The following is a 57,516-nucleotide window of genomic DNA, read 5'->3' as shown; positions in this document are numbered from 1 at the left end:
CCAGCACCCCGAGCACAAGGGAGAAGGCCAGAACGGTCCGTATCAGATCATGCATGAACGCTAAGCTATCTCCCGACGGCCCGAAACGCCATCCAGAATCATGTCAGGCCGCGCGGGCAACCGTGTGGAGGCGTGCGACACGGCGCGATTCCGCATCCCAGTGCAGCACTTCTTCCAGCGTATCGGCCCGCTGCGCGCCGATGGAGTGCATGACATCCTCCACAATACGCGCAATATCCAGGAACCCGATTTCACGCTTCAGGAACGCCTCGACCGCAATTTCATTGGCGCCGGACAGAATGGCAGGCATGGCACCCCCCGCACGCAGGGATTCGCGCGCAAGGCGCAGCGCGGGGAAGCGGACCTCATCAGGTGCCTCGAAATCCAGCCGCGACAGCGCCGCAAGGTCAAGTCGGGGTGAATTGGTAGGCATGCGCTTCGGCCAGGCCAGCGTGTGGGCGATGGGAATGCGCATATCGGCCGAGCCAAGCTGGGCCACAACCGAACCATCGGTATACTGCACCATGCTGTGCACGATAGATTGCGGGTGAACGACCACATCCAGCCTGTCTTCGGTCACGTTGAACAGGCGCGCCGCCTCGATCAGTTCCAGTCCCTTATTGAACATGGTGGCGGAATCGATGGTGATCTTGGCCCCCATGCTCCATGTCGGGTGTTTCAGGGCAGCTTCTAGCGGGGCCTTTTCCATTTCCTCAAGACTTGCCCGACGGAACGGGCCGCCCGATGCCGTCAGGATAATCTTCTCGACCTGGTCCACCTGCTTGTCGGCCATGGACTGGAATACGGCGTTATGCTCGGAATCGACCGGCAGCAGCGTGGCCCCCGCCGCCTCCACGGCACGCAGCATCACATCACCCGCGCAGACCAGCGCCTCCTTGTTGGCCAGCGCCACATGGGTACCATTGCGCACCGCCGCCAGCGTCGGCTCCAGCCCGGTGGCACCGGTAATAGCTGCCATGGTCCAGTCCACCGGTAGGGCTGCCGCCTCGATCACGGCGGCACGGCCACCGGCCGTCTCCACGCCGCTGCCCGCAAGCAGGGTTTCCAGTTCCGGCAGCAACCCTTCATCGGCAATGACGGCCCGCTGCGCACCCAGTGCGCGGGCCTGCTCCGCCAGCCTGGCCACATTGCGGCCACCGACCAGCGCACCAGTGCGGAACTGATCAGGTGCCTGCAGCAGCAGGTCCACCGTAGAACAGCCAATGCTGCCCGTGCTGCCCAGAACGGAAACTGTCTTCATTATTATGTCATTCCCCAAAACATTCCATGGCCGGGACCATGGCCTCAGTGCAGGCCCACATACCAGAAAGCGGCGCCACCCGCTGCACCCAAAGAGAGCAGGGCCGCCATGGGGGCAGCCACCAGCAGGCCATCAAAACGATCCAACAGCCCTCCATGGCCAGGCAGGAGGGTACCTGAATCCTTGACGCCCCGCTTACGCTTGAGCGCGCTTTCCGCCAGATCCCCCATCTGTGCCGCAATGGCGACAAGCCCGCCGAACACCGCCCCCCGCCACACGGCACCGGGCTGTGCGCCAGGCAGGAGGGCTGCGATCAGCATGCCCGCAACCACGGCGCAGCACAGCCCACCCACGGAGCCGGACCATGTTTTGGCCGGCGAAATGCGCGGCGCAAGCTTGGGGCCGCCAAACAGGCGGCCTGCCATATAGGCCCCGGTATCACTCAGCGCCACGCAGGCAACAAGGAACAGCACGACCCCCGCACCCGGTTCGCTCATGTAACGCAGCCACAGGAGTGACAGCCCCGCACAGCCGATGGCAACCTGCCCCGCCCACAATGCCGGTCCCAGCACAAGGGCGGCCGCCATGACCAGCAGCGCGCCCCCCCAGTGCCCGGCCACAGCTGCTACGCCTGTGCACGCGGCCCATACCAGGCAGAGTTGCCCGCGCCGCGCATCCAGTCCGAATCCGAACATACGCGCCCATTCCGCCGCCATGCCCACCATCGCCAGCACAATCATCGCACCATAGACCAGGCCACCCACCCATACGCACAGCGCGGCCAGCGGCACCAGAACGGCGGCCGAAAGCACACGGGCACGCAGGTCCTTCCAGTTGCCCGATGGGACGGGCGCCGAAGGCCGGGAAATATTTTCAGACTGGTCTGGCACCGAATCGCCTTTCACGCCGCGAGTAGATATTCAGCACGGTATCAAAATGCGTTTCGTCAAAATCGGGCCAGGGCGTATCAAGGAAAACGAGTTCGGCATAGGCCGACTGCCACAGCAGGAAGTTGGAAAGACGGCACTCCCCGCTTGTCCGCACCACAAGATCGGGGTCAGGCATGCCCGCCGTCAGCAGCGCGCCGGCGAATGCGGTTTCATCAATATCGGTCGCCACCCGCTCCCCCCGTGCTACCGCCTGCGCCAGATGAGTGGCGGCCTGCACGATGTCGGCCCGCCCACCATAGGAGAGGGCAAGCACCAGGACCAGACTGGTATTGCCTGCGGTCACCGCCTCCGCCCGGCGGGCTTCTTCCTGTATGTCTGCCGGGAAGCGGGCAAGATCGCCAATGAAGCGCAGACACACCCCCTCACGCGACAGTTCAGCCACCTTGTGGCGCAGATAGTAGCGCAGCAGACCGGTCAGGTCCGCTACCTCGCCCGGCGCGCGCCGCCAGTTTTCAGATGAGAAGGCATAAAGCGTGATCCATCCCACCCCACGGCTTATGGCCGCGCGGACGGTACGCTGCACCGCCTCGGCCCCGGCACGGTGGCCAGCCAACAGGGGCAGGCCCCGCATGCTGGCCCACCGCCCGTTCCCGTCCATGATGATGGCGACGTGCTCGGGCAGGCTGTAACGACCTGCAGCACGATGATCCGACCCCGACAAGAGCTGCCTGCCCCCCTCAGTCACACATATGATGGAGCAGAATGGATACGATACGCACCGCTCAAATCAGACCTGCTTGATCTCGCGCTCTTTTTCCACCAGCAGTTCATCCACGCGCTTGACGTACTGGTCCGTCAGCTTCTGGATGGCATCGCTCCATGTCTTGACATCGTCTTCACTGATGTCACCGGCCTTTTCCAGCTTCTTGGACTGATCCATGCCATCACGGCGCACGCCGCGCACGGCAATCTTGCCATTTTCGGCATACTTGCCGGCCGCGCGGGCCAGTTCGTTGCGGCGTTCTTCGGTCAACTGCGGAATGGGCACGCGCACGGTCTGGCCATCGGCAGCCGGGTTCAGACCCAGCCCCGCGTCACGGATCGCACGCTCGACCGCACCGACCAGCGTACGGTCCCATACCTGCACCGTGAGCATGCGGGCTTCAGGCACGGCAATGGAGCCGACCTGGGTCAGCGGCACTTCGCCACCATAGGCTTCCACCCGCACCGGTTCGAGCAGGGCCGGGCTGGCACGGCCCGAACGCAGGCCCGCAAAATCACGGCGCAGGCTTTCAATCGCGCCGTCCATACGGCGGGTCAGATCCGCCAGCAAACTTTTCTGATCGACAGACACTGTGGCCCTCCTTCTAATTCTTCATGCATGTGGCGCGCCCCGGCGCATGACCATGGGACGCCCTGGCGCCAACCATTCAGTCCGCCGCCACGATGGTGGTAAAACGCCCCTGCCCCTGCATGACGCGGGAGAAGGCGTTCGGCTCATGAATATTGAATACCACGATCGGAAGCCGGTTTTCCCGCGCCAGACTAATGGCCGCCGCATCCATGACGTTGAGGTCATTGGCCAGCACGTCGCGGTAGGTCAGCGTATCATAGCGCTGTGCATCGGGCACCTTGCGCGGGTCGGCGGAATAGACGCCATCGACCTGCGTACCCTTGAACAGCGCATTGCATTCCATTTCGGCGGCGCGCAGCGCCGCACCCGTATCGGTGGTGAAGAACGGGTTGCCGGTACCGGCGGCAAAGATCACCACCCGCCCTTTTTCCATATGCCGCACAGCACGACGGCGGATATAAGGTTCGGCAATGGAAGACATATGGATGGCGGTCATCACGCGCGTGGGGATGTTGTGCCGCTCCAGCGCATTCTGCATGAGCAGCGCGTTGATGACGGTGGCCAGCATACCGGCGTAATCACCCTGCGCACGGTCCATGCCGCGCGCCGCTGCCGCTACCCCGCGAAAGATGTTTCCCCCGCCGATCACAAGGCAGACTTCAACGCCGGTCCGGGCGACAGCGGCCACATCGGCGGCAATACCATCAACGGTTGCCGGATCGATACCATACGATCCACTGCCCATCAGGGCCTCACCCGACACCTTGAGCAGAACACGCTTGTACGATGACGGGGCTTGGGGTTTGACGGACTGGGTCATGGATCCTCGGCGCAGGTCAGGCAAACAGAACTGGGGACGGGCAGGCCACCCGGCCATGCCCTGTCATATAGAGGGATGCCCCCCCCCACAAGCCGATCCCGCCGTGTTTTGAGGTTTCAGGACGCATCATCCAGGCCGATGGCGCGCAGGCGGGCGCGCTCCTCATCCCATCCTGCCCGCTCCTTCACGTTCAGGAAAAGATGACATGTCCGCCCCAGCAGGCGGCCCAGTTCATGGCGTGCCTTCTCGCCAATGGCGCGAATCCGGCTACCGCGCTCGCCAATCAGGATGGCCTTGTGCGAGGCACGCGCCACATAGATCGTCACCTCAATCCGCACGGACCCGTCGGGGCGTTCCTGAAAGGCCTCGGTTTCCACTGTTGCGGCATAGGGCACTTCCTCATGCGTCTGCAAAAAGATCTGCTCACGCACCAGTTCGGCCGCCAGCAGGCGGTCAGGCAGGTCGGTCAGGTCGTCCTCGGGGTAAAGGTACGGTCCCGTGGGCAGGGCAACCGCCAAGCGATCAAGCAGGTCATCCACCCCTTCCCCCGAACGCGCGCTGACCATAAACACATGTTCGACGGGCAGGATGGAGGACAGCTCGGCCGTAAGCGGCAGCAACGTGTCGCGCTTCACGAGATCGGTCTTGTTGAGCACCAGCCACAGCCTGCGCTTCTGCTCGGCCAGACGGGTGGCGATGGCGCGCAGCGCATCGGTCATGCCTGCCCGAGCATCGACGATGAGCAGCGTGATGTCCGCATCATCCGATCCCGTCCAGGCAGCAGCGACCATGGCGCGGTCGAGCTTGCGCTTGGGCTGGAAGATGCCCGGCGTATCCACCAGCAGGATCTGGGTGCGCTGGCGCATGAGGATGCCCAACACCCTGAAGCGCGTGGTCTGCGCCTTGGGGCTGACGATGGACAACTTGGTGCCCGCCATGCGGTTGAGCAGCGTGGACTTGCCCGCATTGGGCGCGCCCACGATGGCAACAAAGCCGCAGCGCGTGGTGGTGGTATCGTGATCGTGGTCGGTCATTGTCCATGCCCCCTGCGGTCAGTGGTAGATGCGGGCTGCCCGTCTGTGCCCAACTGGCGCAGCAGGTCGGCGGCGGCATCGCTTTCAGCCGCGCGCTTGCTACCCGCCACTCCCTGCCCGGTTTTTCCCTGCGCGTCCACCGCAATGACGAAACGCGGGGCATGGGATGGCCCTTCCGCCGAGACCACGCGGTAACGCGGCAGGGGCAGGCCACGGCCCAGTACCCATTCCTGCAGGGCGGTCTTGGGGTCCTTGGGCGGACGGGCCTGGGCCACAATGGCGCCGCGCCACATGCGCCGCACGAAAGCGCGCGCGGGTTTCAGCCCGCCATCAAGGTAAATGGCGCCCAGTATGGCCTCAACCGCATCGGCCAGCACGTTGGCCATCTCCCGCACACCCGCACGCGCCTCGTGCTCGGCCACATCCAGCGCGGATTGCAGGGCCATGGCATGAGCCACTTCCGCCAGCACGGTGCGCGAGACGAGATGGGCATGACGGGGGCCAAGCGCCCCTTCCTGCTCGGCGGGGAAACGCTCAAGCAGCCATTCGGCCATAATCAGGCCCAACACCCGGTCGCCTATGAACTCAAGCCGCTCGTTGGACCCGGCCCCGCGGGTCGCCACGGTCTGGCGCATACGGCGGTTACCACTGCGCTCATGGGCAGCGGAGCGGTGGGTCAGCGCGCGCAGCAGCAGTTCAGGCCGGGTGAAATGATAGTCCAGGCAGGTTTCCAGCCGTCTGATCTCGGCTACGGGAACGCGCTCTTCCGTCACGGTCAGCGTACCCCCATAAACAGACGACCCCACCGGATTTCGGCTGGCCAGTACCAGACCTGCCAGAACGGATGCGCCGCATCAACGGACATGAAAATCCATTTTGCCTGGCCGATCAGGTTTTCCATCGGCACGAAGCCAAGATCCTGCGGTTCATCGCCCATGAAGCGGCTGTCCGCGCTGTCATCACGGTTATCGCCCATGGCGAAGAAATAGCCCGGCGGCACGACATATTCCGGCGTATCGTTCTTGCCGCCCTCATCGGTCAGCTTGAGGATATCATGCGCCACCGGCCCGCGCCCTGCACTGCCAGGCAGGATCTCGCGGTAACGGTCGCCTTCCATGCGGGTGCGATGCTCGTCTATCGCGGTGTATTCACCCTCGGGTTCGCGTGGGATTTCCTGGTTGTTGATATACAGCCTGCCCTCGCGCATCTGAATCGTATCACCCGGCAGACCCACGATGCGCTTGATATAGTCGATCGACGTATCCTTGGTGAAGCGGAACACCGCCACATCACCCCGGTGGGGCGTACTCTCCCATATCCGGCCCGTGAACAGGTTGGGCGAACCGGGCAGGGAGAAATGCGAATAGCCGTAACTGTATTTGGCCACCCATACGTAATCACCCACCTGCAATGTCGGGATCATGGAACCGGAAGGGATGTTGAAAGGCTCGAACAATACCGTACGCACGCTCAGCGCAAGCACACCTGCAATCACGACCGTGCGCACAAGTTCCACAAAACCCCCGCCTTCGCGGCGCGGTGCATCGGTATGGGAAGGGGCGGAAACCGTCTTGTTATCGTCCATGGGCATAACTGTATCTTTTATCCGGATCTGGCATCGAGCGGACACGCATTGCCCGACGAATAACAGGGGGATCAAGCCCACGCGCACCCCGCCTGTCAAGCACCGGCCCGTCAGGCGCTGCCACACGGGACCAGAATGCGCTTCAGCCAGCGCCCATCACGTGCGTCATGATCATGACCTGAGCGAAGGCATAGGGATGCTCATCGGTCATGGTCAGGAAAATGTGGGCTTCATGCCCAACGGGAAGCAGTTTTTCCAGCCGCGCCAGCGCGCCGCCCGTCAGGTGCATGACCGGCTGGCCGCCAGGCAGGTTCTCCACCCCCATATCGCGGTGGAATACGCCATGGGCGAATCCCGTACCCAGCGCCTTGGCGCAGGCTTCTTTTGCCGCCCAGCGCTTGGCGTAAGTGCCCAGCCGCGCGTTGCCCTGCCGGCGTTCCGCCGCCGCCCGTTCACGCGCAGTAAAGACACGCTGTTCAAAGCGCGCGCCATGGCGGGCAAGAACCGTCTCGATACGCCGGACATCACACAGATCGGACCCGATACCGATCAGCATGGCCTAACCCCTTGCCCGCTCGACCTGCACCACGCCGGGCGCCGCGCGCAGCGCCACCATGATGGCGGTCAGGTGCCGCAGGTCGCGTACCTCGATATCGGCAAGGATCTCCATGAATTCAAGCTGGCGGTTGACGATGCGCAGGTTGACCATCACCCCTTCATGCTTGGCGGCGATATTGGTCAATGTGGCCAGCATGGCCGGTTCGTTGGCGGTAACAACACTTAGCCGCCCGGTATGGGTGCCGGTGGCATTGCGGGCAATCAGGTCATAATCCCAGTCAAGGTCCATGAACCGCTCCGGGGTCGCGGCAAAGGTTTCCAGCGTCTGGCATCCCAGCGTATGCACCGTGATGCCCTTTCCGGTGGAGACGATGCCCACGATCCGGTCACCGGGCAGTGGGTGGCAGCACCCGGCAAAATGCACCGCCATGCCCGCACCCACACCGGCCAGCGCCATGCCGGCCGCAGGCTTGCGCCGCCCTGCCGCCCCGCCGGGGACCGCCATGGGGGCGCGCATGGACAGCCCCGGCACCATGCGTGGCGCACGCGGCGCACGGCGCAGTTCAGGGTAGGCCAGTTGCACGACTTCACGCGCGGACTGGTTGCCATTGCCCACCGCCACGTACAGGTCAGGCACCGATTGCAGGCGCAGGTCCTTGAGCAGGCTTTCGAGCACCTTTTCCGACCCGTCCACCCCTTCCTGACGGAAGGCTTTGGCCAGCGCCACGCGCCCACTTTCCAGATATGCCTCGCGCTGCTGCAACGCCACATGACGGCGGATGCGCGCCCGCGCCTTGCCGGTTACGACAAAACGCTCCCATGACGGCGAGGGCGTCCCCCCGCGCGCGGTCATGATCTCGACCTGGTCGCCGTTCTGCAGTTCGTGGCGCAGCGGCATCAAGCGACCGTTGATGCGCGCGCCCACGCAGGCGTCACCCACCTGGCTGTGCACGGCATAGGCGAAATCCACCGGCGTTGCGCCACGCGGCAGGGAAATCAACTGCCCCTTGGGGGTAAAGCAGAAAACCTGGTCCTGGTACAGTTCCAGCTTGGTATTCTCGAGAAACTCGTCCGGTGCCGCCGAGTCTTCAAGGATGTCGAGCAGGTCCTGCACCCAGCGCAGGCCCGAAACCACGCCCTTGGCTTCCCTGCCCGTCGCAGCATCGGGCAACTGCTTGTACAGCCAGTGCGAGGCCACACCATTTTCGGCCACGTCATGCATTTCCGGCGTGCGGATCTGCACCTCGATCTTCTGGTTACGCGGATGGCGCAGGGTCACGCCGGTATGCAGGCTCTGGTAACCGTTGGCCTTGGGGGTGGAGATATAGTCCTTGAACCGCCCGGCAATGACCGGATAGGCCGCATGCACCGCACCGAGCGCCACATAACAGGCTTCCCGCGAGGGCACTAGGATACGGAAGGCCATGATGTCGGACAACTGCTCGAAAGCAACATTGCGCCGCTGCATCTTTTCCCAGATGGAATAGGGCGTCTTTTCCCGCCCCGTCACCTCCACGCCCTCAAGCCCGGCCTGCGTGCATAGGGCCTGAAGTTCGCAGCGGATCTCCTCGATCACGTCGGCACCCTGCCCGCGCAGGTAGTTCAGGCGGGCGCGGATGGTCGCCATCGCCTCAGGCTCAAGCGCTGCGAACGACAGGTTCTGGAGTTCGACCTTCACCTTGTCCATGCCGATACGACCGGCAAGGGGGGCGTAGATCTCCATCGTCTCGCGCGCGATGCGCTGGCGCCGGTCCAGGCGCTGCACGTAATGCAGCGTGCGCATGTTGTGCAGGCGGTCCGCCAGCTTGACCAGCAGCACGCGGATATCGCGCGACATGGCCAGCACCAGCTTGCGGAAGTTCTCCGCCTGCTTGGTGCGGTCCGACTGCAATTCCAGACGTGTCAGCTTGGTGACGCCATCCACCAGTTCGGCAACGGTATCGCCAAACTGTTCACGCAGTTCTTTCTGCGTGACTCCCGTATCCTCGATCGTATCGTGCAGCAGCGCGGTGATGATGGATGCGGTATCGAGATGGAAACCCGCCAGGATATTGGCGACCGCCAGCGGGTGGGTAATGTAAGGATCGCCGTTATCGCGCGCCTGCCCGGCATGGGCTGCCTGGGCCACGGCAAAGGCCCGGCGGATCAGGTCCGCATCGGCCGTAGGGTCATAGGCATGGATGCGACGGATCAACCCCTCGCACGAGACCACGCGCGCCCCTCCGCCCGCCGTTGCGGGAAGGCTGGCCGCGCCTGCGGCCATGCCGCCCGTGGTGTGCACGGGCATGGAGGAAGATGTCGTTTCCGATCCGACCGGGTCAGCCACCTTCCACCCCTTCGTCTGGTATTACCGGCCCCGTCCGCTGAGCGCAGCCTCGACAGAGGCTTCCAGTTCTTCAGCAGACATGCCGTTGCCGGAATGACGCGCCTCTTCCTCGGCCGAGACATCCTGCAGGCCGAAAATATTGTGTTCGGTCGGGATCAGGTCGGCCACTTCCTCATCTGCGGGTTCGGGCTCGGGCGCGCGCGCCAGCGAACGGATAAGGTCGCTGCGGATCTGCTCCAGACCTATGGTCTGGTCAGCAATCTCGCGCAGGGCGACAACGGGGTTCTTGTCGTTGTCGCGGTCGATCGTCATTTCCTCGCCGCGCGACAGGGCGCGTGCGCGCTGGGCTGCCAGCAGTACCAGTTCAAAACGATTGGGAACCCGCTCAACGCAGTCCTCGACAGTGACGCGTGCCATCAGGCCTGAACTCCGGTTGTTAATTGGTTGTGTTAATCAGAATTTACCTTGTTACCTGCTCCCCTGTCCCAGTGCAAGCCTTTCACGTCCGCACCGGATCGGACATGGGGGTGATCTCCTGCCCTGCGACACCGGGCAGGAAGGCGGCAAGCTCCTGACCGCTTACCGGGTCGCGCCAGTCGGGCATCACATCGCGCAGCGGCAGCAGCACGAAAGCCCGCACGGTTGCGCGCGGATGCGGCACGATGGGATCAGGGACCAGGCGCACCAACGCACCCATGGAGATGATGTCGAGATCAAGCGGGCGGGCGGCGTTTGCAACCGTGCGCCGGCGCCCGGCCTCGGCCTCGATCTCATGCAACCGTGCCAGCAGCCATGCCGGGTCCACCTGCCCTGACAGCCGCACGACTCCGTTCACATAAGGCGGTTGCCCCGATGGCGGCACCGGCGCGCTTTCGTACCAGCGCGAGGTCGCCACCACCCGCATGCCTGGCAGGCATGCAAGCTGCCGGACCGCCCACCGGCATGTCATGGCCGCAGTTTCACCACTTTCGCGTGGCAGATTTGCGCCCACGGCAATGATCGTATCATCTGGCATGGTATCATATTGCAGCATTGTCATACGAAAACTGTATTCCGTCGGCCTGTGGTCGGCTAGTAATCCCTGCCCATGGGGAACTTCCTGCCGGGCCAGGGTTTCTGCATATCAAGGATCATTGCTGCAAGACGACTTTACACCTCGTTACGAAATACATGCCAAGCCTTAATTTAACCCGGTCATGACATATTCACATTCTTGTTTCAGGGACAGATCATAAATGTTTTTTCAACCTCAGGAGCGGCTCTGTCTTTTTATAGATGGTACAAGCCTGTACTCCGCCTCCCGCAACCTTGGTTTTGAGGTCGATTATCGCAAGCTGCTGCAATTCTTTCGCGCGAAGTCAAATGTCCTGCGTGCCTATTACTACTCTGCCGTACTGGATACCGAGGAATATTCACCCCTCAAACCCCTTACAGACTGGCTCGTCTATAATGGCTATACGCTGGTCACCAAGAATGCACGCGAATTCATCGACCATAATGGTCGCCGCCGCGTGCGGGGTAATATGGATGTGGAACTGACGGTGGACATGATGGAAATGGCGCCGCATATCGACCACGCGGTGCTGTTCAGCGGTGATTCGGATTTCCGCCGCCTGCTGGAATCGGTCCAGCGTCAGGGCGTGCGCACAACCGTTGTCGGCTCAATCAAGACCACGCCGCCGTTGATCGGCGATGAACTGCGCCGTCAGGCTGACCAGTTCATTGAACTGGCTGATATCTCGGCCAATTTCATGCGCCGCCATATCGAAAACCGACCGCAGCGCAATGCCGCCCCCCCGGTGCGCCACCCGGCCGACCAGATGAGCGAACACGACGAGGACTAAGGCAGGAAACATCCTGCCCCGGCCACAAGCCCCACCCCGCCTTTACGGCGGGGTGGGGTTTTTTAATGGCCCTATTCAGCCATCCAGTTGCAGGGCATCGCGGGTGCGGGCACGCACCTGCGCGCACAGCGCCGCATCCTGTCCCAGCTTGACACCGTAGGAGGGGATCATCTCCCGCAGGCGGGCTTCCCACTGCGGCAGGCGGGTGCCAAAGCAGCGCTGCAGCACCGAAAGCATGATGGGGGCGGCCGTGGAGGCACCGGGGGAAGCACCGAGCAGTCCCGCGATCGAGCCACCGGCCCCCGTCACCACTTCCGTGCCGAACTGCAATACGCCGCCGCGCACGGGGTCTTTCTTGATCACCTGCACGCGCTGGCCTGCGGTAATCAGTTCCCAATCTTCCTTGCGCGCGGTGGGCACGAAGTCGCGCAGGGCCTTGAGCCGGTCCTCGCTGGACTGAAGCACCTGCTGGATCAGGTATTTTGTCAGCGCCATGTTGTCGCGGCCCACCGCCATCATGGCCCCGATATTGTCCATGCGGATGGAACGCGGCAGGTCCAGCCATGACCCTTCCTTGAGGAACTTGGTCGAGAACCCGGCATAGGGCCCGAACAGAAGCCCGCGCCTGTCATCAATCATACGCGTATCAAGGTGTGGCACCGACATCGGCGGTGCCCCCACCGATGCCTTGCCATAAACCTTGGCCTGATGCCGGGCCACGATCTCGGGGTTGGTGCAGCGCAGGAACTGCCCGCTTACGGGAAAGCCGCCAATGCCGCGCACTTCGGGTATGCCGCTTTTCTGCAGCAGGTGCAGCGCACCGCCGCCCGCGCCCACAAACACGAATTTCGCGCGCACCCGGCGTTCCGCCCCGCCATGCATGGCGCGGACCGACACATCCCATCCGTTGTTGCCTGCTGGCTTGAGGTCTTCCACCTCGTGCCCGAGGTTAAGTTCGAAACCCGGCTTGCCACGCAGCAGGTCAATCAGGCGGTGGGTCAGCGCGCCAAAATTCACGTCCGTCCCTGCCGGGTGCCATGTGGCCGCGAGTTGCTGGCCCGGTGCGCGGTCCTGCATGACCAGCGGCATCCACTGGCGCAGTTGCGCCTCGTCCGATGAAAGGGACATGCCCTCGAACAGGGGGTGCTGCTGGAGGGCGGTATAGCGCCGCTTCAGGAAATCGACGTTTTCCGCACCCCACACAAAGCTCATATGCGGCACGGGGGTCAGGAAATCACGCGGGTTGGGGATCTGTCCCGTCTCCACCAAATAGGACCAGAACTGGCGCGAAACCTGGAAGGCCTCGTTCACGTTCACGGCCTTGGAGATGTCAACGGTCCCGTCGGGGCGCAGCGGGGTATAATTCAGTTCGCACAGTGCGGAATGGCCGGTGCCCGCGTTGTTCCAGCCATTGGAGCTTTCCAGCGCCACGTCATCAAGTCGGCCGAACAGGGCAATGGACAGTCCCGGTTCAAGCTGTCGCAGCATGGCGCCCAGCGTGGCACTCATAATTCCGCCGCCAATCAGGACCACATCGTAAGTGGCGGCGGCAGGGGAGGAAGTCGAGGTCATGGCATTCTCCGGATCGGCATCGGAAACCCGCTGCGTGGCTGGTCATCGGCTGGACCGGGCAGCCACCCGGCGGCGCGGGGAACCCGGCCTGATTGCACGTTCATGATCTGGTACCGGCCTGACCGGCACCCCGCCCCCATGGCACGTACCATGGGGCCGGTACACTCTGTCAGCCCTTTCCTTGCCACCATGTGGGGCCGGGCCGGGCATCATCTCTGCGCGAGCCACCCCGCCACACACGCCTGGTACCGCACTACAGGACCGCGCCCACCGCCACAGAGGCCGTGGTGGCCCACATGAACAACATCCCGCGAGCGGGGCGCCTTTCCTTACACCGCTCCCGGCCGGGCGTCATCCACGTGGGCGGGTACTGCCACCGGGGTCACGCCATACCCCTGTCCAATCATAGTCGCCGCCACCATGCACGATAGCACGCGCACTGGCACCGGGTCGGCGCGACTGGTCAGGATGACCGGCACACGCATACCCATGACAATCCCGGCAGCGCGCGCCTGCCCGATAAAGGTCATCTGCTTGGCCAGGATATTGCCTGCCTCAAGATCAGGCACCACCAGTATGTCGGCCAGTCCCGCCACGGGGGAGGCAACGCCCTTGCACCGCGCGGCCTCGGGGCTGATCGCGTTATCCAGCGCCAACGGGCCATCCACCACGCCACCGGTAATCTGGCCGCGCTCGGCCATCTTGCAGATGACCGCGGCATCGAGCGTGGAAGGCAGGTCGGGATTAATCACCTCCACGGCGGAAAGCAGCGCCACCCGGGGCTGCCCGATACCCAGCATGCGCGCAAGGTCGATGCTGTTCTGCACGATATCGCAGCGCGTATTGAGGTCCGGGGCAATGTTCACCGCCCCATCGCTGACCAACAGCACACGCGGGGCCTGCGGGGCATCCAGCACATAGACATGACTCATGCGCCGCGCGGTGCGCAGGCCGCCCTCATGATGACCCAGTTCGTGCAGGAAGATGCGCGAATGCAGCGACCCCTTCATCAGGGCTGCAACCTTGCCCTCGTGCGCCATGGCGACACCCGTATGGGCCGCGTCCTGTGCGGTGGGCACATCCACCATCTGGCAGCCATCCAGCAAAATCGCGGCAGAGGCCGCAAGCGCGCGGATCTCCGCCACCGGCCCGATCAGGACAGGTACGGCCAGCCGCCTGCGCACAATCTCGGCCACCGCATGCAGCGCGGGCAGGCTACACGGATGGACCACGCCCAGTACAATAGGAGGCCGGTTGGCAAGGCTTTTGGCCAGATCATCAAAGAACCGCAGGCTGCGCATCATCTCCCCTTCCCGCTACGGAGCGCGTACTGCCCCTGATGCCACACCCCCCTGCAACCTACCGCCATCATCTTTATGCGAGCCACCCCGACAGGGACCGCCCCTGCGGGGTGACAGCGGGACGTATCCTCATGCATGCTGCGATCCACATCATGCCCATGGCGCCACCGACCATGGCCCACACCTGCCAGAAGGAATACGCATGTCCAACGCACCCCTGATCGGATTTGTAGGCTTCGGAGCCATGGCGTCCCGCATGGGGGCCAACCTGACCAAGGCGGGCTACCGCATCGCGGCCTATACGCCCTCGGGCAAGGGAGGGGATGGCAGCACGCTCTTCCTGCCCTCCGCCCGCGCTCTGGCGGCGGAGGCCGATATCGTGCTGGTGTCCGTGCCCGATGACGAGGCACTGGCCAAAGCGCTCCATGGCCCCGAAGGCGTGCTGGCCGGGATAAAGCCGGGCTGCGTGCTGATCAACACCAGCACCATCGCCCCCGAGACCGCCGAAGCACTGGACACGGAAGGCACGGCGCGCGGCCTGCATGTGATCGACGCCCCCGTGGCGGGCAGCACACCGGAGGCGGAAGCGGGCAACCTGATCGTGCTGGCCGGTGGCACGGCCGATGCCATAGCCCGTGTGCAGAAGGTATTCGACACCATTGGCCGCCTGACCATCCATGCTGGCCCGGCGGGCTGTGGCACGAAGCTCAAGCTGGTGATAAACGGCATCATGGGTTCAACGCTGGCGGTGGTGGCCGAAGGTGTTGCCTACGGTCTGGCAGCGGGTCTTGATCGTAGCATGCTGTTCGACGCACTGGATGAGGTGCCGGTCATCTCACCGCACCACAAGCGCAAGCTCAAGGCGGCGAAAGCCGGGGATTTCAGCCCCCAGTTCCCCGCCCGCCTGATGCAGAAGGACATGCGGCTGCTGCTGACCAGTGCCGCGCGCCAGACCGCGCCCCTGCCCGCCATGGCGGCCGCGACCCAGAGCCTGTCACTAACCCGTCGCCGCCACCCGGACGCGGATTATTCCGCCCTGTTCGCCGTCATGGAAAGCCTGGTGGCCAACACCCCCTAGATCCGTCCACGCAGAAGGGTCACCATAACCGCCATCCGGTCGCCCACGCCACGCGGCAGGCCGTGGCGTGCAGCGGAGCCTTCGCGCATGTCGCGCAGCCCCAGCACCGCAGGCAGGCTGGCAGCCAGTGCCGGGCGTGGCAGGCGGCCCCCCATGCGCGCCTGCGCCAGCCAGTCGTGGCCCTGCTGGCGCAGCATGGCACGCAGGGTGCTGATCTGAGCAGGCGTGGCCTGCCCCGTGCGCAGCCCGTCACGCGTAAGTCCGGCTTCAGCCAGTGCATCATCGGGCAGCGGGCAACGCCCGGCAGTCAGCACGGCGGGCAGGTAGCGCAGCAGCGCGCCCACCCCATATACGCCGCCCAGCAGGCGCACGCGCGCCAGCACTGTCGTATCCGTCACACCCGCCGCCTGCGCCATGGCCACCTGCATGCCGCCCGCGCCATCAAGCATGGCGGCCTGCCATGCCACACGGTCAGGCAGGCCCTCGAGTTCACATTCCCGTGCCTCAACCATTGCTTCCAGCGTATCACGCCGCACCAGACCGGTCGCCTGCAGGTCAAGCACACTGGCCGCCAGTTCGACCCGCTGGGCGTTGCCACTTTCCAGCACATCGCGCCACCATTGCAGCCGGATCAGCCCCGCCATCGGCCCCGCCACCGACCATGATGCAGGCATGGACAGCGCACGCGTGCATTCATGGTTGAAGGCGATCAGCACCATCGCGGCATGGCGCGCGGCAGGCGGCAGGAACAGCGCGCAGAAGAAGCGGTCGGGGTCCGCCCTGCGTGCCGCCTGCATGGACGCAAGCCCGGCTGGCACGGATTGAGATGCATCCATCCGGCCCATCATGGCGTTGGAACCGGGTGGCATGGGATGGCGGTGTTCATCTGTCTGTCACTTGACGCACCCGCTCCGCCCCCATAGCAATCTTGGTATGGCGGCTGCTGGCCGCCCCTTGCAATTCCCAGGAGAATGTTCATGGCTTTCGAATTGCCGTCCCTTCCCTTCGCCTACAATGCCCTTGCCAACCGTGGCATGTGCCAGGAAACGCTTGAGCTGCATCATGACAAGCACCATCAGGCCTATGTGACGGCGCTGAACGGGTTTGTCGAATCCAAGCCGGAACTTCAGGGCAAGTCGCTTGAGGAAATCATCCTCACCGTCAAGGGCAAGCCTGACCTGGCGCCCGTGTTCAACAATGCGGGACAGCATTGGAACCACATCCTGTTCTGGCAGAACCTGGCCCCCTCGGGTGGCGCGATTCCCGACTCGCTGAACAAGAAGCTGGTCGAGGATTTCGGCAGCATCGAGAAGTTCAAGGCCGACTTCAAGGCCGCTGCCGCATCGCAGTTCGGCTCCGGCTGGGCATGGCTGGTGCTGGGTTCAGATGGCAAGCTGAAGGTGACCAAGACCGCCAACGGCTCCAACCCGCTGGCTGAAGGCCAGGGCAAGGTGCTGCTGGGTCTCGATGTGTGGGAGCACTCCTACTACCTCGATTTCCGCAACCGTCGCCCCGACTACATCGTCAACTACCTGGACAAGCTGGCGAACTACGAGTTTGCCGAGGCACAGCTCCAGTCCGCCTGATCCGGCCAGATTGGCCAGACCACGAAAAACCCGGCCATGTGCCGGGTTTTTTGTATGCGGCAGCCATCAGGAACGCACATGTTCCCCCAGCATACGCAGCGGCGTGCCACGCATGAGTTCCGCCTCGATCTGTTCCAGCGTCATGCCCTTCGTTTCGGGCACGCGCCGCACCACCATGACCAGGAATGCGGCATTCAGCCCCGCATAGATCCACAGTATCGTATCCGCCCCAAGCACTTCCAGCCCCGTCAGAAACGTGGCGCTGACCAGCATGTTGGCGAGCCAGTTGGCGCAGGTGGAACACGCCATGCCAAACTCACGCCCGCGCAGGGGCAGGATCTCGGCACACAGCAGCCACGCCAGTGGCCCGGCGGAGAATGCGAACGCGCCAACGAACAGAAGCATGAACCCGCCCATGAGCAGCCGCGTGCCCGGCATGTCCGGTATGCCGCCCGCCACCATGAGCGCCTGCCCCGCCATGGCCACCGCCATAAGCGCAAATCCGGCAATCAGCATGGGCTTGCGCCCCACGCGGTCAACACAGGTCGTGGCAATGCAGGTGGACAGCAGGTTGATCACCCCCACGCCCACCGGCCCCCACACCTGCGCGTAATGCCCATACCCCGCAAGCCCGATCAGGCGCGGGGCGTAATACAGCACCGCGTTGATGCCCGAGAACTGCTGCGCCACCTGCAACCCCACCGCCAGCCACATGGCGCGGCGGCAGTTGGGATCGCGCATGAAGCTGCCAATCCCGTCACCCCGTGCCGAAAGCCGGGCCATGATGGCATTGCGTTCGGCCATGACCATGCGCGGCAGGCCACGCAGTTCGATCAGCACGCGGCGTGCGTCACGCTCACGCCCCTGTGCGAGCAGCCAGCGCGGGCTTGGAGGCAGGAACAGCACCCCCATCATGAAGACAAGACCCGGAAAGCCGACAATACCCAGCATCCACCGCCACACCCCGAAATAGGAGAACAGCCCATCGGACACGAAAGCCGCCAGCAACCCGCATGAAATCATGAGTTGGTAGCCCAGGATCATGGCGCCCCGGCGGCCCGAATCGGCTATTTCGGCAATATAGAGGGGGGTGGTGAAAGTGGTTGCCCCCGTGGCCAGACCAAGCAGCAGGCGGGCAAAGAGCAGCGTGCGGAAAGATGTAGCCTCGGCACACAGCAGCGGGCCGATCACGAACAGCCCCGCCGTCAGCACCAGCGTGCGCTTGCGCCCCCATGCATACGACATCCACGCCGCACACAGCACGCCCAGCGCCGCCCCCAGCAGCATGATGGCCACCATGGATTCGCGCTGGAAATCGGACAGAATGAACTCCTGCGCGATCAGGTCCAGCGCGCCGGACATGACCCCGGTATCAAGCCCGAAAAGGATACCGGACAGCGCGGCCAGCCCCCCGATCAGTCCGGCACGCCCCCGTATGGCTGGCCTGTGCCGGGTGATCTGCTCGGTCTGGCTCGCGCCGGGCTGCGTATGCATTCACCATCACTCCTGCTTTACACCCAGAACGGCATAACAGGAGGGAAGTTCACCATCACACGCCACCTGGCGGAACAAAAGAGTAGGGTCAGGCGTTCTTGTCGGCCGACTTTGCCGTGCTGTCATTGGCTGGGGTGGACGCACTGGTAATAACGGAGCCGATGGTGTCACGCAGCACGGTCACGCGCACACCCTGCGCAATCTCGACCTCCACCTCATTGGATTCTGCCTGCACTTTCTGCACCACGCCGATGATGCCCCCCGCCGTCAGCACCCGGTCGCCCCGGCGCAGGGAGGCAAGCTGGCCGCGCAACTGCTTCTGCTTGACCTGCTGGGGGCGGATAAGCAGAAAATAGAAGATGACGAACATCGCCACGTAAGGCAGCACAGCCATGATGCCATCCCCGCTGAGCAGGCCGCCGCCCGCCGCCTGCGCATGGGCGGGGGTTGTCAGTAAATCATTGAAAATAGAAGACATTGCCATCTTTCCAGCAAATGAAGGAATTGAACGGGTTGCGGGTTTGCCATGCGGACCATAGTTTTCGCCTGTTTCCCGTCAAGGCGTTCGCCTGCCATTGCTGGCCAACGCGCTCCGGAGCCACCGGTGGCAGGCGCCACCGAAATGCCACGCTGAAGCAGGACCGACGATGGACAGCACGACCCTTCCCGTTCTCGAACGCATTGCTGCCGCCCTTGAGCGGCTCTCCCCCCCTGCCCCATCCCTTGCGGGACTGGAGGCGGCGGATGCCTTCATCTGGCACCCCGGCCTTGGCCGCCTGACCCCGGTCGCGCATGTGGCCCATGTGGATATGGGGCTGCTACAGGGCATCGACCGCCAGCGCAAACTGCTGCTGGACAACACGCTGCATTTTGCCGCCGGCCTGCCCGCCAACAACGCCATGCTGTGGGGTGCGCGCGGCATGGGCAAGTCATCACTGGTCAAGGCCGCCCACGCGCAGGCCAACCTTGTGGGCGGCAAGCCCGCCTCCCCCGGTAAGGGACGTCTGGTTCTGGTCGAGATCCAGCGCGAGGACCTGTCCACCCTGCCCGACCTGCTGGCGCTGCTGCGCGAAAGCCCGCGCCGGTTCATCGTGTTCTGCGACGACCTGTCATTCGAGCGCGAGGATGCGGACTACAAGGCACTGAAATCCGTGCTGGATGGCGGGATCGCGGGGCGCCCGCAGAACGTGCTGTTCTACGCCACATCCAACCGCCGCCACCTGATGCCGCGCGAGATGATCGAGAACGAAAGCGCGACCGCCATCAACACGTCCGAAGCGACCGAGGAAAAGGTCTCGCTGTCCGACCGGTTCGGCCTGTGGATCGGCTTTCACAACTGTGCGCAGGATACCTTCATGGCCATGGTCCGTGCCTATGCGAAAGAGCGCGCCTTGCCCATCACGGATGCGGATCTGGTACGGCAGGCCAATGCGTGGTCGCTGGGGCGCGGGGGCCGGTCGGGACGGGTGGCGTTCCAGTTCATTGAGGACCTGAGCGCCGAACTTTCCGCCAAAGGATGATCCATAACAAGGATCATACCGGGCAGATCCTGCCATAAGGGTAAGGTGGCCGCCCCACGACCGGAACGGGGCGGCCGGATGCAGGCAGGAAGGGGCGGAACGACATATTACAAAGCATGATCGCGTTGAACCATTTGCCCTGTCCTTAAAAAACTTCCTTAATATCGCCATGGCGGCAAGATAGTATTGGGAATGCCTCGCAACTTACATGTAGACCGGTGTCCTGCCCGTGGCACCCCAGGCTGCCATGCCCTGTAAACAGTCAAGAGAGACAATGGATCAGTCGTTATCGCCTGACAGCATGCAGTCTTCCGCCCCGGTCACCGGGCGGGATCTGCGCCGAATCCGCGCCAACCCCGACTTCTGGTATCCTGTTGCCTGGTCACGGGAACTGAAGCCCGGCAAGACCATCGGTACCCGTTATGCCGGACAACCCATCGCGCTGGTCCGCCCGCTGGAAGGCGGCAGCGTCTTTGCGCTGGAAGACCGCTGTGCCCACCGTCAGGTTCCGCTCAGCAAGGGTACTGTCAAAGGCGACTCGGTACAGTGCTGCTACCACGGCTGGGCCTATGGCCGTTCGGGCCGCTGCATAGATGTGCCCTATCTTGGCAAGGGCAAGCTGCCCAATGGCGTGCGCACCTACCCCGTGCGCGAAGTCGATGGCCTGATCTTCATCTTTCCTGGCGATGTGACGAAGGCGGAGACCACTCCTTTCCCCCGCCTGGCTGAAGTGGCTAACCCGGCTTACAAGACCCGCCGCTTCGGCCAACTCGTGCACTGCCATTACAGCTTCATGCATGAGAACCTGATGGATATGAACCACCAGTTCATGCACATGAGGCAGATGGGCCAGATGAAGCCCCGCTTCCTTGGCCAGGAGCGCGGACCCGGACTGGTTGAGGCACGCTACAGCTTTGCCCGCACCAGCGGCAAGCAGCCCATTGGCGAAGCCCTGATTTTTGGCCAGAAGCGTGACAACAGCGAGAAATTCGCCCATCGCGACGTGATGACCATCCGCACGACCTACCCCTACCAGACCCTTCATATCCAGACAGGTGACAATCCGCCGGTCATGGACCTGTGGATCGCATACGTGCCGCAGGATGAAGCGGAACTGACCAACCGGGTATTCGGGCTGCTGTCCATCAAGCGGCCGGGCATTCCGGGCATACTGGACCTGGCATGGCCGTTCCTGACTGCGTTTACCGAACGGATCTTCCGCGAGGATCGCGAGATCGTGGAACTGGAGCAGAACGCCTGGTACGAACAGGGCGGTGATCGTAACCAGGAAATCTTTCCCGTGATCAACAGCCTGCGTTCGCTGCTGGTCGAATGCGGGCTACCTGCGGAACGCGACGCCCCTGCACCCGTGGCCAAAGGCACCTCCAGCGCATGAGTGTGCATGGCGGACAGGAACCGGAAATTTTACTGGAGGCTGGCGAATACCGCCTGCGTGAAGTCCGCACATCTGATGCGGGCACAATGCACAGGCTGATCAACGACTGGAGCGTGGTGCGGATGCTCAGCCGCGTTCCCTTCCCGTACTCGCTGGCCCTGACAGAAGACTGGATCACGTCCACCATTGAACAGTCACGGCGTGGCGAAGCCTATCACTTCGCCATCACCTGCCCGCAATCCGGGCAGGCCGATGCGCTGATCGGCTGTATCGGCCTGCGCCTTGATGCAGCCGACCGCTCGTGCTCGCTAGGCTACTGGGTGGGGCGCGCGCACTGGAACCGCAAGGTTGCCAGTACTGCGGCAGGTCGGCTTGCGCGCTGGGCGCTGGCCAACCTGCCGGTGGACCGGCTTACGGCTTCTGCGGCACACGACAACCACGCCTCCATCGCGGTGCTGAAGCGGATCGGCTTCCGGGAATGTGGCACCGGCACGCAGGAATTCGTCTCACGCGGGGGAGAATACCCCGTACGTCTGTTCGAAGCGCGTCATGCCGACCTCTCGGGCGATAGCATGTCCGATACCCAGGCTGAGGGTCCGCGTCGGATCGTACTGGTGGCCGCCGTGGCGCTGGTGGATTCGGATGCCCGCATCCTGCTGGCCCGCAGGCCGGAGGGCAAATCCATGGCTGGGCTATGGGAATTCCCCGGCGGCAAGGTGGAACCGGGCGAGACACCGGAAGAAGCGCTGGTGCGCGAACTCGATGAGGAACTGGGTCTGGACGTGGCCCGCTCCTGCCTCGCACCCTTTACTTTCATTTCCCATGATTACGGGCATTTCCACCTGCTCATGCCCGTTTATGTCTGCCATCGATGGAAGAATACGCCTACGGCGCGAGAGGGGCAGAAACTGGAATGGGTACCGGCGGCAAAACTGCGCGACTACCCCATGCCCGATGCCGACCGCCCCCTGATCCCGTTGCTCCAGGATCTGCTCTAGCAGGCTGTCGGATTGGGAGCTGGAATGGATATTATTCATAACTTATGAAAACATATTTCTGTTTTCTGTGTCATAAATTCTATAATATTCATAATTAAAGCAATTTTATTGCGTGAAAAATCCCAACCGACAGTCTGCTAACGCCTAATCCAGCGCGATATCGCCCAGCGCGTCCATTTCATCGACCGGAAAGGCCACCGGCTCCTGCCCCGGCACATCCACGCGCAGGCTGAACAGCCCACCGGCCTGCGGATAACGGGCCAGCACATCGGGTGGCGTGTTCTTGCGTGCGGTCGTGACATAGAGCGTGCGCAGGTCAGGCCCGCCAAAGGCGACCTTGGTCACATTGACCGCAGGCAGCGCAATCGGTGGCAGTTCGGTGCCATCCGGCGCAAAGCGCATAACCCGCCCGCCATTCCATGCGCCCACCCAAAGGGTGCCAGCACTGTCCACCACCACGCCATCCGGGTAGCCATCGGTTACGCGGGCAAAGACACGCCGGTTGGACAGGGCGCCATCGGGGGCTAGGTCAAACACGTAAATGATCCCGGCGGGGGAATGGTTATGGTACAGCTTTGTGCCATCGGGCGAGACAGCAGGACCGTTGGTGACGACATACCCCTCATCATGGCGCAGCACGTCCAGCGTACGACCCTTGCCACGGGTGACGGAATACAGTGCTCCGCTGGGAGTCGCCTCGCCATCGTCCATGGTGCCGAACCACAGGCGGCCCTTCGAATCGACACAACCGTCATTGATGCGGTTACCCGGCAGTTCGCGCTCCACTGCCACCATGCAGTCAAACCGGCCCGATGCCGGGTCAAACCCGTACAGTCCGTCCTTCAGCCCGCATATGAGCGTGCCATCACTGACCGGCACCACAAAGCCAGGGCGCTGTGGCGCGGACCATGAGGCATGCTGCCCGCTTTCGGGGTGGAAACGGTGGATCGCCTGCCCCACGATATCGACGAAATAAAGCGCCTGCTCGCGCACGGACCAGACCGGGCCTTCACCCAGTTCCGCCCTGGCATCCCATACACAGTGTGGTTGTAGCAATGCTGCCGTGTTCATGGCTTCTCCTTCCGGCGGGCGGTCTGGCATTGTAGGGTGAACATGAAACGGAACGCCCCCTGTCGCAACCAGTGGAATCTCATGATGAACCCCACCGCCTGCCTGCTTGTTATTGGCAATGAAATCCTGTCTGGCCGTACCCAGGACGTGAACGTGCAGTATATCGCGCGCCGCCTGTCAGAAACCGGCATCACCCTGAGCGAGGTACGGATCATTCCCGATATCCGCACCGTCATTGTCCGTAACGTGACCGAGACCCGCGCGGCCTATGACAATGTGTTCACTACCGGCGGCATCGGTCCGACGCATGACGATATCACGTCCGCCTGTGTTGCGGAATCGTTCGGTGTGCCCTGGGTGCATCACCCCGAGACCTTCCGCCTGCTGGAAGCGCATTTCGCCCCCGACGCATTCAACGCCGCCCGCCAGCGCATGGCGACCATGCCGCAGGGGGCAACGCCCATCCGCAATTCCGTCTCGGTAGCGCCAGGGTTTACCATGGGCAACGTGCATGTCATGGCAGGCGTGCCGCGCATCATGCGCGCGATGTTCGAGGAAGTGCTGCCCACCCTACCCCACGGCACGCCGGTCACATCACAGGCATGGCACGCGAACGGGCTGTATGAAGGGGCACTGGCAGCATCGCTCGAAGCCATCCAGCATTGCTACCCGACCGTTGACATCGGCTCCTACCCCTACCGGCTGGATGAAAGCCAGCGCGGTGTCTGCCTGCTGTGCAAGGGCACGGACACACAGGCAGTACAGGATGCGGCCACGGCCGTGCGCAACCTGATTGTGGAAATGGGTTTCAGGCCACAGGCCGGCGAACCCGCTAAAGCCTGATGCCCCCGCCGTGCGGGCCGCCTGTTGCGGCAGGCACGCACGGCGCGATAAAACGCAAGTGAAGGTCAGGAAACCGCTTCACGCCCCATGGCAAGGAACTTGTCACGCCGCTGCGCCTTGAGCAGAGCCGGGTCCTTGGCCTGCAGGCCGGGCAGTTCGGCGGCAATGGCATCGCCCACGGCGCGAATGGCAGCGGCCGGATCGCGCTGCGCGCCACCCAGCGGTTCGGGAATGATGCGATCGATCAGACGGAGCTGGAGCAGATCCTGCGCGGTCAGCTTAAGCGCATCCGCAGCCGTACTCGCCAGCTTGGGGTCACGCCACAGGATGGACGAACAGGCTTCCGGCGAGATGACGGAATATATGGCGTGTTCCAGCATCATCACGCGGTCACCTGCGCCAAGTGCCACGGCGCCACCGGACCCGCCCTCGCCAATGACGGTGGCAATGACCGGCACGGGCACGTTCAGGCAGGTCTCGATAGAGCGGGCAATGGCTTCTGCCTGGCCGCGCGCTTCCGCATCAATGCCGGGCCATGCGCCCGATGTATCGATGAAGGTCAGGACCGGCAGACCGAATCGTCCGGCCAGTTTCATCAGGCGCTGGGCCTTGCGGTAGCCTTCGGGCCGCGCCATGCCGAAATTATGCTTAAGCCGTGTCTCGATCTCGGCACCGCGTTCGGTCCCGATCACCACCACCGGCTGGCCATTGAAACGACCGACGCCACCAATGATGGCCTTGTCCTCGCCAAACAGGCGATCACCGGCCAGCGGTGAGAATTCGGTAATCAGCGCACCGATGTAATCCACCGTGTGGGGCCGCTGGGCGTGGCGTGCAACCTGCACCTTCTGCCACGGGGTCAGCTTGGCGTAAGCCGTACGCAACTGCCGGTCGGCTTTTTCGCTCAACCGGGCGATCTCTTCCGCAATGTTGATCCCATCCGGACCGGACATCCTGCGAAGTTCGTCGATCTTGTTCTCAAGCTCGGCGACCGACTTTTCGAAATCTAGAAACTGGCGCATGCGCTGCCGATAGCACAGCCTGCACGCCAGCCAAACATTTTCACGCGGGGAATTCACCCCGCCATGCATTTTTTGTCTATCCCGCCCCCCCCTGCCCTGAGTGGGCAAGAGGATCTTGGGACAGGGGATGATGGTCGGTAACCGCCTCACGCAACCGATCAAGCATGACGTGGGTATAGATCTGTGTCGTTGCTATATCAGCATGACCCAGCAGCACCTGTAGCGCGCGCAGATCGGCCCCATGTGCCAGCAGGTGGGTCGCAAACGAATGGCGCAGCACATGCGGTGAAAGCCGTGCCGGGTCCAGCCCCGCACGCAGGGCCACATCATGCATGATACGGTCGAATCCCTGCCGGGTCATGGGCTGCGCCGCACCCCGGCCGGGAAACAGGAACGGGCTTTTGCGTGCGGCATCCACGGCCATGAGCGACCGGGCTGCGGCCCGCGCGCGCGCCGACATCGGCACCATGCGCTCACGCCCGCCCTTGCCGCGCACCAGCATCATGCCCGGCGTCGCATCCAGCGCGCGCCGGGGCAGGGTCAGCAGTTCGGATATACGCAGGCCCGATGCGTACAGCATCTCGAGCGCCGCGCGCGCCACCAGCAACCTCCGCCTGCGGGCTGGCGTGGCATCGGGTTCGGGCGCACACGCAGCCAGCAGGGCGCTGACCTCCCCTTCCGACAGGAAACGCGGCAATGGCGCATCCAGCCGTGGCGCTTCCAGCAGCGCGGCAGGGTTGTCCGGCCGCAGCCCCTCGCGCGCCAGGAACAGGAAATACTGCTTCAGGCATGACAGCCTGCGCGCCTGCGTGCGTGGCGCCAGTCCCTGCCCTGCCAGGCCCGCCAGATAGGCGCGCAGATCGGCTTCCCCCGCTGTGCGGGCCGTAACCCCACAGCCGTGGAGGGCCGCCGTCATGTCCGCAAGGTCACGCCCGTAGGCGGACAGCGTGTTCAGGGCAGCGCCGCGTTCGGCGGCCTGCATTTCCAGAAAGGCGTCAATCCCGTCCGCCTGCACGGCTGCCGCCCCTCAGTGTGAAGCCAGAGGGGCCATGGGCAGCGGCGCGGGCGTACCCACCGACGTAGGCAGAGCCGCAGGCGGGGCCGGGGGAGCGAAGGCTATGTCCTTGTGGACCGTCTGCTGCACCGCCGCGGGTGGAAACGCACCAAGCGAGAGAAAGCCCCCCACGGCGCACAGGACAAGAACGCCAGCGAAGGCAATGACTATACGGACCATCCAACCGCTTCCCATATGCTTAAATACCGGTTTTACACACTCTTGTGCCCAGACACGTCCCATGCGCGACACAGGCCCCGGGTGCAGAGTCTACCGGTCCTGTCATGCTGTATGTTAGGTTGCCGGGCATGTCACGCCAGATTCCCCCCGACCGGTCCCACCCAGAGGGTCCCTTACTCAGCATTCCGCTTGATCTCGCCGCTGTCGGCCCGTCCGCGCCACGGCAGGCGGGCGGCGGGCAGACCATTGTTATGGTGGGCCTGATGGGGGCAGGCAAGACCACCATCGGCCGGATTCTGGCCGCAAGGCTGGGTCTGCCGTTTGTCGATTCGGATGAGGAAATCGAACGTGCGGCCGGCTGCTCGATTGCCGACCTGTTCCAGAAATATGGCGAGCCCGAATTCCGCCGCGGCGAACGGCTGGTCATCCGCCGCCTGCTGTCCGGGCCGCCGGTGGTGCTGGCTACCGGTGGCGGCGCCTTCATGGACCCGCGCACGCGTGCCAGCGTACGCGCGCATGCGGTTTCGATCTGGCTGCGCTGTCCCCTGCCGCTGCTGGTGCAGCGCGTGGCGGAGCGCACGCACCGCCCGCTACTCAACAACACTTCGCCGCACGCGGTGCTGGCGGATCTCATGCGCATCCGCCACCCGGTCTATGCGGAGGCGGACATCATCGTGGATTGTGGAGACGACAACGTGGAACACAGCGCCGACCATGTGCTGCAGGCCCTCAAGCATAACCAGCAACCGCTGCGCGTGCCCGTGCGGCTGGACCGCGCCAGCTATGAGGTGCTGATCGGCCCCGACGTGATCCGTCGCGCCGGCGCGCTGCTGGCACCCGTCCTGCCGCAAAAGCGTGTCATGATCCTGACGGATGAGACCGTATCCGCCCTGCACTTGCCCCGCCTGCTGGAAGGGCTGGAGGAATGTGCCATCCGCGCCGAGGTGATCACCATCCCCCCCGGCGAAGGTTCCAAGAGCATGGCCCAGTACGAACGCGTAACCAACGCCCTGCTGGAAGCGCATGTGGAACGCGGCACCACGGTCGTGGCACTCGGCGGGGGCGTGGTGGGAGATCTGGCCGGATTCTGTGCTGCCACCACCCTGCGCGGCCTGCCCTTCGTGCAGGTACCGACCACACTGCTTTCACAGGTGGATTCGTCGGTCGGCGGCAAGACAGGCATCAACACCCCCTTTGGCAAGAACCTGGTCGGCGCGTTCCACCAGCCCATCGCCGTGCTGGCCGATACGTCTGCCCTGGCCACCCTGCCGGTGCGCGAACTGCGCGCAGGTTATGCCGAGATCGTAAAATCCGGCCTGCTGGGCGATGCCACCCTGTTCGAGTGGTGCGAGCGGCACGGTGCGGCGGTACTGGAAGGGGAGCCTGCCATGCAGGCCGAGGCCATCCGCATGGCCTGCGCGTTCAAGGCCCGCGTGGTGATCGCGGATGAGCGCGAGGAACGCAAGGTCGATGGCCGCGCGCTGCTCAACCTGGGCCACACCTTCGGCCACGCGCTGGAGGCCGAGATGGGCTACAACGGCAGCTTGTTGCATGGCGAGGCCGTATCCATCGGGCTGCGGCTGGCCTTCATGCTGTCGGTAAAGCTGGGTTACTGCCCGACCGAGGACCTGGAGCGCGTGACCCGCCATCTCGAACGCCTGTCCATGCCGCTGCGGATCAGTGATACGGGGCGCAGTTTCTCCGCCAGCCAGCTTGTACGCAACATGCAGCGCGACAAGAAGATGCGCGACGGCCGCCTGTCCTTCGTGCTGGTGCGCGGGATTGGCCGGGCCTTTACCTGCCGCGACGTACCGGGCGAGGCTGTTATGGACGTCCTGCGCACGGATGGCTGCACGCCCTGAGCGCCTGCGCCGCGCTGTGATTTTTATACAACAGTCCCTGCCCTCCCCCACGGTTGGCCAAGGACATTTACCGTATTTCAATCCTTGCCCCGCACAACGGTCCCGCCACGGGTTGGCGGGGCCGGATACCCAGCATCCCCGCCTTCCTGCCGGCACGCCCATCACGGCCCTACAGGCCGATTGTGTCAACAAGCATCAGGCCAGTGTGGAATGCCCCCATCTCCACAGAAAAGAAGGCGTCTGATCAAGTATCAAGGACGGGAACATGCGTCTTCGCACGGCATTGCTGGCGACTGCACTGACCACGGCTCCGGTTGCGGCCACCATGGCAACCACCATTACCGGCCCTTATGTTGATATCGGGGGTGGCTATGACCTGACCCAGACCCAGCATCTTCATGACTTCGACAATGACCGCCTTGAAAAAGGCTACGTCAATCACGCGCCCACCGCATCACAGGCGGATGTACGCGATACATATAGCCCCAGCATGCATTACCGCGAACGCGTGCGCCATGGCGACGGGTGGACCGGATTCGCCTCCTTTGGCTGGGGCTTCGGCAACGGCCTGCGCGCAGAAGTGGAAGGAGCTTACAACTGGTCCGGCCTGAGTGGCATGACCTTCAGCCAGGGTGGGCCACGGGGTGGTTCCACCACCGGGCGGACCCAGGGCAGCGACCGCTCCTATGGCGGCTTCATCAACGTGCTGTATGACATTGATCTCAAGCGCCTGTTCAACATCGACGTACCGGTCACGCCGTTTGTCGGTGTGGGTGCGGGTTACCTATGGCAGAATGTGAGCAGCAACACCGTGCTTGCCTCCAACAGCAGCCTCAACCTGCGCCAGCATGGCACCAATGGCAGCTTTGCCTATCAGGGCATTGTAGGTGCGGCTTACGACATACCGGGCGTCGCCGGCCTGCAGATGACCACCGAATACCGCATGGTCGGCCAGGTGGAGTCGTTCAGCATGGGCAACATCACCCAGTCCTACAACGCCAATTACGGCGCCGATAACAGCCACCCGAGCTACGACCACCGCTTCAACCACCAGTTCATTGTCGGCGTCCGCTACGCCTTCAACACCGCCCCACCACCGCCGCCGCCGGCCCCTGCCATCGTGCCGCCCGCACCGACCATGGCCCGTACCTACCTGGTGTTCTTTGACTGGGATGGCGCGCTCCTGACCGGCCGCGCGCGTGAGATCGTGGCACAGGCGGCACAGGCCTCCAGCCATGTCCAGACCACCCGTATCGAGGTGAACGGCTATACTGACAATTCAGCCGCCCAGCCTGGCCCACGTGGCCAGCAGTACAATCTTGGCCTGTCCCTGCGCCGCGCGGACAGTGTTAAGGCCGAACTGATCCGTGATGGCGTGCCCGCCAGCGCCATTGGCGTGCAGGGCTATGGTGAAGCCCGCCCGCTGGTGCCCACAGGCCCCGACACGCGCGAGCCGCAGAACCGCCGCGTGGAGATCATCCTGCATTAGGCAGCGATCCGGCCCGGCAACGAAAAACTTATGGGAAATTCAGGGAGAATGCTCGGCATTCTCCCTTTTTGCATCGAATCGTCCAGCGCCATGACTGTCGTCAGACAGTTCCTCCATTTCCGGCAATGACCTATGCAAAATAGAAGGGGCTATCCGAGATAGTATGGAAAGTCCCTTGTAAAATCATGATTTTTCGTAAGATTACTTAAAGCTCCCTAAAAGATATGTGTTTTTTCTGCCACACATGATCCGCTTGCGCCATTTTGCCCATTCTCAAGCCTGCCCAGACAGGCTAATCCCCGCATCATAGCTTGCGGGTAATCTCAGGCTGCCCTGTCTTCGGGGCAAATCCATTGCCCGGACCACAAGATAGGGCTCTGCCCTGCAACAACAGAGTTTAAGGACTTAAACATGCGTCTTCGCGCAGCGTTACTGGCAACCAGCCTGCTGGCAGCGGCACCGTTCGCAGCCAAAGCCACGACCATCACCGGCCCCTATGTTGGCATCGGCGGTGGTTACGACCTGACCCAGACCCAGCATATGCGTGATGCTGAGAATAAGCCCGGCCCGCAGGGGGATGATGGCGCGCATGTTCGTCACGGCCATGGCTGGACCGGCTTTGCCAACGTCGGCTGGGGCTTCGGCAACGGCCTGCGTGCCGAAGTCGAAGGTGCCTACACGTGGTCTGCCATCAAAAGCGTTGATACTGTCAAAACCAAGGGGCATGATCGCTCTTACGGTGGCTTCGTCAACGTCCTGTATGACATTGACCTGAAGCGTCTGTTCAACATTGATGTGCCTGTCACGCCGTTCGTCGGTGTCGGTGCCGGTTACCTGTGGGAAAACGCCAACATCAGTGGTGCAGGCGGCAAGATCGCTGGCACCAATGGCAGCTTCGCCTACCAGGGTATCGTCGGTGCGGCTTACGATATTCCGGGTGTATCCGGTCTGCAGATGACCACCGAGTATCGTATGGTTGGTCAGGTTGAAGACTTTGCGATGGGTAATATCCACGCCGTTGGCGGCGATGCTGCCCGCTTCGACCACCGCTTCAACCACCAGTTCATCGTAGGCGTCCGCTACGCGTTCAACAACGCGCCGCCGCCGCCGCCGCCGGCTCCTGCCGTCGTGCCGCCCGCACCGACCGCAGCCCGCACCTACCTGGTGTTCTTCGACTGGGACGGCGCAGCCCTGACCGGCCGCTCGCGTGAGATCGTGGCAGAGGCCGCCCAGGCTTCCACCCACGTCCAGACCACGCGTATCGAAGTCAATGGTTACACCGACAACACGGCGGCCCATCCCGGTCCGCGTGGTCAGCAGTATAACCTTGGCCTGTCCATGCGCCGTGCAGACAGCGTGAAGGCTGAACTGATCCGTGACGGCGTGCCCGCCAATGCCATCGACATTCATGGCTACGGTGAAGCCCACCCGCTGGTGCCGACCGGCCCCGACACGCGTGAGCCCCAGAACCGTCGCGTCGAGATCATCCTGCACTGATCCCGACCTGCCGGTCACTGAAAGAAAAGGAGCACTTCGGTGCTCCTTTTTTTATGCGCGCCTCAAAGTATGAAAAATTTCTTACTTTTTAAAATACGTCCAATTTTCTGTGATATTTTTACAACATAACCCTCTGAACATTTTGTAAAACTCTTGTTTCCAATAAGGCATTCTCCATTTAGAGAATTGTTCTATAATAGGAAAAGAGATTGATCCGCTCTCTTCCCGCCAGGTGTTACCGTTATGTCGTCCTGCAGCATCAATGCCCAGGCAACCCCAGGCAACACACAGTGTTTAGGGATATGGATTGATTAATCTTCTCATCCCATGCGTGATGTGGTTTACAAAGAAGTAATAACATGAGGAAGGACGAACATATGCGTCTCCGCTCTGCCCTGCTGGCAACCAGCCTGCTGGTAGCGACACCGTTCGCAGCCAAAGCCACGACCATCACCGGCCCCTATGTCGATATCGGCGGCGGCTATAACCTGACGCAGACCCAGCACGGGCATTTTGCTGATACCGAAGACGGCCCGGGCCGCGAAAAGCTCGGCCACCGTCACGGCTGGACCGGCTTCGGCGCGGTTGGCTGGGGTTTTGGCAACGGCCTGCGTGCTGAAGTCGAAGGCGACTACAACTGGTCTGAAATCTCCAGCAAGAGCCGTGGCGACAAGGGGAGCGACCGCTCCTATGGCGGCTTCGTCAACGTGCTGTATGACATCGACCTGAAGCGCCTGTTCAACATTGATGTGCCCGTCACGCCGTTCGTCGGTGTGGGTGCTGGCTACCTGTGGCAGAACGCGCATGACGTGACGGTGGGCAACTCCCCCGCCCGCAGCATGAGCGGCACCAAGGGTGGCTTCGCCTATCAGGGTATCGTCGGTGCAGCCTATGACATCCCCGGTGTCCCCGGCCTGCAGATGACCACCGAATACCGCATGATCGGCCAGCCCTCCTCCTTCACTATGGGCAACTACACGGCCAGCGGGCCGGAAGCTTCGGGCCATGCCAGCTTCGACCACCGCTTCAACCACCAGTTCATCGTAGGCGTCCGCTACGCGTTCAACAACGCGCCGCCGCCGCCGCCGCCGGCTCCTGCCGTCGTGCCGCCCGCACCGACCGCAGCCCGCACCTACCTGGTGTTCTTCGACTGGGACGGCGCAGCCCTGACCGGTCGCTCGCGTGAGATCGTGGCAGAGGCCGCCCAGGCTTCCACCCACGTCCAGACCACGCGTATCGAAGTCAATGGTTACACCGACAACACGGCGGCCCATCCCGGCCCGCGTGGTCAGCAGTATAACCTTGGCCTGTCCATGCGCCGTGCAGACAGCGTGAAGGCTGAACTGATCCGTGACGGCGTGCCTGCCAATGCCATCGACATTCATGGCTACGGTGAAGCCCACCCACTGGTGCCGACCGGCCCCGACACGCGTGAGCCCCAGAACCGTCGCGTCGAGATCATCCTGCACTGATCCCGACCTGCCGTCAGTAAAGACAAAAAAAGGGGGTACTTCGGTGCCCCCTTTTTTCTTTTATTGGTGCAGTATCTGCCATAATATAACGCTTTGTGTCTGTCGCGCCCCCCCATGGCAGGCCTATCCTCCTGACCATATGCCCTGCTGGCTTGTTGCCACAGGCAGAAGGATTATCCCTTGCTCAGACTCTCTTCCGAGAAGATTACACAATTCCTAAAATTCGGCATTGTAGGATTACTAGGACTAGGGTGGGATACAACGGCTGTCTATAGCCTGCGCCCACTGATCGGGCTAACCACGGCGACCATTGCCGCCTACTTCATCGCAGCCTCGATCAACTGGCTGATCAACCGGCTATGGACATTTCGCAAGGTGGGCAACCAGCATCACTTCGTGATCCAGTGGCTCCGCTTTCTTGCCGGAAATTCGCTTGGGTTTTTTCTCAACCGTGGCTGCGTGTTCATGCTGTTTCACACTTCCCCCATTTTCAAGGCCAATCCAGTCCTGGCGCTGACGGCGGGGGCTGCGGCGGGCATGATGGCCAATTTCCATATCAGCCGCAAACTGGTCTTTCATGGGGAAGCACCCGATACCGCCAAACATGATGGCGCCGAGATCGTGCCCTTTCAGCCCGAACGCGCCGTGGCCCAGAATGCTGTTTCTAGTCGCACGGCGGTTGTGAACTCGCGCAGCAAGGTGGGGTAACGCGCATCCGCGCCACAGGTCGCGCCCACCTCGTCAAGGCGGCGGATTCCCTCTTCTACCAACGCGGTATAGTCGCTACCGCCATACAGGCTGATCCATGACCAGTAAGGATTGCCTTCCCTGCGTGTACGGAGGCTGGCATGCAGCCGCGCACCCACTTCCGCATAGCCGATCAGGCAGGGCGCCATGGTCACCAGCAGGTCCAGCAGGTCACCGGTCTGTGCCCGATCAAGTATAAAGCGGCTGTAGGCAAGTAATTCGAGTGACTCCTCGGCCTTTTCCAGCGCGCTTTCTTCTATCTCCCACTCCCGGCAATAGCCGACATGCAGGGACAACTCGGTCTCAAGCAGGCCCGACAGTAGTCCGACTGCTGCGCGCATGCCGGTTATTCCATCAGCCTTGTACACAGCCAGCGCGCAGGCCCGGGCATACTGGATCAGGTAGAGATAATCCTGGATCAGGAAATTCCTGAAGGCATCGGTCGATAGTGTGCCATCGGCCACGCCATCAACAAAGGGGTGGCGCACGAATGCCATCCATTGTGGCATGCAGTCACGGCGCAGGCGGCCTGCAAGTCCCGTTGTCAGCAGAGGCCAGTCCTGTTCGGCTATCCATTCCCGTGTCATGTTGCTCTCTCCTGCTGGTGCGTCCCGCCTGCTATGTGGTGGACATATGGGCGACACACGCATGTTCTTACTTCCGGTCCGGTGCTACGTGCGCTAGGTGAGTGAATCCGGTTTTATATCTATACCTTCAATACAGGATCGTCTGTTTCCCGCCATGCCCACAACAAACGACATTCGTGCCACCTTCCTCGACTATTTTGCGGGGAAAGGGCATCAGATCGTGCCGTCCTCGTCCCTGGTGCCGCACAACGATCCGACACTGCTGTTTACCAATGCTGGTATGGTGCAGTTCAAGAACGTGTTCACCGGGCAGGAAACGCGCCCCTATTCCCGCGCCACTACGGCACAGAAGGTCGTGCGCGCGGGCGGCAAGCACAACGACCTGGACAATGTGGGCTATACCGCCCGCCATCATACCTTTTTCGAGATGATGGGCAATTTCTCGTTCGGGGATTATTTCAAGGCGGAAGCCATTGAACTGGCGTGGAAACTGGTCACCGGTACATTCGGTCTGCCCAAGGAAAAGCTGCTGACCACCGTCTATGCCGATGACGAGGAAGCAGCCAGCCTGTGGCGCAGGATCGCGGGGCTGTCCGATGACCGGATCATCCGCATTCCCACTTCCGACAATTTCTGGCGCATGGGCGATACCGGCCCGTGTGGCCCATGCTCTGAAATTTTCTACGACCATGGCCCCGAAGTGGCGGGCGGCCCGCCCGGCTCCCCTGATGAAGACGGCGACCGGTTTACCGAAATCTGGAACCTCGTGTTCATGCAGTATTTCGAGAATCCGCCTGGCACCCGCTCACCCCTGCCGCGCCCATCCATTGATACCGGGCTGGGACTTGAGCGCTTTGCCGCCATCTTGCAGGGCAAGCGCGACAATTATGATACGGACACCTTCCGCGCGCTGATCCTGGCCTCCGCCGAAGTCACGGGCCAGGACCCGGATGGCCCGTTCAACGCCAGCCACCGTGTGGTGGCAGACCATCTGCGCTCCACCTCGTTCCTGATTGCCGATGGCGTGCTGCCATCCAAGGATGGGCGTGGTTACGTGCTGCGCCGCATCATGCGCCGCGCCATGCGCCACCTGCACATGATGGGCACGACGGAGCCGACATTCTACAAGCTGGTCCCCGCGCTGATCCGGCAGATGGGCGAAGCCTATCCCGAACTGGTCCACGCCCGCGCCCTGATCGAGGGGACGATGAAGGGCGAGGAAGAACGCTTCAAGGCCATGCTGGACCGCGGGCTGTCGCTGCTGGCAGACGAGACGGAACACCTTGGCGATGGCGCGCCCCTGCCGGGCGCTGTCGCGTTCAAGCTGTATGACACATTTGGATTCCCGCTTGACCTGACACAGGACGCCCTGCGCGGCACCAGCCACGGCGTTGATGTCGAAGGCTTCAACGAGGCCATGGACGTACAGCGCAAGCGCGCCCGCGCGGCATGGAGCGGTTCAGGCGACAATGCGACCGAAACCGTATGGTTCGAGGCACGCGATACGTTTGGCGCCACCGATTTCCTTGGCTACACCACAGAGACCTCGGATGCCGAAGTCCAGACCGTGATCGTGGACAATGCACAGGTGGACAGCGCCGGCCCCGGTACCAAGGTTGCCCTGCTGCTCAACCAGACCCCATTCTATGGCGAAAGTGGTGGGCAGGTGGGCGATACCGGCACCATCACCGCACCCGGCCTGCATATTGCCATTACCGATACGCAGAAGAAGCTGGGCGACCTGCTGGTGCATTACGGTACGGTCATCGAAGGCACGGTCAAACCGGGCATGGCGGTTACCGCACAGGTCGATCATGAGCGCCGCAGCGCCATCCGTGCCCACCACTCCGCCACCCACCTGCTGCACGAGGCCATGCGCCGCAGGCTTGGCGATCATGTAACGCAGAAAGGCAGCCTGAACGCACCTGATCGCCTGCGCTTTGACGTAAGCCAGCCCCGCCCCATCACGCCCGAGGAACTGGCGGATATCGAGGCCGAGGTAAATGCCCGCATCCGTGAAAACACGGATGTCACCACCCGCCACATGACGCCGGAAGAAGCCATCGGGCAGGGTGCGATGGCTTTATTTGGCGAGAAATATGGCGATGAGGTCCGCGTGGTGTCGATGGGTGGCCCCGAAGAAGGCCGCGCCGGCTGGTCGATCGAACTGTGTGGCGGCACCCATGTGCGCCGTACGGGTGATATCGGCCTGTTCCGCATCACGTCTGAAAGTGGCGTCTCATCGGGCGTGCGGCGTATCGAGGCCGTGACCGGACTGTCCGCGCAGAATGCCACCATCGCCACTGAAGAGCGCCTGAACCAGATGGCCGCCATGATGCGCGTACCGCCTGCGGAAGCGCCGGAGCGACTGGCCGTGCTGCTGGAAGAGCGCAAGGTGATGGAACGCCAGATTTCGGACCTGCAGCGCAAGCTGGCATCGGGCAGCCAGGCAGCGGCCAGCATTGTGGACGTGGGCGGCATAAAGCTGGACGCCCGCAATGTGGGTGAACTGCCGGCCAAGGAACTCAAGCCACTGGCGGATTCATTACGCAAGGAAATCGGCTCCGGAGTCATCGCGCTGATCTCCACGGCCGATGGCAAGGGCAGCATTGTCATCGCTGCCACGCCCGACCTGGCCGAGAAGGTCGATGCCGTGGCCCTGGTGCGCGCGGCCAGCGCGGCCATGGATGGCAAGGGTGGCGGCGGTCGGCGCGACATGGCTCAGGCCGGTGGCCCGGACATCAGCAAGGCAGATGCGGCGCTGGAGGCCGTGCGTACCACGCTACAGCAGGGCGTTGCCGGTTAACGCCGGTCCCGTACCAGTTGGTTCCACCATGCAACGGCGCGCCCAGGTGCGCCGTTGTGCTGTACGCCGCAATATAAAGGAATGAAAATACTTCAATATAGTAAATGAAGTTTTCTTAATTATATTGCGATTACATAGTATTTCCATACCGCCACATGAAGAAACTGTTGGGAACAACCGGTGTTTTCATGTTACAAGGAAAACGGGAGATGGTCCGGCGCCACCGAATTGCATGGCAATGCCGGCACGGGTCATGGTTTTTCCCCTTGTGCGGACATTCAGGTAACAGGATTTTACAATGGTCAATACCAATACCGCCCGGGATACCCTTATCGAACTGCTGCACGGCGTTGAACGTTTCAACACCGAAGTCTTCCCGCAGAACCGTGAACTGTTTGCCAGCCTTGCCAACAGCCAGTCACCCGATACGCTGTTCATCGCCTGCGCTGACAGTCGGGTAAACCCCAGCATGATCACCCAGACCCAACCGGGCGACCTGTTCGTGCTGCGCAACATCGGCAATATCGTCCCTGCCTATGGGGAAATGCTGGGCGGCGTGTCATCAGCCATTGAATATGCGGTCAGCGCGCTCAAGGTCTCGCACATCATCGTATGCGGTCATTCCAACTGCGGCGCGATGAAGGCCCTGCTCGACCCCGAATCCAGCAACCTGAACAAGATGCCCACCGTGGCAAGCTGGCTGCGCAATGCCGAAGCCGCACGCGCCGTACTGGAAGCATCGGATGCGGGGCCTGCCAGCGTGCGCAGCCTGTCGGAGCAGAACGTGCAACTCCAGATCGCGCATCTGCGCACCCATCCCGCCGTGGCGGCAGGGCTTGCCCGTGGCACTCTGACGTTGCAGGGATGGTTCTATGATATCGCCAGTGGGGAAGTTGTGGTGCTGGACGAGACGTCGCGCACGTTCATCCATGTGGATGAGGCAATCGCCAAACTGCGCGCCCAGCAGGCTGCCGCCGCACCCTCAACCTGAACCAGTCCGGGCAGCAGGACAGGCGGCGTGGCGCTGCCTGTTCGTCCTCTCCAGCCTGCTGCTCCTACCCCCTGCCGCCTGTGCGCGCGGGGACATCCGGCTTTCAACCTGGAACCTGGAGTGGCTGACCACCCGCCCGCAGGGTGATCCCGCCCTACCCGCCGATGTCACACCCCGCACGGCAGCGGAACTGGATCAACTGACAGCTTATGCCCGACGTCTGGCACCCGATATTGCCGCATTGGAGGAGGTGGACAGCCCGGAACTCGCCGCCCGGCTGTTTCCCCCGCCAAGCTACCGCATTCTTGTTACCCATGATGCCGTAGTGCAGAAAGTGGCGCTGGCCGTAAGGTCGGGACTGACCGTGGTGCGGCATGCGGATGTCACAGCGCTGGATGTCTATCCCCCTACGGCCCCCCGCCACCTGCGCACGGGGCTGGATGTCAGTATTGGCACCGGAGCAGACAGCCTGCGGGTGCTGGTCGTACACCTGAAGGCGGGATGTCGCGATTCGGCGCTGGGCAGCCGTAAAGCGGCCTGCCGGACGCTGCTGCGCCAGATTGCCGTCCTGCAGGACTGGATACTGGAGCGGCAGGATGAAGGGGAAGCCTTTGTCGTGATGGGAGATTTCAACCGCCAGCTTGCCCCCGATGACCCGGCGCTACAGGCCCTTGCCCAGAACGGACCCATCACACTGGCCACCGCAGGTCGTGCAAGCCCCTGCGCACAGGGCAGCTATTTTATTGACCATATCCTGGCAGGTGGTCCGGCGCGCGACTGGCTGCAACCGGCAAGCCTGCGCGTGATGCTTTACCATACGGACACGCAGGGAAATATGATCCACCTGTCCGATCACTGCCCGGTATCAGTGCGCCTGTCCCTGCCTTGAACCCGGTACTTATTCAGGCCAGATGCCGGAATCATGCATCGCACTGATGCCTACCATCAGCACGATCATCACGAACACTACGGCTCCCATAAGCTGGAACAGTTCACGATAGGGCATGAAGTCAGGGTTTTCACTGGCTGCTGCCGTGGCGGCGGCCTGTGTCGTGGCCACGGCATCATGGTCGGTCGTGACCACCTGCTCCTGTGCTCCGGGCACCGGGCCGGGATCGGGAATGTTGTTGGCCGCAACATGAGCGGCCTCATCTTCCTGCACGGCTTCATGGAGTATCTGCTCCGGATGGTCCACACCAGCGGGAACGGCGGATTGCGCGACGACTGTGCTGTCCTGATCGGGGATATCGGTCATTGACGCTGTACTCCTGCTTCAGCCAAGTCTGTGTCATATACCGGCACGCTGGCAAAGAACCAGACCACAGATCAGGTCATGACGTGCCATACTACCACATGCCGCAAGAACAGGAGAAATGCATGCCAGTCCTGAAACTGACCCGCCGGCAGGGCCTGGGCGCCCTGCTTGCCACCGTGCTGCCCATGATCGTACCGGGGCGCGCCCAGGCAGGCAGGAAGCTACGTATCGGCATGATCGGCGCAGGCCATGTGGGCGGCACGCTGGGCCATCTGTGGAACCGGGCCGGCCACACTATCATGTTTGCCGACGTAAGGATGGAAGCCGCGAACCGGCTGGCATCCCAACTCTATCCCCTTTCCCGTACGGGCACGGTGCAGGAAGCCGCGAAATTTGGCGATGTGGTGGTACTGGCCGTGCCATACGGCGCGCTGCCACAGGTCGGGCACACCATCGGGGCAGGCATCAGCGGCAAGCCCCTGATCGATGCCACCAACCCCTATGGCTGGCGTGATGGCAAGCTTGGCCGGCTGGCGCTGAAGAAAGGCGCGGGCATTGTCACCCAGACCATTTTCCCGTCTGCCGCCGTAGTGCGGTGCTTCAATTCGGAAGACATGACGACCCTTGCCGCCCAGGCCTGGCGCACGCCTTCCCGCCTTGCCTTACCCATGGCGGGTGATGCGGCGCAGGCGCTATACACTGCAGGGTGGCTGATCCATGACGCCGGGTTTGATCCGGTCATGGTAGGCAGCCTTGCATCGGCAAAGCTGTTCCAGCCCGGCGGGCCCGGATTCGAGGCGCAGATGAACGCCAGCGACCTGCGCAGCCTGCTGGGCGTTGCGGCCGACAATCCGGTCAACCGCACCCTTGCCGCTCAGTTCGCGGGCGGAATGTAAGCCGCCTGCCGCAGCGCCAGACCGAACTGGATCCAGCCCAGGCCCGCAGCAATCAGTTCAACCGCCACGAACGTGCCGATCAGCCAGAGCCCGGACCACGGCAGGGTGGCATACAGGCAGACACCCACCAGCAGGCTGATCAGCCCACCCAGCCCGATCAGCCACCAGCCCTGCAGGCCGCGCTGCTGGAAGGCCATGATGATACGCCCGATCCCCGACACCACAAGGCAGGCGGCAATGAACAGCGTAATGAGCATGGAGCCGGTGACCGGTTCCTCCATCATCATGGTGCCCGCCAATATATAAAGCGCGCCGCCCAGGATGGACATGAGCCGTCCGCCCCACTCACGCACCACAAAAGCATGTACGAGTTGCACCGTGCCCGCCACAAACAGGAGCACACCCAGCATGATGGTGCTGGCCAGCGACACGGACAGCGCATCCACCCACGCCACGATACCAAGGGCGAAAGAAACCACTCCCAGCCCCACAAACAGCCCCCAGCGCTGTGTAAATGGTGTATCCATGCGTAGCCTCCTTCCGCCTTCCGGCCTTCTTCGTGGTTTCTGCTTCATAACAGGGTGCTGCGCTTGCATGATACAGTCTTTTGCGCCCCCTCCTCCCATGCACGGCAATTGACAGGCAGGGACAGTACTTCTATACGCGCCCGACTGCCGGGAACGTGGACGATACGGCTGGTGCCCATGGGTGATTGCTCCCCGGTGCCGGTAATACGTGGCGCGCCCGTCCTGTTCATGCGGAACAGGACCTACCGGTGCAACGACATGGCGGGCGGCCAGACCGCATGCCATGCACATGAATGAAGAGAGAGCGCACAGATGAGCAAGCGCCTTGAGAGCAAGTATAAAATCAACCGCCGCCTTGGCGTAAACCTGTGGGGCCGTGCCAAGTCCCCGGTCAACAAGCGCGAATATGGTCCCGGCCAGCATGGTCAGCGCCGCAAGCAGAAGCCCTCTGACTTCTCCGTGCAGCTGATGGCCAAGCAGAAGCTGAAGGGCTACTACGGCAACATCGGCGAAAAGCAGTTCCGCAAGTATTATGACGAGGCCGTTCGTCGCAAGGGCGATACCTCCGAAAACCTGATCGACCTGCTGGAGCGCCGGCTGGATGCGGTCGTGTACCGCCTGAAGTTCGCGATCACCCCGTTCGCGGCACGTCAGTTCATCAGCCACGGCCACATCACGGTCAACGGTCGCAAGGTCAACATCCCGTCCTACCTGGTGCGTGATGGCGACGTGATCGAAGTGCGTGAAAAGTCCAAGCAACTGGCCATCGTGCTGGATGCGGCACAGAGCGGTGAACGCGACGTGCCGGAATACATGGAAGTGGACCACCGCCAGATGAAGGGTTCGTTCCTGCGCAGCCCCAAGCTGTCCGACGTTCCCTATCCGGTCCAGATGGAACCGAACCTGGTCATCGAATTCTACTCTCGCTGATCAAGTCCCGGAACCGGGCAGGCGTGACGCCGGGCGTGGGGTTTTGTCCCCGCGTCCGGCGTCCGCGTTTCTGGCCCCTGCCCGCTTCCACCTTCCGTCCATCGGGCCAGCCGCAGGAATGGACAAGACCGTGACCGCCACCGTCGCCGATACCCCACTTGCCGCCGAAATTACCCGGCGGCGCACATTCGCCATCATCTCCCACCCTGATGCGGGCAAGACCACGCTGACCGAGCGTATCCTGCGCGCCGGTGGCGCGATCCAGATGGCGGGCAACGTGCGGGCCAAGGGCGAGCGGCGGCGTACGCGTTCAGACTGGATGGGGATCGAGCGCGACCGCGGCATTTCCGTCGTAACATCGGTCATGACATTCGAATATGGCGGCTGCATCTTCAACCTGCTCGACACGCCAGGCCATGAAGACTTCTCGGAAGATACCTACCGCACGCTGACGGCGGTGGACGCCGCCGTGATGGTGATCGACGCGGCCAAGGGGATCGAGGCCCGGACGCGCAAGCTGTTCGAGATCTGCCGCCTGCGCGATATTCCCATCGTCACGTTCATCAACAAAATGGACCGCGAATCGCAGGACCCGTTTGCCCTGCTCGATGAAATTTCGTCCTCGCTGGCACTCGATACCTCACCCGCCACATGGCCGGTGGGGCGTGCTGCCAAGTTTGTCGGCACCTACGATATCCGCCACCGTGAACTGCACGTCACCGAAGAACTGGACCAGACCGATCCGCGCATGGTGCAGCTTGGCGAGGACCTGGAACTGGTTGAAGCCGCACTGCCGGAATTCGACCTTGAAAGCTTCAATGCGGGCCACCTGACGCCGGTCTTCTTCGGTAGTGCCATGAAGGAAATTGGCGTGACCGACCTGCTGGACGCACTGGCCGCCTTCGGCCCACCACCGCGTGACCAGGCAACCGAGACCCGCAATGTACGTGCCGATGAACCCGCGCTGACTGCGCTGGTGTTCAAGATCCAGGCCAACATGGACCCCAACCACCGCGACCGCATGGCGTTTGCGCGTATCTGTTCGGGCAAGCTGCAACGCGGCATGCGGCTCAAGCATGTGCGCATTGGCAAGCAGTTCGCGCTGCATACGCCGCAGTTCTTCTTCGCGCGCGACCGGCAACTGGCCGAAGAAGCATTTGCAGGCGACGTGGTGGGCATTCCCAACCACGGCACGCTGCGCATTGGCGATACGCTGACGGAAGGCGAGGACCTGCGCTTTACGGGCGTGCCCTACTTCGCGCCCGAAATCCTGCGCCGTGTGCGACTGGATGATGCGATGAAGGCCAAAAAGCTGCGGCAGGCCCTGACCGAACTGGCGGAAGAAGGCGTAGTCCAGCTGTTCCGCCCGCAAGACGGCGCGCCACCCATCGTGGGCGTGGTCGGCACGCTACAGCTTGACGTGCTGCAGTCGCGGCTGAAGGGGGAATACGGGGTTGCGATCGGCTTCGAATCGACGCCCTACAACCTTGCTCGCTGGGTCACCGGCCCGCGTGAAAAGCTGGAGACCTTCTGCATGGCCAACCGCACGGCCATGGCGGATGATATTGACGGGGATCCGGTCTTCCTTGCCTCCTCAGCGTTCATGATGAAGCGCACGGCGGAAGGCAACCCGGACCTTACGTTCCATGACATCAAGCAGATCGGGCAGGAAATCGCCTGACCGGACGGGCCAGCGTAACTGGCCCGCATTACAGGCGCAGATGAGGTCTTGCCTAATCCCGCCTGTCTGTCACATCTAGGCCCATCATGTCCGACACACAGCCTCGCCTGCACCTGCACGACAGCAGGACACGCAACACCGTTCCCTTCGTCCCGCTGGCACCCGATAATGTGCGGGTCTATTACTGCGGCCCCACGGTCTATGACCTGGCGCATATTGGCAACCTGCGCGCCATGCTCACGGCCGATGTGCTGGTGCGCCTGCTGCGCCACCTGTACCCGCGCGTGACCTATGTACGCAACATCACGGACGTGGATGACAAGATCAACGCCCGCGCTCATGCCAATGGCGAATCCATTGCCGACCTGACCGCGCGCACCATCCGTGATTTTCATGAGGACCTGGCCGCCGTTTCCATCCTGCCGCCCGATGTGGAGCCACGCGCGACCCATCATATTGGCGAGATGCAGGACATGATCGCCCGCCTGATCGAAACCGGCCATGCCTATGAAGCCGAGGGGCATGTACTGTTCGCAGTTGCTTCCTATTCCTCCTACGGCGCGCTGTCGGGCCGCACGCCCGATGACCTGATTGCGGGCGCGCGGGTGGAAGTAGCCCCCTACAAGCGTGATCCGGGTGATTTCGTGCTGTGGAAGCCGTCCGATGACCAAACGCCAGGATGGGACAGCCCGTGGGGCCGGGGCCGTCCGGGCTGGCATATCGAGTGCTCGGCCATGTCTCAGCGTTACCTGGGTGAAAGCTTCGACATTCATGGCGGCGGGTCGGACCTTCTGTTCCCCCACCATGAAAACGAACGCGCGCAGAGTATGTGCTGCCACCCGCATGGCCACTTTGCCAATCACTGGGTGCATAACGCCATGCTGCTGGTGAACGGGGAGAAGATGTCGAAGTCACTCGGCAACTTCCTGACCGTGCGCGACGTGCTGCGCGATACCCCCGCCGAGGCCCTGCGCCTGCTACTGCTGCGCGCGCAGTATCGTTCTGTGCTGAATTTTACACACGAAGGGCTGAATGAAGCCCGCCAGATGCTCGACCGCTTCTACCGCGCGCTGGAAAATCTTGATCCCATGCAGGACGCCGTGCCCGCACCCGATAACGTGGTACAGGTGCTATGTGACGACCTGAACACGCCGCGCGCGCTGGCGGAAATGCATGCACTGGCCGATGCCGCCATGGCGGGTGACAGCCTGGCTGCGGCACAGCTCAAGGCAGCGGGCAACCTGCTGGGCCTGTTACAGGACACACCGGAGGCATGGTTCCGTGGCGGCGCGAAGGTGGACCCAGCCAGGATCGAAAGCCTGATTGCAGAACGGCTGGCCGCGCGCAAGGCGCGTGACTTTGCCCGCGCGGATGAAATCCGTAACGACCTCGCGGCACAGGGCATATTACTGGAAGACGGCCCGCAGGGCACGACATGGAGGCAGGCATGACCGGCCGTGACGGCGGGGCGGATATCGGCCCCATTGGCAACAGCCCGGTCGTGATCCTTGTCCGGCCCCAAATGGCCGAGAACATCGGCACAACCGCGCGCGCCATGGCCAATGGCGGCCTGTTCCACATGCGGATTGTTGCCCCGCGTGACGGCTGGCCCCAGGAACGCGCATGGCGCAGTGCATCCGGTGCGGACCGTATCCTTGAATCCGCGCAGGTGTTTGACACGGTGGATGACGCGGTGGCCGACCTGCACCATGTCTTCGCTACCTGTCCCCGCCCGCGCCATATCGTAAAGCCGGTGCTGACCGCACGCGGTGGCGCTGCCGAACTGCGTGAAATGACGGATCGCGGGCTGAAGGTCGGGCTGATGTTCGGCCCTGAACGCGCGGGGCTGGATAATGAGGACATGGCCCGCGCCGATGCGCTGATCCGCTACCCGCTCAACCCTGCCTTCATGTCGCTCAACCTGGCGCAGGCGGTGATGATCATGGCGTATGAATGGTGGATGGCGGCAGACGATACGCCACCACGCACGCTCATGACCAACGAGACGCATGTCGCCACCCGTGGCGAGTTGGACAACTTCATGCGTCACCTGATCACTGATCTGGATGAGTGCGGCTTCCTGCGCAATGAACAAAAGCGCGCGGGCATGGTACGCAACCTGCGGCACTTCTTCCTGCGCGGTGAGGTGACGGAACAGGAACTGCGCACGCTGCATGGCGTGGTGACGGAACTGTCGCGTGGGCGCAAGGCACGGCAGGACCGCGATAAATAAGAATATAAAGTGTCTGGGTACTGCCTTTTTTAAAGACGGCGTTCTTTGAAGCTTTTGCAAAAAGCTTCACCAAAAACTTCTTACTGTTAAAAAAGGCCCGGTATGACACCGGGCCTTTCTCATATCAGCGTGCGGCGATCTGTAGCCGGTCCGCCACCCGTGCCCGGCCCATAAGCGGCAGCAGGTCACGCATTTCCGGCCCGCTATCCTCCCCCGTCAGCGCAAGGCGCAGCGGGTGGAACAGGGCGCGGCCCGTGCGGCCCGTAGCGTCCTTCACAGCCGTGGTCCATGTCTTCCATGTGGTTTCATCCCACGGTTCCGCAGGAAGCGTCTCCAGTGCCTGCAACAGGAAGGGACGATCCTCTTCCTCGATCACCGGGGGGATGATCTCACCGGACACGACATCCCACCAGTGGCGCAGTTCACCTACCATATCCACATTGCCCCGCACCGCCAGCCAGAAGGCTTCTGTCGCACCTTCGGGCAGGCGGGTGCGGATTTCGTCGAACGGCATGGCATGCATGATGCGGCGGTTCAGGCCCAACAACTGCCGCATGTCAAACCGCGCGGCAGAACGTGACACACGCCCAAGGTCATATGTTTTGGCCAGTTCATCAAACGACAGTGGCGCCGGATCATCCGCACTGCCCAGCCGCGCAAGATAGGACACGATGGCCGAAGGCTCGACCCCGTCCTGCCTGAGCGCGCGAATCGACAGCCCATCGAACCGCTTTGACAGCTTGCCACCGCCCTCATCCAGCAAAAGCGGCAGGTGCGCGAAGGTGAACTGGTTGCGTCTGGCTCCCAGCGCCTCGGCAATGTCGATCTGCACGCCGGTATTGGTCACGTGGTCCTCGCCGCGGATGATGTGGGTGATGCCCAGTTCCATGTCATCCACAACAGAAGCCAGCGTGTACAGCACCGTCCCGTCCGCGCGCACCAGAACGGGGTCGGAAATGGCAGGCAGCTTGACGCGCGACGGCCCCATGACCAGATCGTTCCACTCCACCGTGCGGTGGTCGGACAGCCGGAAGCGCCAGTACGGCACCTTGCCATTGGCTTCGGCCTGCGCGCGCTGCTGAGGCGTCATGCGCAGCATGGCGCGATCATAGACTGGCGGCTTGCGCATGCGGATACGGGCCTCGCGCTTGGAGGCCAGTTCCTGCTCACTTTCAAAGCACGGGTAGAGCCGCCCACTGGCCTTCAGCTGTTCAATGGCCAGCGCGTAACGGTCCAGCCGGTCCGACTGGCGCACATATTCATCCCACCCAATGCCAAGCCAGCGCAGGTCATCCTGCAGGGCCTGTACATATTCCTCTTTCGAGCGACCGCGATCAGTATCATCAATGCGCAGCAGAAAGCTGGCCTTGTGGCGGCGGGCGAACAGGGCATTGGCAATGGCCTGACGCGCATTGCCGACATGGATCAGCCCGGTCGGGCTGGGCGCAAAACGGAGTTTCATGTCCCCTATATGCGGCGATTACGCCCCGAATGCCAGAGAACACATGCGCAATCTGGCGCGGAATGCGCCTGCCGTGCAGTACCGGGCACTTTGAGAAAGTTTTTTCAGGTGGGCTATAAAGAATGCCGCCTTTTTAAAAAAAGGCGGCACCCAAAAACTTTTATACTTTTACAGATTTAAGGGCGCTCTCACGCCTCGTCATCCTCATCACCGCCACGGCGGGGATCAAACGCGCGCCAGTCGCGTTCCATCGGGGTTGCGGCATGGGCTGCGAAATCATCGAGTTCATTGGCCGAACGCCAGCCCTGATCGCCCGCTTCCAGCACTTCCGCATCCTCACCGAAGGAGAACCAGGCCTTAAGGATGTCAGCCGCCGAAAGGCCGGGCATGCGGCAGCGTTCAATACTGTCGCGCACATAGGCACGGGCAAAAGCGTTGGCCTGGATCAGGTCGGGAAAACCGCCTACTTCCTCGACAATATTGTCTTCCGCCCCGCCGGACAGGTCCAGTATCCGCACGCGCCACCCCCCTTCGGGGGCAAAAATGGTTTCTGACAAGATCAAGCCTTTCGTTAAACGGTCGCACGGCGACAACACCACCATGCGGCCCAGAGCATTCCCACCGAAAACCCGTTCGGTAAAATGCTCTGGTTTATTGTTTTTATACGAGCACCTTCACCTGTTTGAATGCCCGCATTCAAACAGGATCTGCTCTAGCGTTCGCGGTTATGACGCAGCAGGAACTCACGCCCCGCCTTGACGCGGGGCACATCGTCATAGGCCACAATATCCGCCGTGGCATAGGTTTCGGACCAGTGATCGGGAATGAACGATCCTGTGCCGATCACATCGACCGGCGCATGGGCATCGGCCATGCTCAGGCATTTTTCAACACTGAAGCCTGATGAAGCGATGATGCGCACATGCGCAAATCCGGCCTCGTCCAGCGCTTCACGCATGCGCCAGATGGCGGCAGCCGAAACCCCCGTGCCCACCAGGTAGCGCAGTTCCTTGTCGGAACGGTAGCGGCGGATGCTGCCCGGCGTGTGGCGTTCGAGCACATCATAGGACAGTTGTGGGTCCAATCCCTCCAGAAAGCGGCCACCATGCGTATCAAGCCGCACGGCCAGCCGCCCGACTGCCGCCAGTTCGGGAAAATGGCGGCAGACTTCCAGCGCGTCCGTCACTTCACGCCCGAAATAGTCCACCAGCACCACAAGGTCCATTTCGGGATAGATCTCGTGGAACATCTCGGCCGCCCTCAGGGTGGAACCGGCATAGCCCACCAGCGCATGCGGCATGGTGCCTAGCCCCTTCGTGGTGCCGAAATAATGCGCCGTCGCATCATTGGCGCCCCCCACAAAACCCAGCGCACCCTCCTTCTGGGCGGCATGGCTGCCAACGGAGGCGGCATAAGCCATCTGTTCCTGCATGCCAAAACCCGCGCAGTGCCGGGCCTCCATGGCCATGAAGCGCACATGTGGCAGTGCCATGGCCATCTGGTAGGCATTATGCGCCGCCACACAGGCAGGGCCAAGGCGCTGGAGCAGCAGCGTCTCCAGCGGGGCAAGCTGCGCGAACGAGCCCGTCACATAAAGCAGTGGCTCGCCAGCCCCAACCCATGTCCCTTCGGGGAACATGAGATCACATTCAATAGAGATCCCGCGCTCGGCGGCAATGGCCTGCAGCCAGTCCGCCATCAGTCGCGGGGCCGACACAACAGGGCGGCGCAGGAAGATGGCATAGGTCACCTTCCTGTCCCCAAAGTGTTCGACAATGGCGCGTGTGCGGTTGAAATACGCATCGGTGCGGGCCGCGATCACATCGTGCTCCACGGCACCTGCCTTTTTGTCACGCACTGTCTTCTCACCTTGGGTCATGGCCCCTCCGATCATGTCCCCCTGACGGGACTAGCGCGCCCCGCCTGCCATGCGGTGCATCCGGGTCTTGAGTTCTTCCGACAGGCGAAACGCCATCTCAAGCGACTGTTCCGCATTCAGGCGCGGGTCGCAGAAGGTTTCATAGCGCGCGCCAAGATCGGCTTCCGTCAAGCGGTGGGCACCACCGATGCACTCGGTCACGTTCTGGCCAGTCATCTCGAAATGCACGCCGCCGGGATGGGCGCCGGCTGCCTCAAACACGTCAAAAAAGCCGTGAATCTCGGACAGGATGGCATCGAAGGAGCGGGTTTTTACCCCTGTCGCGGTTGAACTGGTATTGCCATGCATAGGGTCGCACAACCATGTGACCGTCCGCCCCGTGGCCATCACTTTCTCGAGCAGTGGCGGCAGATGGTCACGTACCTTGCCCGCCCCCATGCGCGAGATGAGCGAAATGCGTCCGGCTTCATCAGCAGGGTTGAGGATGTCGAGCAACTGCTCCAGGTCCTCAATGGTGGTGGTGGGACCCACCTTGATGCCAATCGGGTTACGCACGCCACGCAGGAACTCGACATGCGCACCGTCGGGCTGACGGGTGCGGTCGCCGATCCATACGAAATGGGCCGAGCAGTCATACCATTCACCCGATGTCGAATCGATACGGGTCAGCGCCTGCTCGTAGGGCAGCAGCAGGGCTTCATGCGAGGTATAGAACTCGGTCTCGTCGATCTGTGGCGTGGTGCTTGCCGTCAGGCCGCATGCGGCCATGAAGTCCAGTGTCTCGCCGATGCGTTCGGCAAGCTGGCCGTAACGCTGCGCCAGCGGGGAGCGTTCGACAAAACCCAGGTTCCAGCGATGCACCTCATGCAGGTTGGCATAGCCGCCGCTGGCGAACGCACGCAGCAGGTTCATGGTACCGACCGACTGGAAGTAGCCGGTTTCCATGCGCTTCGGGTCGGGAATGCGCGCAGCTTGCGTAAAATCCGAACCATTGATGATGTCACCGCGATAGGATGGCAGGGTCACGCCATCCTTCGTCTCGTTATCGGATGAACGCGGCTTGGCATACTGGCCGGCCATGCGCCCGATCTTGATCACCGGCACCTTGGCGCCGAACGTTAGCACCACCGCCATCTGCAGCAGCACGCGGAAGGTATCGCGCACGATATCGGCGGTGAATTCGCTGAAGCTTTCGGCGCACGCGCCGCCTTGCAGTACAAAAGCCTGCCCCGTGGCGGCCTTGGCCAGATGGGCGCGCAGGCGGCGGGCTTCCCCCGCGAAAACCAGCGGCGGGTAGCGGCGCAGGCGCGCCTCCACACTCTCCAGGGCATCTTCATCGGGATAGCGCGGCATCTGCCGCACCGGAAACGACCGCCAGCTCTCCGGCGTCCAGGCCTGCCGGGAAGAACTGCTGTGGGTGTGCGTCGCACTCATGGGTCGGATCCTAATCCCTCTTGATACAAGACAGTTCCCGCCGCCCGTGGCGGAAGGGCGATCTTTATGTCGAAAAAACCCCGATATGGCAAAGCCTGTTCTGCCCCATGCCCCCCGGACAGCCCTGCCCGCACGCGGCGGATGTTGCATCAGGGCCACAAAGCTGCCCTGTCCATGCACTTTACGGTCGTATTGCCAGCAGACTTCACCCATATGTAAAACCGACATGGTTGGCCTGCCAGACCACGCCTTTCCCTTGCGGCGCATGGTTGGCATGCTGCCTCCAGGTAAAAGGATAACGGATCATGGCTACCACACGTGGGAAACTCTTAACCGCCTTCTCTGCCGGGTTATGCCTGTTCAGCGTGACAGCCATGGCCGCGCCGCGCGATACGGATGACAGCAGCCAGAGCGAGGACAAGATGACCGTCCATGGCCAGCGCAACCATCTGCCGCCCGGTTATGAGGAAGCGCCCTCCATGGAACTGAACCATGGCCCGGACCCCGACCATCTGGAGCATGTGCACCGTGATTCCGTAACGGGCACCGACCTTTCCAAATTCGGCTCTGCTTACCAGAGCAGCGGCATCAATGGCGATGGCCAGCTTGGCGATTCCACCGGCAACGGCTGGGTCGCACCGCGCTAGGCTGCCCTTGCCCGATGCATAAAAAAACCGTTGCCGGACCTGTTCTGGCAACGGTTTTTTATTTTAAAAGACTGTGAAGAAGTTTTTTTCAAAAAGCTTCAGGAAACACCGCCTTTATTGAAACAAGGCGGCACCCAAAAACTTTTATCCTGCGCTAATCTACTTTGTGGGGCGTAACCCGCGTGCGGGTACGCATGGTTACGAATTCTTCCGCCGCTGTGGGATGAATGCCGATGGTGCGATCCCAGTCCGCCTTGGTCAGCCGGGCCGTGACCGCAATGGCAAGCCCCTGCATGATCTCGGGCGCATCATCGCCCAGCATGTGCGCGCCCACCACCACCTGGCTGGCCTGATCAACCACCAGCTTCATGAACGTGCGCTGCGCACGACCACTGAGCGTATTGCGCATGGGGCGGAAGCGGCTGACATACACATCCACATCGCCTTCCTTCGCGGCCTCGACCTCCGTCAGGCCAACACTTGCGATGGTAGGGGTGAAGAACACGGCCTTGGGTGTGGTGGCGTAAGACCACTGGCGTGGCGCGCCCGTACCAAACAGGCGGTCGGCCAGGTTATGCCCCTCGGCAATGGCAACAGGGGTCAGGTTGAGCCGGTTGGTCACATCGCCAATGGCATAGATGCCGGGTACGGATGTCTCGCTATTTTCATCAACGATCACACGCCCGTTTTCCTGCATGGCAACACCCACCTGCGTCAGACCCAGATGGGTGGTCTTGGGGTGGCGACCGGTGGCGAAGAACACGCAGTCCGTCTCAATCCGCGTGCCGTTATCAAGGCTGACAGCAAAGCTGCCATCGGCACGCTTCTCGATTTCGGTCGGCGAGACCCCTTCATGCTGGCGGATGCCACGCAGGTCGATGGCGTCATGCACGGCGTGGCGCAGGTCGACATCGAATCCGCGCAGCGGCTGCGGCTGGCGGTAGACCAGATCCACCTCCGAACCAAAGCCGCGGAAGATTCCGGCAAACTCCACCCCGATATAACCACCACCCACCATGCACACCCGCTGCGGGCGATGCTTGAGATGAAAGGCCTGGTCGGAGGAAATGGCGTATTCCGCACCCGGTATCTTCGGCATGGTAGGGGTGGAGCCCACGGCAATGACAATGCGCGCGGCCGTCACGAGCCGGGGTTGCACCTGCGGGGCCAGCGGCGAGGGGTCGATGCGGATGGTGTGCGCGTCTTCAATGGTGGCATGGCCGGTAAATAGCGCCACATCCGCCTTTTCCAGCATGGAGACATAGATGCCGTTAAGGCGCTCGATCTCGCGGTCCTTGGCGGCGATCAGGGCGGCCCAGTCATGCTGGCCGCGTTTTGTGTTCCAGCCAAAACCGTGGCTGTCCTCCACCCAGTCGCCATAATCGCTGGCCTGCACCATCAGCTTCTTGGGCACACAGCCAAGGTTGACACAGGTGCCCCCCCAGTGCCGACTTTCCGCCACCGCCACGCGCGCACCATGGCTGGCCGCGATGCGCGCGCAACGCACCCCGCCGGAACCCGCGCCAATTACAAACAGATCAAAATCATGACTCATGCCGGTTGTGCATCCTGTCTCGGCCGGAGGGACAGCACGCCGCATTCCGGCTTTCCCCGCCGTGACATGGGGCGGGGCCAATAAAAAAACCCCGGCCATGGTGTGTGGCCGGGGGGCTTGGGGATCAGCGTTCAGCGAACGCTTTTTCCACTACATAGGCACCGGGGTGAGAGTTGTTCCCCTCGTCAAAGCCACGGTCCTGCAGCAGCTTTTCCGTATCGGCCAGCATTTCGGGCGAACCGCAGATCATCACGCGGTCATGCTCGGGGTCGAGTGCGGGGATATTCAGGTCGGTAAAGATCTTGCCCGTCTCGATCAGCTTGGTGATGCGGTCGGTCACCGCAAATTCCTCACGCGTTACGGCGGGGTAGTACAGCAGCTTGCCTTTCACGTCCTCGCCCAGGAACTCGTGTTCGGGCAGTTCGTGGCGGATGTGGTTGGCATAAGCCAACTCGCCCGAGATCCGCACCGTGTGGCTCAGGATCACATGCTCGTAGCGCTCATAGCATTCCGGGTCCTTGATCAGGCTCATGAAGGGCGCAAGCCCCGTGCCGGTGGACAGGAAATACAGGTTGCGCCCCGGACGCAGGTTGTCCAGCAGCAGGGTGCCAACGGGCTTGCGGCCGATCAGCACCTTATCGCCCACTTTTACATGGCGCAGGCGCGAAGTCAGCGGGCCATCGGGCACAGCGATCGACAGGAATTCGAGGTGGTCCTCGTAATTCGCGCTAGCAATGCTGTAGGCGCGCAGCAGTGGCTTGCCCTCGACCTCGATACCGATCATCGTGAACTGGCCGTTCTCGAAGCGCAGCGCGGGGTCGCGCGTAGTGGTGAAGCTGAACAGCCGGTCGGTCCAATGATGGACGGACAGCACGGTCTCCGCGTTCAGGTGGCCATATTCCTTGCCCGGCTCGGCAAGGTGGAACACGCCTGCCTGTCCCTCGACCGGGGCAAGGCCGGTGAGCATGGTCTCAGCGGTTGGCACAATCAACGTATCGGACATCTGGTTCTCACTCTCCCGGCTGGATATGACGCAGATCCAGGACTTCCTGAAACATGCGCCCCACAACGATATCGCTCAGGCGGGCATGTCTAGGCCATCCACAGCGTGGAATTCCAGCACAAACAAACATATCTCGCGCCACGGGAAGCTGAATTCACCGCACAATGCCCATTCCGGGGCGCTCATGTCACGTCACATGCGTACGATGCGTGCCTGTATCCGATGATTCCACGCACGGATGCAAGCCCTGATCTCCATTGTCCCCGCCGCGTGGATGACGCACATAGACAGCATGACTTCTGAATTCCCCGATCGGGCCGCCCCTGCCCTGCTGGCGCTGGATGCGGCGATTGCCGCAACCGGCCTGCATGTTGAAACCCGCGAACGCCCCAAGCTGGAGCGCGTGATCGCCCGCATGCTGCCCCCCGGCGCCGAGCGGATAGACGATACTGGCTTCCGCGCCGCCCTGTGTACCGTCCGCCGCAAGCCGTGGGGGTCGCGCCTGATGGACCTGACCCGCCGTGCAGGGCAGGTATGGGTTACGCGCGCGGATACGGAAGCCGCCGCCATTACGGTCGATGACCCCGAACCCGATGATGCCCGCCTGCTGGCCGCACTTACCCCCGTACTGCGCGAGAAACTGCGCGCGCAGGGTGACAGCGCGCGCGCGGCCATGGATAATGTGCGCGCAGACCTGTTTGACGGCACGGGCCGCACCCTTGCGCCCACCGAAATCCGCACCCTTGCCCTGGCCGTGGCCGATGCGTTTGCACTGCCCGACCCCGCAGCCTTCGCCACCGAACTGGAGCACGAGGATACCAGCCGCAAGGACCGCGATGCGCGCATAGAGGAGACGGCGCGCACCCGCCGGCGCGAGGAAGTGCTGCGCCTGCGCGAGTGGGAAAAGAGCCTTGTCCCCTTCACCGACGTGCCCGGCCTGCTACGCTGCTCCCAGCGTGAGGCGCTGCGCTGGATTGCTGAAAATCGCCTGCCCGTTGCCCGCCGCGTGCCGCAGGCGGGCGGGCAGGAACGCTGGGAGTTCGATCCCGGCGAACTCATGGCCCTGCGCCAGAACCTGCCGCAATGGCGCAGGGAGGGGCCACAGGGGCCGGGTCGCGCACCACTGGCGCCGGACCTTGGCAACCAGCGCATTGGTAATGCCGTGATTGCGCAGGTTGCGGCCCTTGATCGCTATGCTGCCCATTTCCGCACCGCGCGCGCACTCAACCGCCGCATTACACTGGTGACGGGGCCGACCAACAGCGGCAAGTCGCACACGGCACTCGATGCGCTTGCACGCGCCGAAAGCGGTCTGGCGCTGGCCCCACTACGGTTGCTGGCCCATGAGTTCCGCGAATCGCTGACTGCGCGTGGCGTACCGACCTCGCTCGCCACGGGCGAAGAACGCATTGACGTGCCCGGCAGCCGTCACCTGGCCGCGACCGTGGAAATGTGCCCGCTGAACAACCCGGTCGATGTCGCCATCATCGACGAAGCCCAGATGCTGACCGACCCCGACCGGGGAGCCGCGTGGACGGCGGCTATCATGGGGGCACCGGCGCGGCATCTGTTCATCCTTGGCGCGCCCGACTGCATTCCCATGGTGAAGCGCATTGCCGAACTGTGTGGCGACCCGGTGGATGAAATCCGGCTGGAGCGCAAAAGTCCGCTGGTTGCGGCTGAACGCTCGGTCAGCCTGCATGAGTTGCAAAAGCACGATGCGCTGATCGCCTTCTCGCGCCGCGAGGTGCTGGACCTGCGCGCCCTGCTGCTGGCGCAGGGCAAGCGGGTGGCGGTGGTGTATGGCGCGCTCAGCCCCGAAGTGCGCCGGGCAGAGGCACAGCGCTTCAACAATGGCGATGCCGACATCCTGATCGCGACCGACGCCATCGGCATGGGGCTGAACCTGACTATCCGCCGCGTGGTCTTTGCAGCATTGCGCAAATATGACGGCAACCAGACGCGCGACCTCAACCCGCAGGAAGTCAAGCAGATTGGCGGCCGCGCCGGGCGCTATGGCAAGCATGAACAGGGTGTGGTGGCCGTGCTGGAAGGCGTAGGCAGCCCGTCCTTCATCCATGCCATGCTGGCCGCCCCCCCGCAGCCGATCGAGGACATGCGCCCGCAGGTGCAGCCCGATGCCGACATCGTGCAGGCCGTCGCGGCCGAAATCGGGTCCGACAGCCTGTTCGGCGTGCTGGTGCGCATCCGCCGCGCGGTGCTGCGACGTGATGACCCCAATTACCGTCTGGCCAACATGGAACAGGCCTTCGCCATTGCCACCGCACTGGAAGGTGTGGCCGACCTGACACTGGCGCAGCGCTGGGTTTACGCCATGTGTCCGGTCGATGACCGCGACAACGGCATCCAGCGTCTTGTGCACTGGGCGGCGGACCATGCGGCAGGCAATGCCGTGCCGCCGCCGGGCACGGGCAGTCTGCCGCCTGCCGAACGCGCCGAGCGCACGGAACTGGAACGCGCCGAAAAGCGCCACAAGCGGCTGGTGGCGTGGCGGTGGCTGGCGCTACGCTTCCCTGAAGCCTACGTTAACCGCGAGGACGCCGAGGCCACCACCGCACGCCTGAATGACTGGATCGAGGACGTGCTGCGCCAGCAGAGCACCCGCGCCCGCGCGCCCGGTGCCTTTCCCTTCAGCCCGGACAGCCGCGCCAACCCGCCCGGGCGCCGTGGCCGTGATGGCGGCGGCCCACCAAAGGGCAGACGCCCCCACCGCAAGGGGCGCTGAACCGGAAGAAGGTCATCAAATAAGGAATAGAAGTATTTGGGTGCCGCCTTTTTTCAAAAAGACGGTGTTCCCTGAAGCTTTTTTAAAAAAGCTTCACCAAAACTTCCTTTGGTTTTCCAGAACATGATCACCGAACTGGTTTTCGGTAATCATGTTCTGGTTTATCGTTTTACGGGCATCCTCACCTGTTTGAGTGCACGCATTCAAACACGATCTGCCCCAGCCGTGCCGTAAGCAGGCTTTTACGCGCGACGAATGATCTCGATACCACCCATATACGGCCGCAGCACATCGGGCACCGTGATGCTGCCGTCCCCGGTCTGGTAGTTCTCCATCACCGCAATCAGCGTACGGCCAACGGCAAGGCCAGATCCGTTGAGGGTATGGACAAAGGCAGGCTTTCCGTCTGCTGCCCGGTAACGGGCATTCATGCGTCGGGCCTGAAAATCGCGTGTGGTGGAACACGACGAGATCTCACGCCACGCCTTTTGTCCCGGCAGCCATGCCTCAAGGTCAAACGTCTTTGCTGCGCCAAAGCCGGTATCGCCCGCGCAGAGCAGCATGCGGCGATAGGGAAGGCCCAGCTTTTCCAGCACCATTTCCGCGCAGCGGGTCATGCGCTCGTGCTCGGCATCACTCTCCTCCGGCGTGGTGATGGAAACCATTTCCACCTTCTGGAACTGGTGCTGGCGCAGCATGCCGCGCGTGTCCCGGCCCGCGGCCCCGGCCTCGCTTCGAAAACATGACGACAGGGCGACAAGGCGGCGCGGCAGCACGTCGCCCGGCAGGATCTGCCCCCCAACGCTGGCGGTCAGCGGTACTTCCGCCGTGGGGACCAGCCAGCGGCCATCTTCGGTGCGGAAGGACTGTTCGGCAAACTTGGGCAGCTTGTCAGTGCCGTACATCGCCTCGTTATTGACCAGCACTGGCACGGCGGTCTCGGTATAGCCGTTTTCACCCGTATGCAGATCCAGCATGAACTGGCCCAGCGCCCGCTCCATGCGTGCAAGGGCGCCGCGCAGCACCACAA

The 57,516-nt window shown here is 62.7% G+C and carries 54 protein-coding genes (2 of these 54 cut by a window edge); 22 read left to right on the top strand and 32 right to left on the bottom strand.

Features of this window, described 5'->3' with window-relative positions:
• The 13 genes from rseP to folK all read right to left on the bottom strand — a co-directional run.
• On the bottom strand, positions 1-55 hold the beginning of the coding sequence (gene rseP / locus GLX_RS13345) for an RIP metalloprotease RseP (protein ID WP_014106488.1). 1,055 nt of this gene lie to the left of the window's left edge; the window shows 55 of its 1,110 coding nt (coding positions 1-55); it begins with the start codon at positions 53-55; its stop codon lies off the left edge, out of view.
• 48 nt (positions 56-103) lie between these two features.
• Complete coding sequence (gene dxr / locus GLX_RS13340) at positions 104-1,261, bottom strand: 1-deoxy-D-xylulose-5-phosphate reductoisomerase (RefSeq protein ID WP_014106487.1); 1,158 nt, start codon at positions 1,259-1,261, stop codon at positions 104-106.
• Positions 1,262-1,305: 44 nt separating this feature from the next.
• On the bottom strand, positions 1,306-2,151 hold the full coding sequence (locus tag GLX_RS13335) for a phosphatidate cytidylyltransferase (RefSeq protein ID WP_014106486.1): 846 nt from the start codon (positions 2,149-2,151) through the stop codon (positions 1,306-1,308).
• Positions 2,135-2,809 (bottom strand): polyprenyl diphosphate synthase, encoded by a 675-nt coding sequence (uppS, locus tag GLX_RS13330; protein ID WP_231850452.1) that lies wholly within the window; start codon positions 2,807-2,809, stop codon positions 2,135-2,137. Before uppS ends, GLX_RS13335 begins: the two co-directional genes overlap by 17 nt.
• A gap of 129 nt (positions 2,810-2,938) precedes the next feature.
• Entirely contained in the window at positions 2,939-3,505 is a 567-nt protein-coding gene (frr, locus tag GLX_RS13325) for a ribosome recycling factor (protein WP_014106484.1), read from the bottom strand.
• Positions 3,506-3,581: 76 nt separating this feature from the next.
• Positions 3,582-4,325, bottom strand: coding sequence for a UMP kinase (gene pyrH, locus GLX_RS13320; RefSeq protein WP_041247434.1), 744 nt, complete (start codon positions 4,323-4,325; stop codon positions 3,582-3,584).
• 116 nt (positions 4,326-4,441) lie between these two features.
• Positions 4,442-5,359: a GTPase Era gene (gene era / locus GLX_RS13315; protein WP_014106482.1), complete on the bottom strand. Its 918-nt coding sequence runs from the start codon at positions 5,357-5,359 to the stop codon at positions 4,442-4,444.
• Positions 5,356-6,132: a ribonuclease III gene (rnc, locus tag GLX_RS13310; RefSeq protein ID WP_014106481.1), complete on the bottom strand. Its 777-nt coding sequence runs from the start codon at positions 6,130-6,132 to the stop codon at positions 5,356-5,358. The genes era and rnc overlap by 4 nt, the downstream gene beginning before the upstream one ends.
• 2 nt (positions 6,133-6,134) lie before the next feature.
• Positions 6,135-6,944, bottom strand: a complete 810-nt coding sequence (gene lepB, locus GLX_RS13305; RefSeq protein WP_041247887.1) for a signal peptidase I — start codon at positions 6,942-6,944, stop codon at positions 6,135-6,137.
• Positions 6,945-7,086: 142 nt separating this feature from the next.
• Positions 7,087-7,500 carry a holo-ACP synthase gene (gene acpS, locus GLX_RS13300; RefSeq protein WP_014106479.1) on the bottom strand — a complete coding sequence of 138 codons (414 nt, stop codon included), beginning with the start codon at positions 7,498-7,500 and terminating at the stop codon, positions 7,087-7,089.
• Positions 7,501-7,503: 3 nt separating this feature from the next.
• Positions 7,504-9,789, bottom strand: a complete 2,286-nt coding sequence (locus GLX_RS13295; protein WP_014106478.1) for a RelA/SpoT family protein — start codon at positions 9,787-9,789, stop codon at positions 7,504-7,506.
• A 60-nt stretch (positions 9,790-9,849) separates the two neighbouring features.
• A complete protein-coding gene (gene rpoZ / locus GLX_RS13290; RefSeq protein WP_014106477.1) occupies positions 9,850-10,245 on the bottom strand; it encodes a DNA-directed RNA polymerase subunit omega in 396 nt (131 codons plus the stop codon).
• 82 nt (positions 10,246-10,327) lie between these two features.
• Positions 10,328-10,867, bottom strand: coding sequence for a 2-amino-4-hydroxy-6-hydroxymethyldihydropteridine diphosphokinase (gene folK, locus GLX_RS13285; RefSeq protein WP_014106476.1), 540 nt, complete (start codon positions 10,865-10,867; stop codon positions 10,328-10,330).
• A 196-nt stretch (positions 10,868-11,063) separates the two neighbouring features.
• Here folK and GLX_RS13280 point away from each other — a divergent pair, with 196 nt between their 5' ends.
• Positions 11,064-11,672 (top strand): LabA-like NYN domain-containing protein, encoded by a 609-nt coding sequence (locus tag GLX_RS13280; protein ID WP_014106475.1) that lies wholly within the window; start codon positions 11,064-11,066, stop codon positions 11,670-11,672.
• A gap of 75 nt (positions 11,673-11,747) precedes the next feature.
• Here the strand turns inward: GLX_RS13280 and GLX_RS13275 are convergent, their stop codons facing one another.
• Together GLX_RS13275 and GLX_RS13270 are read right to left on the bottom strand one after the other, a co-directional pair.
• Positions 11,748-13,244: a malate:quinone oxidoreductase gene (locus tag GLX_RS13275; RefSeq protein ID WP_014106474.1), complete on the bottom strand. Its 1,497-nt coding sequence runs from the start codon at positions 13,242-13,244 to the stop codon at positions 11,748-11,750.
• A 329-nt stretch (positions 13,245-13,573) separates the two neighbouring features.
• Positions 13,574-14,548 (bottom strand): bifunctional enoyl-CoA hydratase/phosphate acetyltransferase, encoded by a 975-nt coding sequence (locus GLX_RS13270; protein WP_014106473.1) that lies wholly within the window; start codon positions 14,546-14,548, stop codon positions 13,574-13,576.
• Positions 14,549-14,747: 199 nt separating this feature from the next.
• Here GLX_RS13270 and GLX_RS13265 point away from each other — a divergent pair, with 199 nt between their 5' ends.
• Positions 14,748-15,623: an NAD(P)-dependent oxidoreductase gene (locus GLX_RS13265; protein WP_014106472.1), complete on the top strand. Its 876-nt coding sequence runs from the start codon at positions 14,748-14,750 to the stop codon at positions 15,621-15,623.
• Here the strand turns inward: GLX_RS13265 and GLX_RS13260 are convergent.
• A complete protein-coding gene (locus GLX_RS13260) occupies positions 15,620-16,492 on the bottom strand; it encodes a squalene/phytoene synthase family protein (RefSeq protein WP_014106471.1) in 873 nt (290 codons plus the stop codon). The genes GLX_RS13265 and GLX_RS13260 overlap by 4 nt on opposite strands.
• Before the next feature lie 108 nt (positions 16,493-16,600).
• Between GLX_RS13260 and GLX_RS13255 the strand changes: the two genes are divergently transcribed.
• Complete coding sequence (locus tag GLX_RS13255) at positions 16,601-17,209, top strand: superoxide dismutase (protein ID WP_014106470.1); 609 nt, start codon at positions 16,601-16,603, stop codon at positions 17,207-17,209.
• A 66-nt stretch (positions 17,210-17,275) separates the two neighbouring features.
• Here the strand turns inward: GLX_RS13255 and GLX_RS13250 are convergent, their stop codons facing one another.
• Both GLX_RS13250 and yajC read right to left on the bottom strand, forming a co-directional pair.
• The gene (locus GLX_RS13250; RefSeq protein ID WP_014106469.1) at positions 17,276-18,703 is read right to left on the bottom strand and encodes a sugar porter family MFS transporter; all 1,428 of its coding nucleotides are present in this window, start codon (positions 18,701-18,703) and stop codon (positions 17,276-17,278) included.
• An 88-nt stretch (positions 18,704-18,791) separates the two neighbouring features.
• Positions 18,792-19,181, bottom strand: coding sequence for a preprotein translocase subunit YajC (gene yajC / locus GLX_RS13245; protein ID WP_041247433.1), 390 nt, complete (start codon positions 19,179-19,181; stop codon positions 18,792-18,794).
• 169 nt (positions 19,182-19,350) lie between these two features.
• Between yajC and GLX_RS13240 the strand changes: the two genes are divergently transcribed.
• From GLX_RS13240 to mutT, 3 genes are all read left to right on the top strand, one after another.
• Positions 19,351-20,223, top strand: coding sequence for an ATP-binding protein (locus GLX_RS13240; RefSeq protein WP_014106467.1), 873 nt, complete (start codon positions 19,351-19,353; stop codon positions 20,221-20,223).
• Between the two features lie 274 nt (positions 20,224-20,497).
• Entirely contained in the window at positions 20,498-21,619 is a 1,122-nt protein-coding gene (locus GLX_RS13235) for an aromatic ring-hydroxylating oxygenase subunit alpha (protein WP_041247432.1), read from the top strand.
• Positions 21,616-22,617, top strand: coding sequence for an 8-oxo-dGTP diphosphatase MutT (mutT, locus tag GLX_RS19240; RefSeq protein WP_014106465.1), 1,002 nt, complete (start codon positions 21,616-21,618; stop codon positions 22,615-22,617). The genes GLX_RS13235 and mutT overlap by 4 nt, the downstream gene beginning before the upstream one ends.
• Positions 22,618-22,761: 144 nt before the next feature.
• On the opposite strand, the gene GLX_RS13225 is transcribed toward mutT, so the two are convergent.
• The gene (locus tag GLX_RS13225) at positions 22,762-23,688 is read right to left on the bottom strand and encodes an SMP-30/gluconolactonase/LRE family protein (protein ID WP_014106464.1); all 927 of its coding nucleotides are present in this window, start codon (positions 23,686-23,688) and stop codon (positions 22,762-22,764) included.
• Between the two features lie 84 nt (positions 23,689-23,772).
• On the opposite strand from GLX_RS13225, the gene GLX_RS13220 reads away from it, so the two are divergent.
• Positions 23,773-24,531, top strand: coding sequence for a competence/damage-inducible protein A (locus GLX_RS13220; protein ID WP_014106463.1), 759 nt, complete (start codon positions 23,773-23,775; stop codon positions 24,529-24,531).
• A gap of 65 nt (positions 24,532-24,596) precedes the next feature.
• Here GLX_RS13220 and GLX_RS13215 read toward each other — a convergent pair whose 3' ends face one another.
• From GLX_RS13215 to GLX_RS13205, 3 genes are all read right to left on the bottom strand, one after another.
• Positions 24,597-25,553, bottom strand: a complete 957-nt coding sequence (locus tag GLX_RS13215) for an acetyl-CoA carboxylase carboxyltransferase subunit alpha (protein WP_014106462.1) — start codon at positions 25,551-25,553, stop codon at positions 24,597-24,599.
• Between the two features lie 76 nt (positions 25,554-25,629).
• Positions 25,630-26,568, bottom strand: coding sequence for a tyrosine recombinase (locus tag GLX_RS13210; RefSeq protein WP_014106461.1), 939 nt, complete (start codon positions 26,566-26,568; stop codon positions 25,630-25,632).
• Between the two features lie 12 nt (positions 26,569-26,580).
• Positions 26,581-26,787, bottom strand: coding sequence for a hypothetical protein (locus GLX_RS13205; RefSeq protein ID WP_014106460.1), 207 nt, complete (start codon positions 26,785-26,787; stop codon positions 26,581-26,583).
• Positions 26,788-26,915: 128 nt separating this feature from the next.
• Here GLX_RS13205 and aroB point away from each other — a divergent pair, with 128 nt between their 5' ends.
• The 5 genes from aroB to GLX_RS17525 all read left to right on the top strand — a co-directional run bounded on the left by aroB (position 26,916) and on the right by GLX_RS17525 (position 33,815).
• Entirely contained in the window at positions 26,916-28,649 is a 1,734-nt protein-coding gene (gene aroB, locus GLX_RS13200) for a 3-dehydroquinate synthase (protein ID WP_148268603.1), read from the top strand.
• A 265-nt stretch (positions 28,650-28,914) separates the two neighbouring features.
• On the top strand, positions 28,915-30,138 hold the full coding sequence (locus GLX_RS13195) for an OmpA family protein (RefSeq protein ID WP_014106458.1): 1,224 nt from the start codon (positions 28,915-28,917) through the stop codon (positions 30,136-30,138).
• Positions 30,139-30,549: 411 nt separating this feature from the next.
• Positions 30,550-31,635, top strand: coding sequence for an OmpA family protein (locus tag GLX_RS13190; RefSeq protein ID WP_014106457.1), 1,086 nt, complete (start codon positions 30,550-30,552; stop codon positions 31,633-31,635).
• A gap of 377 nt (positions 31,636-32,012) precedes the next feature.
• Positions 32,013-33,107 (top strand): OmpA family protein, encoded by a 1,095-nt coding sequence (locus GLX_RS13185; RefSeq protein ID WP_014106456.1) that lies wholly within the window; start codon positions 32,013-32,015, stop codon positions 33,105-33,107.
• Positions 33,108-33,287: 180 nt separating this feature from the next.
• Entirely contained in the window at positions 33,288-33,815 is a 528-nt protein-coding gene (locus tag GLX_RS17525; protein WP_081477907.1) for a GtrA family protein, read from the top strand.
• On the opposite strand, the gene tenA is transcribed toward GLX_RS17525, so the two are convergent.
• Positions 33,737-34,441, bottom strand: coding sequence for a thiaminase II (tenA, locus tag GLX_RS13175; RefSeq protein ID WP_014106455.1), 705 nt, complete (start codon positions 34,439-34,441; stop codon positions 33,737-33,739). The two genes, GLX_RS17525 and tenA, sit on opposite strands and share 79 nt — an antisense overlap.
• A 154-nt stretch (positions 34,442-34,595) precedes the next feature.
• On the opposite strand from tenA, the gene alaS reads away from it, so the two are divergent.
• The 3 genes from alaS (at position 34,596) to GLX_RS13160 (ending at position 39,127) form a co-directional block, all read left to right on the top strand.
• Positions 34,596-37,247, top strand: a complete 2,652-nt coding sequence (gene alaS, locus GLX_RS13170) for an alanine--tRNA ligase (RefSeq protein ID WP_014106454.1) — start codon at positions 34,596-34,598, stop codon at positions 37,245-37,247.
• Positions 37,248-37,545: 298 nt separating this feature from the next.
• Positions 37,546-38,238: a carbonic anhydrase gene (locus GLX_RS13165; RefSeq protein WP_014106453.1), complete on the top strand. Its 693-nt coding sequence runs from the start codon at positions 37,546-37,548 to the stop codon at positions 38,236-38,238.
• The gene (locus GLX_RS13160) at positions 38,177-39,127 is read left to right on the top strand and encodes an endonuclease/exonuclease/phosphatase family protein (protein ID WP_014106452.1); all 951 of its coding nucleotides are present in this window, start codon (positions 38,177-38,179) and stop codon (positions 39,125-39,127) included. Before GLX_RS13165 ends, GLX_RS13160 begins: the two co-directional genes overlap by 62 nt.
• A gap of 9 nt (positions 39,128-39,136) precedes the next feature.
• On the opposite strand, the gene GLX_RS13155 is transcribed toward GLX_RS13160, so the two are convergent.
• Complete coding sequence (locus GLX_RS13155; protein WP_014106451.1) at positions 39,137-39,493, bottom strand: hypothetical protein; 357 nt, start codon at positions 39,491-39,493, stop codon at positions 39,137-39,139.
• A gap of 122 nt (positions 39,494-39,615) precedes the next feature.
• Between GLX_RS13155 and GLX_RS13150 the strand changes: the two genes are divergently transcribed.
• A complete protein-coding gene (locus GLX_RS13150; RefSeq protein WP_014106450.1) occupies positions 39,616-40,389 on the top strand; it encodes an NADPH-dependent F420 reductase in 774 nt (257 codons plus the stop codon).
• Here the strand turns inward: GLX_RS13150 and GLX_RS13145 are convergent.
• On the bottom strand, positions 40,368-40,916 hold the full coding sequence (locus GLX_RS13145) for an HdeD family acid-resistance protein (protein ID WP_041247430.1): 549 nt from the start codon (positions 40,914-40,916) through the stop codon (positions 40,368-40,370). The two genes, GLX_RS13150 and GLX_RS13145, sit on opposite strands and share 22 nt — an antisense overlap.
• Before the next feature lie 312 nt (positions 40,917-41,228).
• Here GLX_RS13145 and rpsD point away from each other — a divergent pair, with 312 nt between their 5' ends.
• From rpsD to GLX_RS13125, 4 genes are all read left to right on the top strand, one after another.
• Positions 41,229-41,846 (top strand): 30S ribosomal protein S4, encoded by a 618-nt coding sequence (gene rpsD, locus GLX_RS13140; RefSeq protein ID WP_010506989.1) that lies wholly within the window; start codon positions 41,229-41,231, stop codon positions 41,844-41,846.
• Positions 41,847-41,964: 118 nt separating this feature from the next.
• Positions 41,965-43,527: a peptide chain release factor 3 gene (locus GLX_RS13135; protein ID WP_014106448.1), complete on the top strand. Its 1,563-nt coding sequence runs from the start codon at positions 41,965-41,967 to the stop codon at positions 43,525-43,527.
• 86 nt (positions 43,528-43,613) lie between these two features.
• A complete protein-coding gene (gene cysS / locus GLX_RS13130) occupies positions 43,614-44,978 on the top strand; it encodes a cysteine--tRNA ligase (RefSeq protein WP_014106447.1) in 1,365 nt (454 codons plus the stop codon).
• Positions 44,975-45,760 (top strand): RNA methyltransferase, encoded by a 786-nt coding sequence (locus GLX_RS13125; protein WP_014106446.1) that lies wholly within the window; start codon positions 44,975-44,977, stop codon positions 45,758-45,760. Before cysS ends, GLX_RS13125 begins: the two co-directional genes overlap by 4 nt.
• A gap of 124 nt (positions 45,761-45,884) precedes the next feature.
• Here GLX_RS13125 and gltX read toward each other — a convergent pair whose 3' ends face one another.
• The 4 genes from gltX to GLX_RS13105 all read right to left on the bottom strand — a co-directional run bounded on the left by gltX (position 45,885) and on the right by GLX_RS13105 (position 50,535).
• Complete coding sequence (gltX, locus tag GLX_RS13120; protein WP_014106445.1) at positions 45,885-47,222, bottom strand: glutamate--tRNA ligase; 1,338 nt, start codon at positions 47,220-47,222, stop codon at positions 45,885-45,887.
• A 188-nt stretch (positions 47,223-47,410) separates the two neighbouring features.
• On the bottom strand, positions 47,411-47,779 hold the full coding sequence (locus GLX_RS13115) for a hypothetical protein (protein WP_041247428.1): 369 nt from the start codon (positions 47,777-47,779) through the stop codon (positions 47,411-47,413).
• Between the two features lie 155 nt (positions 47,780-47,934).
• Positions 47,935-49,101 carry a beta/alpha barrel domain-containing protein gene (locus GLX_RS13110; protein ID WP_041247427.1) on the bottom strand — a complete coding sequence of 389 codons (1,167 nt, stop codon included), beginning with the start codon at positions 49,099-49,101 and terminating at the stop codon, positions 47,935-47,937.
• Between the two features lie 30 nt (positions 49,102-49,131).
• Positions 49,132-50,535, bottom strand: coding sequence for a class II 3-deoxy-7-phosphoheptulonate synthase (locus GLX_RS13105; RefSeq protein WP_014106442.1), 1,404 nt, complete (start codon positions 50,533-50,535; stop codon positions 49,132-49,134).
• 305 nt (positions 50,536-50,840) lie between these two features.
• On the opposite strand from GLX_RS13105, the gene GLX_RS13100 reads away from it, so the two are divergent.
• Complete coding sequence (locus GLX_RS13100; protein WP_014106441.1) at positions 50,841-51,182, top strand: hypothetical protein; 342 nt, start codon at positions 50,841-50,843, stop codon at positions 51,180-51,182.
• A 154-nt stretch (positions 51,183-51,336) separates the two neighbouring features.
• On the opposite strand, the gene gorA is transcribed toward GLX_RS13100, so the two are convergent.
• A complete protein-coding gene (gene gorA, locus GLX_RS13095; protein WP_014106440.1) occupies positions 51,337-52,737 on the bottom strand; it encodes a glutathione-disulfide reductase in 1,401 nt (466 codons plus the stop codon).
• A 124-nt stretch (positions 52,738-52,861) separates the two neighbouring features.
• Positions 52,862-53,740, bottom strand: coding sequence for a ferredoxin--NADP reductase (locus GLX_RS13090; RefSeq protein WP_014106439.1), 879 nt, complete (start codon positions 53,738-53,740; stop codon positions 52,862-52,864).
• 292 nt (positions 53,741-54,032) lie between these two features.
• Between GLX_RS13090 and GLX_RS13085 the strand changes: the two genes are divergently transcribed.
• Positions 54,033-56,486 carry a helicase-related protein gene (locus tag GLX_RS13085; protein ID WP_041247881.1) on the top strand — a complete coding sequence of 818 codons (2,454 nt, stop codon included), beginning with the start codon at positions 54,033-54,035 and terminating at the stop codon, positions 56,484-56,486.
• Between the two features lie 242 nt (positions 56,487-56,728).
• Here the strand turns inward: GLX_RS13085 and serS are convergent, their stop codons facing one another.
• Positions 56,729-57,516 carry the 3' portion of a serine--tRNA ligase gene (serS, locus tag GLX_RS13080; protein ID WP_014106437.1) on the bottom strand. It continues 484 nt past the right edge of the window, so the window shows 788 of its 1,272 coding nt (coding positions 485-1,272); the start codon falls outside the window, past its right edge; it ends in the stop codon at positions 56,729-56,731.

The sequence above is a fragment of the Komagataeibacter medellinensis NBRC 3288 genome (genome assembly GCF_000182745.2).
GTDB lineage: Bacteria > Pseudomonadota > Alphaproteobacteria > Acetobacterales > Acetobacteraceae > Komagataeibacter > Komagataeibacter medellinensis.
The sequence above is the reverse complement of the archived record's forward strand: the minus strand, read 5'-3'. Positions and strand labels throughout refer to the sequence as shown.

Bases quoted from the DNA above. Each gene is read 5' to 3' on its own strand.
- GLX_RS13160 (WP_014106452.1), top strand. From the start codon at position 38,177: ATGTGGATGAGGCAATCGCCAAACTGCGCGCCCAGCAGGCTGCCGCCG.
- GLX_RS13235 (WP_041247432.1), top strand. From the start codon at position 20,498: ATGGATCAGTCGTTATCGCCTGACAGCATGCAGTCTTCCGCCCCGGTC.
- dxr (WP_014106487.1), bottom strand. From the start codon at position 1,261: ATGAAGACAGTTTCCGTTCTGGGCAGCACGGGCAGCATTGGCTGTTCT.
- cysS (WP_014106447.1), top strand. From the start codon at position 43,614: ATGTCCGACACACAGCCTCGCCTGCACCTGCACGACAGCAGGACACGC.
- era (WP_014106482.1), bottom strand. From the start codon at position 5,359: ATGACCGACCACGATCACGATACCACCACCACGCGCTGCGGCTTTGTT.
- GLX_RS13105 (WP_014106442.1), bottom strand. From the start codon at position 50,535: ATGAGTGCGACGCACACCCACAGCAGTTCTTCCCGGCAGGCCTGGACG.
- GLX_RS13085 (WP_041247881.1), top strand. From the start codon at position 54,033: ATGACTTCTGAATTCCCCGATCGGGCCGCCCCTGCCCTGCTGGCGCTG.
- GLX_RS13295 (WP_014106478.1), bottom strand. From the start codon at position 9,789: ATGCCCGTGCACACCACGGGCGGCATGGCCGCAGGCGCGGCCAGCCTT.
- tenA (WP_014106455.1), bottom strand. From the start codon at position 34,441: ATGACACGGGAATGGATAGCCGAACAGGACTGGCCTCTGCTGACAACG.
- alaS (WP_014106454.1), top strand. From the start codon at position 34,596: ATGCCCACAACAAACGACATTCGTGCCACCTTCCTCGACTATTTTGCG.
- aroB (WP_148268603.1), top strand. From the start codon at position 26,916: ATGTCACGCCAGATTCCCCCCGACCGGTCCCACCCAGAGGGTCCCTTA.
- GLX_RS13165 (WP_014106453.1), top strand. From the start codon at position 37,546: ATGGTCAATACCAATACCGCCCGGGATACCCTTATCGAACTGCTGCAC.
- GLX_RS13125 (WP_014106446.1), top strand. From the start codon at position 44,975: ATGACCGGCCGTGACGGCGGGGCGGATATCGGCCCCATTGGCAACAGC.
- GLX_RS13090 (WP_014106439.1), bottom strand. From the start codon at position 53,740: ATGTCCGATACGTTGATTGTGCCAACCGCTGAGACCATGCTCACCGGC.
- GLX_RS13195 (WP_014106458.1), top strand. From the start codon at position 28,915: ATGCGTCTTCGCACGGCATTGCTGGCGACTGCACTGACCACGGCTCCG.
- GLX_RS13100 (WP_014106441.1), top strand. From the start codon at position 50,841: ATGGCTACCACACGTGGGAAACTCTTAACCGCCTTCTCTGCCGGGTTA.
- GLX_RS13135 (WP_014106448.1), top strand. From the start codon at position 41,965: ATGGACAAGACCGTGACCGCCACCGTCGCCGATACCCCACTTGCCGCC.
- folK (WP_014106476.1), bottom strand. From the start codon at position 10,867: ATGACAATGCTGCAATATGATACCATGCCAGATGATACGATCATTGCC.
- GLX_RS13220 (WP_014106463.1), top strand. From the start codon at position 23,773: ATGAACCCCACCGCCTGCCTGCTTGTTATTGGCAATGAAATCCTGTCT.
- GLX_RS13240 (WP_014106467.1), top strand. From the start codon at position 19,351: ATGGACAGCACGACCCTTCCCGTTCTCGAACGCATTGCTGCCGCCCTT.
- rpoZ (WP_014106477.1), bottom strand. From the start codon at position 10,245: ATGGCACGCGTCACTGTCGAGGACTGCGTTGAGCGGGTTCCCAATCGT.
- GLX_RS13255 (WP_014106470.1), top strand. From the start codon at position 16,601: ATGGCTTTCGAATTGCCGTCCCTTCCCTTCGCCTACAATGCCCTTGCC.
- GLX_RS13250 (WP_014106469.1), bottom strand. From the start codon at position 18,703: ATGCATACGCAGCCCGGCGCGAGCCAGACCGAGCAGATCACCCGGCAC.
- lepB (WP_041247887.1), bottom strand. From the start codon at position 6,944: ATGGACGATAACAAGACGGTTTCCGCCCCTTCCCATACCGATGCACCG.
- GLX_RS13205 (WP_014106460.1), bottom strand. From the start codon at position 26,787: ATGGTCCGTATAGTCATTGCCTTCGCTGGCGTTCTTGTCCTGTGCGCC.
- GLX_RS13275 (WP_014106474.1), bottom strand. From the start codon at position 13,244: ATGACCTCGACTTCCTCCCCTGCCGCCGCCACTTACGATGTGGTCCTG.
- acpS (WP_014106479.1), bottom strand. From the start codon at position 7,500: ATGCTGATCGGTATCGGGTCCGATCTGTGTGATGTCCGGCGTATCGAG.
- yajC (WP_041247433.1), bottom strand. From the start codon at position 19,181: ATGTCTTCTATTTTCAATGATTTACTGACAACCCCCGCCCATGCGCAG.
- GLX_RS13215 (WP_014106462.1), bottom strand. From the start codon at position 25,553: ATGCGCCAGTTTCTAGATTTCGAAAAGTCGGTCGCCGAGCTTGAGAAC.
- pyrH (WP_041247434.1), bottom strand. From the start codon at position 4,325: ATGACCCAGTCCGTCAAACCCCAAGCCCCGTCATCGTACAAGCGTGTT.
- GLX_RS13155 (WP_014106451.1), bottom strand. From the start codon at position 39,493: ATGACCGATATCCCCGATCAGGACAGCACAGTCGTCGCGCAATCCGCC.
- gorA (WP_014106440.1), bottom strand. From the start codon at position 52,737: ATGAGTCATGATTTTGATCTGTTTGTAATTGGCGCGGGTTCCGGCGGG.
- rpsD (WP_010506989.1), top strand. From the start codon at position 41,229: ATGAGCAAGCGCCTTGAGAGCAAGTATAAAATCAACCGCCGCCTTGGC.
- GLX_RS13270 (WP_014106473.1), bottom strand. From the start codon at position 14,548: ATGATGCGCAGCCTGCGGTTCTTTGATGATCTGGCCAAAAGCCTTGCC.
- GLX_RS13225 (WP_014106464.1), bottom strand. From the start codon at position 23,688: ATGAACACGGCAGCATTGCTACAACCACACTGTGTATGGGATGCCAGG.
- GLX_RS13185 (WP_014106456.1), top strand. From the start codon at position 32,013: ATGCGTCTCCGCTCTGCCCTGCTGGCAACCAGCCTGCTGGTAGCGACA.
- GLX_RS13265 (WP_014106472.1), top strand. From the start codon at position 14,748: ATGTCCAACGCACCCCTGATCGGATTTGTAGGCTTCGGAGCCATGGCG.
- GLX_RS13260 (WP_014106471.1), bottom strand. From the start codon at position 16,492: ATGCCACCCGGTTCCAACGCCATGATGGGCCGGATGGATGCATCTCAA.
- GLX_RS13110 (WP_041247427.1), bottom strand. From the start codon at position 49,101: ATGACCCAAGGTGAGAAGACAGTGCGTGACAAAAAGGCAGGTGCCGTG.
- GLX_RS13145 (WP_041247430.1), bottom strand. From the start codon at position 40,916: ATGGATACACCATTTACACAGCGCTGGGGGCTGTTTGTGGGGCTGGGA.
- GLX_RS13190 (WP_014106457.1), top strand. From the start codon at position 30,550: ATGCGTCTTCGCGCAGCGTTACTGGCAACCAGCCTGCTGGCAGCGGCA.
- GLX_RS13280 (WP_014106475.1), top strand. From the start codon at position 11,064: ATGTTTTTTCAACCTCAGGAGCGGCTCTGTCTTTTTATAGATGGTACA.
- mutT (WP_014106465.1), top strand. From the start codon at position 21,616: ATGAGTGTGCATGGCGGACAGGAACCGGAAATTTTACTGGAGGCTGGC.
- gltX (WP_014106445.1), bottom strand. From the start codon at position 47,222: ATGAAACTCCGTTTTGCGCCCAGCCCGACCGGGCTGATCCATGTCGGC.
- GLX_RS13150 (WP_014106450.1), top strand. From the start codon at position 39,616: ATGCCAGTCCTGAAACTGACCCGCCGGCAGGGCCTGGGCGCCCTGCTT.
- uppS (WP_231850452.1), bottom strand. From the start codon at position 2,809: ATGGACGGGAACGGGCGGTGGGCCAGCATGCGGGGCCTGCCCCTGTTG.